The organism is Thalassospira permensis NBRC 106175, assembly GCF_000714555.1.
GTDB lineage: Bacteria > Pseudomonadota > Alphaproteobacteria > Rhodospirillales > Thalassospiraceae > Thalassospira > Thalassospira xiamenensis.
The window spans coordinates 1-56,526 of record NZ_AUNC01000014.1; the positions used below are offsets into that span (position 1 = coordinate 1).

Annotated in this window: 56 protein-coding genes and 1 riboswitch (1 of these 57 only partly in view); of the genes, 24 read left to right on the plus strand and 32 right to left on the minus strand. The window is 55.4% G+C overall.

Annotated features, from left to right (window positions below):
• Window positions 1-55: 55 nt before the first annotated feature.
• The 4 genes from SMB34_RS09235 to SMB34_RS09250 form a co-directional block, all read right to left on the minus strand.
• Window positions 56-1,363, minus strand: a complete 1,308-nt coding sequence (locus SMB34_RS09235; RefSeq protein WP_007091270.1) for a TRAP transporter large permease — start codon at window positions 1,361-1,363, stop codon at window positions 56-58.
• A gap of 73 nt (window positions 1,364-1,436) precedes the next feature.
• On the minus strand, window positions 1,437-2,060 hold the full coding sequence (locus SMB34_RS09240) for a TRAP transporter small permease subunit (protein ID WP_205618043.1): 624 nt from the start codon (window positions 2,058-2,060) through the stop codon (window positions 1,437-1,439).
• A gap of 156 nt (window positions 2,061-2,216) precedes the next feature.
• A complete protein-coding gene (locus SMB34_RS09245; RefSeq protein ID WP_037989447.1) occupies window positions 2,217-3,245 on the minus strand; it encodes a TRAP transporter substrate-binding protein in 1,029 nt (342 codons plus the stop codon).
• Entirely contained in the window at window positions 3,242-3,853 is a 612-nt protein-coding gene (locus SMB34_RS09250) for a gluconokinase (RefSeq protein WP_071239407.1), read from the minus strand. The genes SMB34_RS09245 and SMB34_RS09250 overlap by 4 nt, the downstream gene beginning before the upstream one ends.
• A 141-nt stretch (window positions 3,854-3,994) precedes the next feature.
• Between SMB34_RS09250 and gntR the strand changes: the two genes are divergently transcribed.
• Window positions 3,995-5,020: an HTH-type transcriptional regulator GntR gene (gene gntR, locus SMB34_RS09255; protein WP_037989451.1), complete on the plus strand. Its 1,026-nt coding sequence runs from the start codon at window positions 3,995-3,997 to the stop codon at window positions 5,018-5,020.
• 9 nt (window positions 5,021-5,029) lie between these two features.
• Here the strand turns inward: gntR and SMB34_RS09260 are convergent, their stop codons facing one another.
• From SMB34_RS09260 to SMB34_RS21040, 4 genes are all read right to left on the minus strand, one after another.
• Window positions 5,030-5,599 carry an IMPACT family protein gene (locus tag SMB34_RS09260; RefSeq protein ID WP_037989452.1) on the minus strand — a complete coding sequence of 190 codons (570 nt, stop codon included), beginning with the start codon at window positions 5,597-5,599 and terminating at the stop codon, window positions 5,030-5,032.
• 48 nt (window positions 5,600-5,647) lie between these two features.
• The gene (locus SMB34_RS09265) at window positions 5,648-6,397 is read right to left on the minus strand and encodes a sulfite exporter TauE/SafE family protein (RefSeq protein ID WP_037989454.1); all 750 of its coding nucleotides are present in this window, start codon (window positions 6,395-6,397) and stop codon (window positions 5,648-5,650) included.
• 111 nt (window positions 6,398-6,508) lie between these two features.
• On the minus strand, window positions 6,509-7,306 hold the full coding sequence (locus SMB34_RS09270; RefSeq protein ID WP_063095965.1) for a hypothetical protein: 798 nt from the start codon (window positions 7,304-7,306) through the stop codon (window positions 6,509-6,511).
• A gap of 12 nt (window positions 7,307-7,318) precedes the next feature.
• Window positions 7,319-7,900 carry a hypothetical protein gene (locus tag SMB34_RS21040; protein WP_139189999.1) on the minus strand — a complete coding sequence of 194 codons (582 nt, stop codon included), beginning with the start codon at window positions 7,898-7,900 and terminating at the stop codon, window positions 7,319-7,321.
• Between the two features lie 118 nt (window positions 7,901-8,018).
• Here SMB34_RS21040 and SMB34_RS09280 point away from each other — a divergent pair, with 118 nt between their 5' ends.
• The gene (locus SMB34_RS09280; protein WP_007091279.1) at window positions 8,019-9,404 is read left to right on the plus strand and encodes a class II 3-deoxy-7-phosphoheptulonate synthase; all 1,386 of its coding nucleotides are present in this window, start codon (window positions 8,019-8,021) and stop codon (window positions 9,402-9,404) included.
• A 246-nt stretch (window positions 9,405-9,650) separates the two neighbouring features.
• Window positions 9,651-10,136 (plus strand): hypothetical protein, encoded by a 486-nt coding sequence (locus SMB34_RS09285; protein ID WP_007091280.1) that lies wholly within the window; start codon window positions 9,651-9,653, stop codon window positions 10,134-10,136.
• Window positions 10,137-10,201: 65 nt separating this feature from the next.
• On the opposite strand, the gene SMB34_RS09290 is transcribed toward SMB34_RS09285, so the two are convergent.
• The 3 genes from SMB34_RS09290 to SMB34_RS09300 are packed head-to-tail and all read right to left on the minus strand — an operon-like array spanning window position 10,202 to window position 12,489.
• Window positions 10,202-10,777, minus strand: a complete 576-nt coding sequence (locus SMB34_RS09290; protein ID WP_007091281.1) for a hypothetical protein — start codon at window positions 10,775-10,777, stop codon at window positions 10,202-10,204.
• Window positions 10,777-12,126, minus strand: a complete 1,350-nt coding sequence (locus tag SMB34_RS09295) for a M48 family metalloprotease (protein ID WP_037989461.1) — start codon at window positions 12,124-12,126, stop codon at window positions 10,777-10,779. The genes SMB34_RS09290 and SMB34_RS09295 overlap by 1 nt, the downstream gene beginning before the upstream one ends.
• Before the next feature lie 18 nt (window positions 12,127-12,144).
• The gene (locus SMB34_RS09300) at window positions 12,145-12,489 is read right to left on the minus strand and encodes a YbjQ family protein (RefSeq protein ID WP_037989462.1); all 345 of its coding nucleotides are present in this window, start codon (window positions 12,487-12,489) and stop codon (window positions 12,145-12,147) included.
• A gap of 208 nt (window positions 12,490-12,697) precedes the next feature.
• On the opposite strand from SMB34_RS09300, the gene SMB34_RS09305 reads away from it, so the two are divergent.
• From SMB34_RS09305 to cysS, 3 genes are all read left to right on the plus strand, one after another.
• Window positions 12,698-14,374: an NAD+ synthase gene (locus tag SMB34_RS09305; RefSeq protein WP_037989464.1), complete on the plus strand. Its 1,677-nt coding sequence runs from the start codon at window positions 12,698-12,700 to the stop codon at window positions 14,372-14,374.
• Between the two features lie 12 nt (window positions 14,375-14,386).
• A complete protein-coding gene (locus SMB34_RS09310) occupies window positions 14,387-15,739 on the plus strand; it encodes a glutamate--tRNA ligase (RefSeq protein ID WP_037989466.1) in 1,353 nt (450 codons plus the stop codon).
• 66 nt (window positions 15,740-15,805) lie between these two features.
• Complete coding sequence (gene cysS, locus SMB34_RS09315; RefSeq protein WP_037989469.1) at window positions 15,806-17,185, plus strand: cysteine--tRNA ligase; 1,380 nt, start codon at window positions 15,806-15,808, stop codon at window positions 17,183-17,185.
• A gap of 57 nt (window positions 17,186-17,242) precedes the next feature.
• On the opposite strand, the gene SMB34_RS09320 is transcribed toward cysS, so the two are convergent.
• Window positions 17,243-17,638: a carboxymuconolactone decarboxylase family protein gene (locus tag SMB34_RS09320; protein WP_037989471.1), complete on the minus strand. Its 396-nt coding sequence runs from the start codon at window positions 17,636-17,638 to the stop codon at window positions 17,243-17,245.
• Window positions 17,639-17,667: 29 nt separating this feature from the next.
• Entirely contained in the window at window positions 17,668-18,033 is a 366-nt protein-coding gene (locus tag SMB34_RS09325) for a MerR family transcriptional regulator (RefSeq protein WP_037989473.1), read from the minus strand.
• Between the two features lie 147 nt (window positions 18,034-18,180).
• On the opposite strand from SMB34_RS09325, the gene SMB34_RS09330 reads away from it, so the two are divergent.
• Both SMB34_RS09330 and SMB34_RS09335 read left to right on the plus strand, forming a co-directional pair.
• Window positions 18,181-19,143 carry an aldo/keto reductase gene (locus tag SMB34_RS09330; protein WP_240478793.1) on the plus strand — a complete coding sequence of 321 codons (963 nt, stop codon included), beginning with the start codon at window positions 18,181-18,183 and terminating at the stop codon, window positions 19,141-19,143.
• Entirely contained in the window at window positions 19,143-19,850 is a 708-nt protein-coding gene (locus SMB34_RS09335; protein WP_037989475.1) for a DUF6064 family protein, read from the plus strand. The genes SMB34_RS09330 and SMB34_RS09335 overlap by 1 nt, the downstream gene beginning before the upstream one ends.
• Here the strand turns inward: SMB34_RS09335 and SMB34_RS09340 are convergent.
• The 3 genes from SMB34_RS09340 to SMB34_RS09350 form a co-directional block, all read right to left on the minus strand.
• Window positions 19,847-20,500, minus strand: coding sequence for a LysE family translocator (locus tag SMB34_RS09340; RefSeq protein WP_037989478.1), 654 nt, complete (start codon window positions 20,498-20,500; stop codon window positions 19,847-19,849). The genes SMB34_RS09335 and SMB34_RS09340 overlap by 4 nt on opposite strands.
• 146 nt (window positions 20,501-20,646) lie before the next feature.
• Complete coding sequence (locus SMB34_RS09345; protein WP_037989480.1) at window positions 20,647-21,333, minus strand: DsbA family oxidoreductase; 687 nt, start codon at window positions 21,331-21,333, stop codon at window positions 20,647-20,649.
• Window positions 21,334-21,561: 228 nt separating this feature from the next.
• Window positions 21,562-21,822, minus strand: a complete 261-nt coding sequence (locus tag SMB34_RS09350) for a hypothetical protein (protein WP_037989561.1) — start codon at window positions 21,820-21,822, stop codon at window positions 21,562-21,564.
• A 285-nt stretch (window positions 21,823-22,107) separates the two neighbouring features.
• Here SMB34_RS09350 and cimA point away from each other — a divergent pair, with 285 nt between their 5' ends.
• The gene (gene cimA / locus SMB34_RS09360) at window positions 22,108-23,721 is read left to right on the plus strand and encodes a citramalate synthase (RefSeq protein WP_037989562.1); all 1,614 of its coding nucleotides are present in this window, start codon (window positions 22,108-22,110) and stop codon (window positions 23,719-23,721) included.
• Window positions 23,722-23,779: 58 nt separating this feature from the next.
• On the opposite strand, the gene SMB34_RS09365 is transcribed toward cimA, so the two are convergent.
• The 5 genes from SMB34_RS09365 to SMB34_RS09385 all read right to left on the minus strand — a co-directional run bounded on the left by SMB34_RS09365 (window position 23,780) and on the right by SMB34_RS09385 (window position 28,461).
• Window positions 23,780-24,286 carry a hypothetical protein gene (locus SMB34_RS09365; RefSeq protein WP_007091295.1) on the minus strand — a complete coding sequence of 169 codons (507 nt, stop codon included), beginning with the start codon at window positions 24,284-24,286 and terminating at the stop codon, window positions 23,780-23,782.
• A gap of 4 nt (window positions 24,287-24,290) precedes the next feature.
• A complete protein-coding gene (locus SMB34_RS09370; RefSeq protein ID WP_037989485.1) occupies window positions 24,291-25,529 on the minus strand; it encodes an agmatinase family protein in 1,239 nt (412 codons plus the stop codon).
• Between the two features lie 55 nt (window positions 25,530-25,584).
• Entirely contained in the window at window positions 25,585-26,403 is an 819-nt protein-coding gene (locus SMB34_RS09375; RefSeq protein WP_037989487.1) for an ABC transporter ATP-binding protein, read from the minus strand.
• Window positions 26,403-27,224, minus strand: a complete 822-nt coding sequence (locus tag SMB34_RS09380; RefSeq protein ID WP_037989489.1) for an ABC transporter permease — start codon at window positions 27,222-27,224, stop codon at window positions 26,403-26,405. Before SMB34_RS09380 ends, SMB34_RS09375 begins: the two co-directional genes overlap by 1 nt.
• 166 nt (window positions 27,225-27,390) lie before the next feature.
• Window positions 27,391-28,461 (minus strand): putative urea ABC transporter substrate-binding protein, encoded by a 1,071-nt coding sequence (locus tag SMB34_RS09385; RefSeq protein WP_037989491.1) that lies wholly within the window; start codon window positions 28,459-28,461, stop codon window positions 27,391-27,393.
• A 106-nt stretch (window positions 28,462-28,567) separates the two neighbouring features.
• Window positions 28,568-28,675, minus strand: a riboswitch (guanidine-I (ykkC/yxkD leader).
• A 298-nt stretch (window positions 28,676-28,973) separates the two neighbouring features.
• On the opposite strand from SMB34_RS09385, the gene SMB34_RS09390 reads away from it, so the two are divergent.
• The 3 genes from SMB34_RS09390 (at window position 28,974) to rpsD (ending at window position 33,013) form a co-directional block, all read left to right on the plus strand.
• A complete protein-coding gene (locus SMB34_RS09390; RefSeq protein WP_037989494.1) occupies window positions 28,974-29,765 on the plus strand; it encodes an RNA methyltransferase in 792 nt (263 codons plus the stop codon).
• 314 nt (window positions 29,766-30,079) lie between these two features.
• Window positions 30,080-32,179, plus strand: a complete 2,100-nt coding sequence (locus tag SMB34_RS09395; RefSeq protein WP_051682213.1) for a methyl-accepting chemotaxis protein — start codon at window positions 30,080-30,082, stop codon at window positions 32,177-32,179.
• Between the two features lie 216 nt (window positions 32,180-32,395).
• A complete protein-coding gene (rpsD, locus tag SMB34_RS09400) occupies window positions 32,396-33,013 on the plus strand; it encodes a 30S ribosomal protein S4 (protein ID WP_007091302.1) in 618 nt (205 codons plus the stop codon).
• 89 nt (window positions 33,014-33,102) lie between these two features.
• On the opposite strand, the gene SMB34_RS09405 is transcribed toward rpsD, so the two are convergent.
• From SMB34_RS09405 to SMB34_RS09420, 4 genes are all read right to left on the minus strand, one after another.
• Window positions 33,103-35,307, minus strand: a complete 2,205-nt coding sequence (locus SMB34_RS09405) for a mechanosensitive ion channel family protein (RefSeq protein ID WP_037989496.1) — start codon at window positions 35,305-35,307, stop codon at window positions 33,103-33,105.
• A 205-nt stretch (window positions 35,308-35,512) separates the two neighbouring features.
• A complete protein-coding gene (grxD, locus tag SMB34_RS09410) occupies window positions 35,513-35,848 on the minus strand; it encodes a Grx4 family monothiol glutaredoxin (RefSeq protein ID WP_007091305.1) in 336 nt (111 codons plus the stop codon).
• A gap of 97 nt (window positions 35,849-35,945) precedes the next feature.
• A complete protein-coding gene (rarD, locus tag SMB34_RS09415) occupies window positions 35,946-36,854 on the minus strand; it encodes an EamA family transporter RarD (RefSeq protein ID WP_037989498.1) in 909 nt (302 codons plus the stop codon).
• Between the two features lie 239 nt (window positions 36,855-37,093).
• On the minus strand, window positions 37,094-37,327 hold the full coding sequence (locus tag SMB34_RS09420; RefSeq protein WP_007091307.1) for a BolA family protein: 234 nt from the start codon (window positions 37,325-37,327) through the stop codon (window positions 37,094-37,096).
• Window positions 37,328-37,656: 329 nt separating this feature from the next.
• Here SMB34_RS09420 and SMB34_RS09425 point away from each other — a divergent pair, with 329 nt between their 5' ends.
• Window positions 37,657-38,172 (plus strand): glyoxalase superfamily protein, encoded by a 516-nt coding sequence (locus SMB34_RS09425; RefSeq protein WP_051682219.1) that lies wholly within the window; start codon window positions 37,657-37,659, stop codon window positions 38,170-38,172.
• Window positions 38,173-38,249: 77 nt separating this feature from the next.
• A complete protein-coding gene (locus SMB34_RS09430) occupies window positions 38,250-38,639 on the plus strand; it encodes a GIY-YIG nuclease family protein (RefSeq protein ID WP_223304997.1) in 390 nt (129 codons plus the stop codon).
• Here SMB34_RS09430 and SMB34_RS09435 read toward each other — a convergent pair.
• The 4 genes from SMB34_RS09435 to SMB34_RS09450 all read right to left on the minus strand — a co-directional run bounded on the left by SMB34_RS09435 (window position 38,636) and on the right by SMB34_RS09450 (window position 42,176).
• A complete protein-coding gene (locus tag SMB34_RS09435; RefSeq protein WP_037989502.1) occupies window positions 38,636-39,772 on the minus strand; it encodes an FAD-dependent monooxygenase in 1,137 nt (378 codons plus the stop codon). The two genes, SMB34_RS09430 and SMB34_RS09435, sit on opposite strands and share 4 nt — an antisense overlap.
• A gap of 35 nt (window positions 39,773-39,807) precedes the next feature.
• A complete protein-coding gene (gene moaA / locus SMB34_RS09440) occupies window positions 39,808-40,806 on the minus strand; it encodes a GTP 3',8-cyclase MoaA (RefSeq protein ID WP_037989504.1) in 999 nt (332 codons plus the stop codon).
• A 200-nt stretch (window positions 40,807-41,006) separates the two neighbouring features.
• Entirely contained in the window at window positions 41,007-41,840 is an 834-nt protein-coding gene (locus SMB34_RS09445; RefSeq protein ID WP_037989507.1) for a hypothetical protein, read from the minus strand.
• A 150-nt stretch (window positions 41,841-41,990) separates the two neighbouring features.
• A complete protein-coding gene (locus SMB34_RS09450; protein WP_007091313.1) occupies window positions 41,991-42,176 on the minus strand; it encodes a DUF3553 domain-containing protein in 186 nt (61 codons plus the stop codon).
• A 316-nt stretch (window positions 42,177-42,492) separates the two neighbouring features.
• On the opposite strand from SMB34_RS09450, the gene SMB34_RS20635 reads away from it, so the two are divergent.
• The 6 genes from SMB34_RS20635 (at window position 42,493) to SMB34_RS21550 (ending at window position 50,023) form a co-directional block, all read left to right on the plus strand.
• On the plus strand, window positions 42,493-43,107 hold the full coding sequence (locus SMB34_RS20635; protein WP_240478794.1) for a histidine phosphotransferase family protein: 615 nt from the start codon (window positions 42,493-42,495) through the stop codon (window positions 43,105-43,107).
• 143 nt (window positions 43,108-43,250) lie between these two features.
• Window positions 43,251-45,947, plus strand: coding sequence for a hybrid sensor histidine kinase/response regulator (locus SMB34_RS09460; protein WP_037989510.1), 2,697 nt, complete (start codon window positions 43,251-43,253; stop codon window positions 45,945-45,947).
• 16 nt (window positions 45,948-45,963) lie between these two features.
• Window positions 45,964-46,470, plus strand: coding sequence for a chemotaxis protein CheW (locus SMB34_RS09465; protein WP_007091316.1), 507 nt, complete (start codon window positions 45,964-45,966; stop codon window positions 46,468-46,470).
• A gap of 84 nt (window positions 46,471-46,554) precedes the next feature.
• Entirely contained in the window at window positions 46,555-46,920 is a 366-nt protein-coding gene (locus SMB34_RS09470; RefSeq protein ID WP_007091317.1) for a response regulator, read from the plus strand.
• A gap of 70 nt (window positions 46,921-46,990) precedes the next feature.
• Window positions 46,991-48,709, plus strand: a complete 1,719-nt coding sequence (locus SMB34_RS09475) for a chemotaxis protein CheB (protein ID WP_037989513.1) — start codon at window positions 46,991-46,993, stop codon at window positions 48,707-48,709.
• Between the two features lie 9 nt (window positions 48,710-48,718).
• The gene (locus SMB34_RS21550) at window positions 48,719-50,023 is read left to right on the plus strand and encodes a CheR family methyltransferase (RefSeq protein ID WP_338057850.1); all 1,305 of its coding nucleotides are present in this window, start codon (window positions 48,719-48,721) and stop codon (window positions 50,021-50,023) included.
• 112 nt (window positions 50,024-50,135) lie between these two features.
• Here SMB34_RS21550 and ctrA read toward each other — a convergent pair whose 3' ends face one another.
• Window positions 50,136-50,834, minus strand: a complete 699-nt coding sequence (ctrA, locus tag SMB34_RS09485) for a response regulator transcription factor CtrA (protein WP_007091320.1) — start codon at window positions 50,832-50,834, stop codon at window positions 50,136-50,138.
• Between the two features lie 401 nt (window positions 50,835-51,235).
• Between ctrA and fliI the strand changes: the two genes are divergently transcribed.
• Together fliI and SMB34_RS09495 are read left to right on the plus strand one after the other, a co-directional pair.
• On the plus strand, window positions 51,236-52,735 hold the full coding sequence (gene fliI, locus SMB34_RS09490; protein WP_037989516.1) for a flagellar protein export ATPase FliI: 1,500 nt from the start codon (window positions 51,236-51,238) through the stop codon (window positions 52,733-52,735).
• 52 nt (window positions 52,736-52,787) lie between these two features.
• A complete protein-coding gene (locus tag SMB34_RS09495) occupies window positions 52,788-53,216 on the plus strand; it encodes a flagellar FliJ family protein (RefSeq protein WP_037989518.1) in 429 nt (142 codons plus the stop codon).
• A gap of 6 nt (window positions 53,217-53,222) precedes the next feature.
• On the opposite strand, the gene SMB34_RS09500 is transcribed toward SMB34_RS09495, so the two are convergent.
• The gene (locus SMB34_RS09500; RefSeq protein ID WP_037989520.1) at window positions 53,223-53,702 is read right to left on the minus strand and encodes a YbaK/EbsC family protein; all 480 of its coding nucleotides are present in this window, start codon (window positions 53,700-53,702) and stop codon (window positions 53,223-53,225) included.
• Window positions 53,699-54,436: a TerC family protein gene (locus SMB34_RS09505; RefSeq protein ID WP_037989522.1), complete on the minus strand. Its 738-nt coding sequence runs from the start codon at window positions 54,434-54,436 to the stop codon at window positions 53,699-53,701. The genes SMB34_RS09500 and SMB34_RS09505 overlap by 4 nt, the downstream gene beginning before the upstream one ends.
• 206 nt (window positions 54,437-54,642) lie before the next feature.
• On the opposite strand from SMB34_RS09505, the gene SMB34_RS09510 reads away from it, so the two are divergent.
• Window positions 54,643-55,872: an ABC transporter substrate-binding protein gene (locus tag SMB34_RS09510; RefSeq protein WP_051682217.1), complete on the plus strand. Its 1,230-nt coding sequence runs from the start codon at window positions 54,643-54,645 to the stop codon at window positions 55,870-55,872.
• A gap of 6 nt (window positions 55,873-55,878) precedes the next feature.
• Window positions 55,879-56,526, plus strand: the beginning of a protein-coding gene (locus SMB34_RS09515) for an ABC transporter permease (RefSeq protein WP_037989523.1). 1,038 nt of this gene lie beyond the right edge of the window; only the first 648 of its 1,686 coding nucleotides appear in the window; its start codon is at window positions 55,879-55,881; the stop codon falls past the right edge of the window.

The window sequence follows — 56,526 nt, forward strand, 5'->3', positions numbered from 1 at the left end:
GAAGCCGTTATGGCTTCCCCTTTGTCATTTTGGGTTTCTATCGGCCTGGATGATCCTATCGCCCTGTAATCCCCGGGAAGATGATCAGAATGGCCACGGCCAGCACCTGCAGGCAGATGAATGGCACCAGTGCCTTGAAGATCGTGCCAAGCGTTATGTCCGGTGGTGCCACGGATTTCAGGTAAAATGCGGCAGGGCCAAACGGCGGGGACAGGAAGCTGACCTGCATATTCATCGCAAACAGCACCCCGAACCATACTGGATCAAAGCCAAGCTGTTTGATGATCGGAACAAAGATCGGCATGGTCAGAAGGGCGATACCGACCCAGTCAAGGAACATGCCCAGCACGAACAGGATCAGCATCATGAACAGGATGATGATCATCGGGTCATCGGAAATGCCGGTAATCAGGACGGATACAAACTTGATCCCGCCCATAAGGTTGAATACTCCGACCAGTGCCGATGCGCCAATCCCGATCCAGACAATCATGCCGCATGTCGATAGCGTCTGAAGCGATGCGGCCTTGAGCATGGAAAGCGAAAATTCGCGCCGGACAATCGTCGAGGCAACTACCCCGGCAACACCGACGGCCGAGGCTTCCGTGACCGACGCAATTCCGCCATAGATCGACCCCAAAACACAGATCACGACCAGGAACGGCAGGATCAGGCCCTTGAGCAGGCGGATTTTTTCTTCGTTCGGGATTTTTTCGGTGCGCGGCGGCGGGGCGATATTATCCCCCGTGTAGCTTCGAAACAGCACATAGGCGACATAGAATCCCGCCAGCATGAAGCCCGGCAGGAAGGATGCGGTAAACAGATCGCCGATCGACACATTCGCCGTCAGGCCGTAGATGATCAGAACGATGGATGGTGGCACCATAGTACCTAGCGACCCGCCAGCACAGACAACCCCGATGGCCAGGTTCTTGTCATATCCCTGACGGAGCATCTGTGGCAGTGCCAGCAAGCCCAGCAACACGATCTCGCCCCCGATGATGCCGCTCATGGCGGCCAGAATGACGGCGACAAAAATCGTCTGGACCGCAACCCCGCCCTTAAGCCGGCCACCAAACAGGCGCATGGCTTCGAACAGGTCCTTGGCAATGCCGGATCGATCAAGGATTGCTGCCATCATCACGAACATCGGGACCGAGACAAAGACAAAGGATGACACAAACGAATAGACCCTGCTTGTGATCAGCGGTACCGCCATCGGTCCGAACCAGCCAAGGGTAAACAGCAGGGCAATCAGCAGGGTCACAAATGCCAGCGGCATGCCGGTCATCAAAAAACCAAGCAGCAGCACGAACATCGCAAGCGTGCCATATTCAATGCCAAGGGACTGCAAATCAAACATCGGGATTTATCCTGTTGCGCCGGATATAACGGTCTTCATGCTGTGCATGGGCGAGTTTGGGCAGGAGTTCGGGTCAGTCATTGTCTTTTGCCGCCCCGGAATTTGCGCGCACATCATCAGGTTTGGCGCGGACATAATTGATCGCCAGAACGACAAACTGGATCGTTAACGCGATCAGAACCAACAGCATGAAGATTTTCAGTAATCCCGGATAAGGCGCGTTAAAGGCGCTGCCGGTGGTTTCCAGATGGATGCTACCATCGGGTTTGAAGGCGGCACGCTGCACCATCAACCACCCCGCCCAGGCGAAAAAGCCCGACGAAATGGCACAGACGATTGATATGCCGATATCAAGTGCCCGACGCAATTTCGGCCCGGCAATGTCATAGATGATAACAACCCGGATATGTTTGTCGCGCGATGCACAGTAAAGCCCGGCAAAAACAAAGCCGATGGCCGATAAAAACGTTGTGGTTTCATGCGCCCAAAGGGTCGGGCTGTTAAAAACGTGACGCATGAAAATCTCGAAAATCAGGATACCCATCGCCAACAGGAAACCCAGCGCGAAAACCGTGCTGATCTTGTCGACAACCCGGCCAAAAATGCCGGAAACCTCTGGTACGGGGGTTAATGCGCCATCCGGTTCCAGGGCAGGGGGAATTTCGCTATGCGCCATTTTTTCTGCGCTCGGGGCCATTTTCAGCATTCCTTGTCACGACAAAGAATACAATCCGGCAACGGGGAGGACCGCATCACCCGATAGCGTCTCTTCTATCGGGCTTGGCCGGATTGTACCGGGTCGTTCCGGCGGGCCTTTGCGGGTACCGCCGGAAACGGATGTATCAAGGCAGGCTCAGATCATGCCCTGTTCGGTCAGGTATTTGACGAGTGTATCATAAACCTTCTGGGCATTTTCCGAACGTGCCGCGACTTTTTCCCACTGGCTGGTTGCGATTTTACGGAATTTGTTGCGTTCCTCGGCCGACCAGTTGTGGATGGTAACCCCACCTTCGGCACGGGCCTTGGCAACGGCTTCCATGTCTTTCATGGCCAGCTGTGCGTCCATGTCGCGCGCAAGATCACGGACCGAAACTTCCAGAATGGTCTGGAGGTCTTCGGGCATGGAATCCCATTTCGCCTTGTTGACCGAAACTTCAAGCATCGGCATGGAATGGAAGCCCGGATAGACCGGATGTTTGGCGACGTCATGCAGACCCATTGCCTGGTTGGTCGAGAACACGGTCGCATCCGCAGCATCAATCACCTTTTTATCAAGGGATGTGAAAACTTCGGACTGCGGAATGTTCACAGGCGACGCACCGGCCGCGGCAAAGACTTCCTGCACCATACCTTCTGGTGCGCGCATTTTCAGCCCCTTGAGATCGGCAACGCCATCAAGCGGTTTTGACGAAACGAATGCCTCAAGGCCCGGTGTCACCGCCCCGATGAAATGCAGGCCATAGGGTTGCAGCAGTTCATTCATCAGTTCCTTGCCGCCACCATATTCAACGAAACGCAGCATTTCGGACGGTGCCGACCATGCACCGACCGGATTGGCGATCAGGCCGAATGCCGGGTCTTTACCGGTGAAATAGCTGGTATCGGTGATGTGGCCGTCAATGATGCCAGCAGCAATTGCGTCCTGGGTTTCGGCATGTTCAACAACCGAGTTGACCGGCAGCATTTCAACCGAAATGCGTCCGCCCGACATTTTGCCGACACGCTCCGCCCATTCCTGCTCCAGTACAAAGTTCGGCACGCCAGCCGCATCGCTTGACTGGACTTTAAGGGTGAATTCCTGTGCATTTGCGATCAGCGGTGATGCCATCATCAGGCTGGCGGCAAGTGCGGTTCCGGCGAGTGTCTTGAACGATAGGGTCATCTGTCTTCTCCCTGGGTTACCGGTTTTCCGGCGGTGTTATGCGTTTTGGTGGATGGACTGTCGATTTCGCCGGCTGCAAGACGGGCAGCAGCGGTCGAAACCACGGCTTCAATCGGGGCGTCGATGGAAACAGTCACGCTGATCTCGTCCGGCCCCAGCGGTTCGAGATCGGCCAACTGACTGTCAAGCAATCCGGGCGGCATGAAATGGCCGACCCGGCGATCCAGCCGGGACCGGATCACTTCGCGCGAACCGTCCAGAAAAACAAAAGTTACGGGTGCCATGTGATCGCGCAGGAAATCGCGATAGCGCCGTTTCAGTGCCGAACAGGCGATAAAGATTTTCGGCGATACATAGTTTGACTCAATTCCATGCGCGACTTCTTTGGCAGCCGCCCCAAGTGATGCCAGCCAAGGCCAGCGCATCTCGTCATCAAGCGGGATGCCATTGCGCATGTTTTCGACATTTTGCGGGGGATGATAATCGTCCGCGTCAAGCCACACACCATTCATGATGCTGGCAAGGCCCTTTGCGACCGCGGTCTTGCCTGATCCGCTGACACCCATCACGATGACAAATTCGGCTTTGATGGCTAATCCTCCCGCCACTTTTATTTCGTCTTTTCTTGAGCGGGCCTTGCCCGCCTTGCTTTGTTAGCGCTAACATAATGATAGCGCTAACATCGAGTCAACAGATATTGTGCAACGCCGGGATCGCGGATATGAGGAACAGGGCATGAGAAGGAAGACATGAGAAAACGCAGAGGGGCCGGACGGCCGACCATCGCTGATGTGGCTGATAAGGCCGGGGTCAGCACGATCACCGTTTCACGGGCCTTGCGTGATCCGGCCAAGGTATCCGCCCCGTTGCGCGAACGCATCGATGCCGCCGTTCGCAAGCTTGATTATGTTCCCCATTCCCATGCCAGTGCGCTGGCATCATCGCGGTCCAACATTGTTGGCGTGATCGTGCCGTCGCTGACCAATAACGTGTTTGCCGATACGCTGCGCGCGATTTATGACGAGCTCGAACAGGGGCCGCTTCAGGTGCAGCTTGGCAATTCGCGCTATGTCGCGGCAGAAGAAGAACGCCTGATCCGCATTTTCCTTGGGCAGCGCCCGGCTGCCCTGATTGTTGCGGGTGGGGATCAGACCCCGGCGGCGCGGGCCTTGCTGGAAAGTGCCGATTGTCCGGTGGTGCAGGTCATGGAAGTCGATCCCGATCCGATTGATATGATGGTCGGATTCTCGCATTTCGAAGGCGGGCGCGCGGCCGGGTATCACCTGTTGCAGCGCGGATATCGCAATATCGGTTTCATCGGTGCACGCATGGACCCGCGATCACGCCGCCGCATGGAAGGCTTTGCCGAAGCATTGCGATCAGCAGGCCGGTATGATTCGGAGCTGTTCATGACAACAACCCGGTCATCAAGCACATCACTGGGCGCAGAACTGATCGCAACGTTGCGTGCAAAGCGCCCGGATATTGAAGCGGTTTTTTGCAACAACGATGATATGGCGCTGGGCGTTCTGTTTGGCTGCCAGCATGCCGGGCTGCGTGTGCCCGAAGACCTTGGCATTATCGGTTTCAACGATCTTGAAATGATGGCAGCGGCCTGTCCGTCATTGACCAGTATCCGGACAAACCGCTACGGGATCGGCAAAACGGCGGTTGATATGATCCGTTTGCGGCTGGAGGGGCAGGAGCCGGAAAAGCCGGTTGTCGATCTTGGTTTCCAGTTACAGGAACGCCAAAGCACCGCGCGGCGGGGCTGATATCCTGTTCTAATCTCGATGGATCGGGAAACGTCCGGCCAGTTCGGCAACCAGATCCTTTGGTCCTGAAATCCGGATATGCGTGCCCATGCTATCAAATTGCCGGTCCAGAACCGTGATCCCATCCTGTGCGCAGGCCTGTTCGAGCGTTCCGGCGTCGGAAAATCCGGCAAACAGTTCGGCCTCTCCCTTTGGGACATAATCGATGAAATCAGCGACGCTGCAAACCGCATTTGCCGCCCCGCTATAAGCGCGCACCAATCCGCCGGTGCCAAGCTTCACCCCGCCGAAATAGCGCGTGACGATCACCGCAACATTGATCAGGTCGCGCCCCTGAAGCACCTTCAGGCACGGCACGCCAGATGTGCCCGATGGTTCGCCATCATCCTTGCCATGTTCGATCAACTGGTCTTCGTCATTCAGGTATCGATAGGCGGTGACATGATGATTGGCCTTGGGATGGGCCGCGCGCAATTCCGCCAGTCGTGCCGCAAGATGGTCATAAGGGACCAGCTCGGCCAGGAAGCGCGATTTCTTTTCTTCGGTTTCGGCAAATGCGGCGCGGGCGATGGTTTTCATCACGACTGGATAGCAAAGGCAGGCGCATTGCACCAGCGTGCTCAAGCGTTAAGGGTGAAACAGCGCGAATTTGCCGATCAGGATCACCCCGAAGATCACCAGCATGATCAGAACCAGCCTGCGGAAACTTTCCGCATCCATGCGTGATCTGACAATGCCGCCAAGCTTGGTGCCCAGATAAACCGGGATCAACCCGGCAAGAGATATCCAGACAGTTTCAAGCGTCATCAGGCCAAGTTTTGACAGGCCAATGGCCATAACGATGCTCGACAGGCTGAAGGAAATATTGATCGCCTGTATGAAACGTTTCGGGTCCAGACGAAGGGCCAGAAGGAAAGGCAGAACCGGCATGACCTGTGATCCGGTAATGCCATTGACAAGCCCCGTTGCGAACCCCATCACCGGGGCCAATGGTTTTTGCAGTTTTTCCGGTACCGGCCGCCCCGGCCGCCATAACGTCAATGCGCCGTAAACCATCAAAACAATGCCAAGAACCGCCCCCGCCATCAGGCTGTTGACCAGATCAAGCACCACAAGCCCGACGACAAGCCCCGGCACGGTGGCAACAAACATCGGCCAGAACCGCTTGACGGTTTCGTGAAAATGCCCGGCCTGTGCCATGACGATGCTGTTGCTGACCAGTGATGGAATGATCACCAGCGGCATCGCGGCTTTTAACCCGATACCAAGGGCGAGAACCGGCAAGGCGGATGTTGAAAAGCCAAGCCCGGTTGCCCCTTTGACAAAAGCGGCAATGAAATAGGCGCAGGCAATGATCACTGCCGTTTCGATTGTCATAGGGGTTCCGTTGATCCTGCTTGGAATACCCTTGTCTAATAGTTGATAAGTTTATCGATTAATACTGGTTTTCAGGGTTTAACGCCGGAATCTACAAGGCGGTTACGAGGACTAAGTATCCTCGTCTTGCATATCGACATCATCGTCATTCTGATAAGGTGAGGGAGCGTTGTTGCAGTCTCCTTCCGGGGGAACGGTATAGGTTACGCCCTGATTGGTTGGCATTGCGTTTGCCTGCCGAATGTTTGCGCCGGGTAGTTGACGCACTTCTTGAGTAAAAGGCTCGTGGGCTGGATAAAGTGCATTGGATTTTGCCTGATTGCAGGCCAAACAGATCATACAAAGATTATCGTGGTCGGCGCAGGCCACATCGACCAGAGAATGGGTGATCGGGTTCTGGAAGGCAGGCACATTGAACCTGAACTGTGTTTGCCCGTTGACGCGTGTGGCGGTCAATATTTCTATTGGATCGTCTTCATCGTCATTGCGCCATGTTTCGTAGAATGTCTTGTCGGTCTCCCCGTAACCGAGGACGTAATATTGAACAAAACTGAAATCGGGGAGACTGATGGTCGTTTCCCCCAATGTGTTGCCCCAGGAGCCGTTGCCAGCCATAGGGTTATTATTGTGCTGCGCAGCCAGATTACTAATCGCTTGGTATCTGTTTTGATTTGCACCGGTAAACATGTCTTTTAATAGGCTGTCGGGAAAATTGTGATCTGCCTGTGCAAAGGCATTGGGAACTTTGCGTTGGCAGGCAGGGCAGGTAAACCATGCCTCGCATCCGGATCCAAAATCGAAGTCGCCCGACGTGCCGGCTGTTCCCGGGTACCAGTATGAATTGTAAGCTGTTGATGCTTCGGGTGTCGGGCGTAAGAGATTTCCATTTGTGTCCAGAAGAACAAACATGGCGTTACATCCCTATAAAATCTGGCTGACATAGAGGCGCCAATTCATGATCGGCGGATCAAACGGTCCCGGTGCCATGGATGGCAGGCTGGGCTTATATTGCTTGCTGGCTTTTTCAAGCCGCCACTCAAACCGCATCTCGGATGTGGAAGTTGGCAGGGGTGGCGGAACCGGATTATCTGAACTTTGGCAGGGGGCCACGCTGTCGGTCGGTTTCCATGGTCCCCAAACCGGACGCGGTATTGGAATTGCCGGGCCAGGCGGACCCATCAATGATTTGCGAAAGGCAAAACTATTGCTGTTGGTTGTGGGCATGGCCTTTATCTTTCCAAAGTTGCTGGCCTTTTGCCGACGGACGCGAGGTAAGTTTGTGATGGACAGATACGAAAACCGGAAGTGCTGATAGGGCGTTGATGGCATGAAAGACAGCCGGATTCGCAAGATTTCCAGAGCCCCGACGAGAACGAGCATCCTCCCAAATCCATCTGGAATGGCGGCTTGGGGTGGAATTTTGCGTTTTGTTTGTGGGTATTGGTAAAAATTTGCGGGTTTTTCTTTGCGAATTGCACGGAAGGGGTGGAAATGCGGTTGCAAAACCCGTATCAAGTTTGGCCCGGTTGACAGCACCGGCGATATGGGCGGAAATCCGCTGTGACGCTGATTATATGGTATAGTAACGGCATGATGAACATGCCGGATTGAGAGGAAGCAAATGAGCAAGAGCTGGAGCATTGATAGTTGGCGCAAACTGCCTGTGAAGCAGATGCCGACATATCCGGATGCACAGGCCGTCAAGGCCGTAGAGCAAGAGCTCGGCAGCTATCCTCCTTTGGTATTTGCTGGCGAAGCGCGCGCGTTGAAAGAAAAGCTTGGTGAAGTTGCCGAAGGCAACGCATTCCTGCTGCAGGGCGGGGACTGTGCCGAGAGCTTTAAGGAATTTCATCCCAACAACATTCGCGACACCTTTAAGGTCATGTTGCAGATGGCGGTTGTCCTGACCTATGGCGCGGCATGCCCGGTGGTCAAGGTTGGCCGTATGGCGGGGCAGTTTGCCAAGCCGCGCTCGGCGGATACCGAAACCATTGATGGCGTCGAACTGCCAAGCTATCGCGGTGACAATATCAACGGCATCGAGTTCACATCCGAAGCCCGTGTTCCGGATCCGCAGCGCCAGATCCGTGCCTATAACCAGTCGGCATCGACGCTAAACCTTTTGCGTGCTTTCGCGCAGGGCGGGTTTGCCGACCTGAGCAAAATACACCGTTGGAACCTGTCATTTGTCGATAACAGCCCCGCGGGCGAACGATATCGCAAGATGACAACCCAGATTGACGAAGCTGTTGCCTTCATGCAGGCGTGCGGCATCACGGCCGAAACCGCCCCGCAGATGCGCGAGACGGATTTCTATACCTCGCACGAGGCGCTTTTGCTGGGTTACGAACAGGCCCTGACCCGTCAGGACAGCCTGACCGGTGACTGGTATGACTGTTCGGCACATATGCTGTGGATCGGTGATCGTACCCGTCAGCTTGACGGGGCGCATGTTGAATTCATGCGTGGTGTGAACAACCCGATTGGCATGAAATGCGGACCGACCACCGAAGAAGACGATCTGATCCGTCTGATCGATGCGTTGAACCCGAAAAACGAAGCCGGTCGTCTGACTCTGATCGCGCGCATGGGAGCGGGCAAGGTTGAAGATCACCTGCCCCGTCTGGTGCAGCGGGTCAAGGCAGAGGGCCGCAAGGTTGTCTGGTCCTGCGATCCGATGCATGGCAACACGATCAAGGCGGCGAACGGTTATAAAACCCGTCCGTTCGATGCGATCCTGTCGGAAGTCAAATCGTTCTTTGATGTGCACAAGGCCGAAGGCACCCATGCCGGTGGCGTTCATTTTGAAATGACCGGTACGGATGTGACCGAATGCATTGGCGGTGCACGTGAAGTGACGGTCGACAGCCTGTCGGATCGTTACCACACCCATTGCGATCCGCGTTTGAATGGCGGGCAGGCCCTTGAACTTGCCTTCCTGATCGCCGAAATGATCAAAAAAGAACGCGACAGCGTTCGTGCGGAGCAGCTTGCAGCGTCGGCATAATTGAACATCGAACAATTGATGCGAAAAGGCGTTCGGGAAACCGGACGCCTTTTTTATAGATGGCATGTCTTTTTGAGAGTTGAGTTCGTGGTTTTTTCTATTTAAGGGATGCGTGGCTGGAGGATGTTTCGTTAATTCTGACAGTGAGTATGCATTTTGCCTCTACACTGATTGGCACAACATCCTTAAGTATAGACAATCGCGGCACGATATCGCGGGGATTTTGGGGAAGGGGTCGCACGAAACATGGTGGATGAGGCGGATTTCGCCGCATGGCAGAAAAAAGTGGAGGGAACCAACATTTCCTCGACCACGCTGCTTGCGACCGATTACCTGAACCATTTCAATGAAATCGTGATGCTTCTGGAAATGGTTCCGGACATGCCCGACATGATTGAGGACTGCAAGGAATGGGCGCCGAAAAGCTATCAGGACCATTTCCGTGACAGTGCCTTTTCCGACAAGGAATTGGCGATTGAGGCCTATGATCATGTGCCGGCTCGTTTCCGCCGCCCGTTCGAGGAAACCATCGAGCATATGAATGCCATCGTGTTTCGCGCCAACGAACAGCTTGATGCGCTGATTGCCGAGGGTAATGAAGACCTTTTACGCGAAACTGCCAGTACGGTGACATTGTCCCTGCAGCGTTTCATGGATGTCGCAAGTGGCATCATCCATGGGTCGGCCAAAACCATGAGCCAGGATGAAATTGACGCTGCACTGGCGCTGTAAAAATTCCGCATAAAAAAGGCCGGGTGTTTTATGCTTCCCGGCCTTCGCATTGTCGGATCGGTCGATCAATCCATCATCTCGGCCAGTTCTGCATCAAGCGTTTCGATTTCGCCACGCAGTTTTGGCAGGATATCGTTGCGTGCAGCCGCGACCTGCTGTTTCATGTTTTCAATGGCGCGACGGGAATAGCCGTTGGCTGACTGTTGCTGGAACAGACTGGTCATCTGGGCTTCGATACCGGTATAGAAACGACGCACGCCGGTAATGATTTCCGGATGGACCTCGAACGTACGCGGTGAATAACGCATCGTCGACCAGACCATATCGTCAAGGCGATGCGTCGCTTCTGGCGTCAGTTCGCGGGCGTGCCATTTCATCGGGGCTTCGGGATATTCCGCGATCCATTGTTCTACACGCTCGATATTGTCGACAAACTCGGCCTCAAGCGATTTTTCCAGATAGCTGACATCCGACAGACTTTGATAGCGGTCGAAATCAACCGCAATCCGGAAGCCGGCAAAGCTTGCCAGATACACACCAAGAACCGTTGATGCCAGAATGATGCACTGGGTGAACCAGAATTCGATATTGGGTTTGCCGCTGACGCTAAGAAAGCGGAACGGGGATAAAAAGAGACGCATTATTCTGATCCTTCCGGAGCTTCGTATTCGTCGTAGATTGCTGATTGCCCTTCGAGGGCATCGACATATCGTTCGAAAGCTGTCTGTAGAGGTATCGGTTCACCAAGCGGCAGATTGCGGTCCGTGACCATTTTATTAAGGCGTCGCACGCGATCCATTGGATGAGGGTGCGTGCCGAGATAATCAAGCATGCTCTCATCCTCCTGCATCATTGCAAGCTTGGCAAAGGTGGTTGCGACATCGGTGGCATGGCCATATTTCGCCATGACGATATCGAGTCCCCATTTATCGGCATCAAGTTCCTGGGATCGGGAATAATCCAGGTCGGCCAGCATTTTCGGCCAACCAGCGATCCAGGTGGTCAGAACCGCATCGGCCTGGAACATCATCGCCGACAGGGCAACGCCAACCGCCTGCCGCCCTAGCCCTTCAAGATGATCACGGCCATTATAATGGCCGATTTCATGACCAAGGATGGATAACAGTTCGTTTTCGGTATCGACCAGTTCAAGCATGCCGGTATGCACAAGGATCAGCCCACCGGGCAGGGCGGCGGCATTTGGCGTGTCATCGGGGATGATGACAACTTCGAAATCATAGGCCGCAGCCGGGCCAAGGGCTGATTTCGGGATCGAGTTGATCAGATCAAGGATATAGCGTTCCGGCAGGCTGCGTTGATCATCGCTGCGGCGTTCGGTGATGTAGTCGCCTTCAAGCTCGGACCAGATGGCGATTTCATCCTCGATCGAAATCTGGCGGGTTGCCCATTCGACAGCAAAACCGCTGGTAGCGTAAATGCCCCAGCAGATAAACAGAAACGCCGCACTTGCCGATGTAAATTCAACCAGCAGGTTTTTATGGCTGATATTGATGCCATCATCAGGCAGGGCAGACGGAAAGCCGCCGCTGGGGCGTTTGTCGGTATAAAGGGCCGTGCCCGAAACCATCATTTCAACCATGCCGCGGCCAAGCTGGGCGGTAGTCATGCGGATGCCGGTAATGTGGGATGCGCCCTTGGCGTCGGTCCGCATGCGCAGCATGGCTTCGCGTTTGGCACGCGTGATGGTGGCTTCGTGTGCCCCCAATCGGCCGCCAACGAAAATGCGCAGACGCGCAAGCAGATTGCGGAACCGGTCTTCGCCGATCACAACCTTGCCGGTGACCATTCTGCTGTAACGCAGAAGGATGTCTTCGGGGGCATGGTCCTCGGTGCTCAGGTGCTGATTTGGCAAAAGTTGCTCGTCACGGCGCAGGGCGCGTTCGTGGGCGGCTTCAGCCAGACGGCCTGTCACAAAGGCGATCCCGATCAGGATCATTAGCATGATCCCCGGAACAAATAGTTCCTGCATTGGAAAAGACTCCGGGGATTATTTCAGGCGAACAGCCGTGCCATAGGCAAAGATTTCAGCCGCCTTGTATGCGACCTGCGATGTGGAAAAATGCACATCAACAACCGCATCGGCATCCATCACACCGGCCTGTTTGACCAGACGTTCGAGGGCCTCGGTCTGGGCCTGTTCTAGAAGGCGGGTATAAGAACGCACTTCGCCGCCAAACAGGTTTTTGAAAAAGGCAAAAATATCAAACAGGAAGCTTCGGCTGCGAACTGAACTGCCAAATACGATGCCCAGATTTTCGCTGATTTCACGGCCCGGAATATGGGATATTGTCACGACCGGCAATTCTGCCACCGTGTTTTGGTTTTTCGTCATTGGTTTGCTCGTCTCAAATTATTGTTTTTGGTGCCGATTTTTCGGCTGGCGCAATAAAGCCACTTTGCGAACGTATTGCAAGCGATTATCAAGTGACGGTGAATGAAGTTGCGGTGACAGTGCAAAAATACGGCATTGTTGCCGATGCAGTGCTGCTATCGCGCATTCGGCAATTGACACCAAACCGGACGCCTCCTATTCCAACATCATGACAAATATGCTTGCCATCGCGATTGCCCAGCTTAACCCCATTGTCGGCGACGTTGCCGGGAATGCCGAGAAAGTTGTGGCTGCCTGGGAAACTGCGGCCGATCAGGGCGCGGATATTGTCCTTTATTCCGAACTGGTTCTGTCGGGCTATCCGCCCGAGGATCTGGTGATGAAGCCTGCCTTCATGCGCCATCTGCGTCATGCGGTCGAAGATATCTGCGAACGCACCAGGTCGCGCAAAAACGGCCCGGCCTTGTTGTTAACGACACCGTGGGATATTGACGGGGAACGCTTTAACGCGGTTCTTCTGATCGATCAGGGCAAGATCGAAACGGTGCGGGCAAAAAACGACCTGCCGAATTATGGCGTGTTTGATGAAAAACGCGTGTTCAGTGCCGGACCGATGCCCGACGTCGTGTCATTCCGGGGGGTAACACTTGGTGTGCCGATCTGCGAGGACGTTTGGACGCCAAAGGTTGTTGCCCATCTGCGCGATCGCGGGGCGGAAATTTTCCTGGTGCCGAACGGATCACCGTTTGAGGCCGACAAGGGCGATCTACGCCGTAACCTGATTGCGGATCGGGTGCGTGAAACCGGCGTTCCGATGATTTACTGCAACGAAGTCGGTGGTCAGGACGAACTGGTGTTTGATGGCGGTTCATTTGGCCTTAACGGTGATGGATCACTGGCCGTGGCCCTGCCGGGCTTTGCCGAGGATGTCGCCACCAGCACATGGTCGCGCAGTGAAAATGGTAGCTGGCGGTGCGATGAAAATGCACCAAAGGCCGATTATCCAAGCGGGCTTGATGCAATATACCAGACATTGGTTCTGGGGCTTCGGGATTATGTGAACAAAAACCGGTTCCCGGGTGTTGTGATCGGCATGTCGGGCGGGATTGATAGCGCGCTTTCAGCCGCCATTGCTGTTGATGCGCTGGGATCAGATCGGGTGCGGCTGGTGATGATGCCCTCGCCTTACACGTCGCGCGAAAGCCTTGAAGATGCCAAACAATGCGCGGGGATGCTGAAAACCGGGATTGAAAGCATCAATATCGGGCCTGCCATGGATGCATTCGAACAGATGCTTGCCCCGGCATTCGAAGGCCGCGACCCGGATATTACCGAAGAAAACATTCAGGCCCGTTCGCGCGGGATCATCCTGATGGGGCTTTCAAACAAGTTCGGCGATATGGTTCTGACGACGGGCAACAAGTCGGAAATGTCGGTTGGCTATGCCACGCTGTATGGTGACATGTGCGGTGGCTATTCGGTTTTGAAAGATCTTTATAAAACAACGGTGTTTGCGCTTTGCCATTGGCGCAATGCCCATCATCCGGTGGGCGCACTTGGCCCGGACGGCGTCGTGATCCCGGAACGGATCATTACCAAGCCGCCATCAGCCGAATTGCGCCCGGATCAGAAAGACGAAGATAGCCTGCCGCCTTATGACGTTCTTGATGATATCCTTCATCAGATGATTGAAGGCGAACAGTCTGTTTCCGAGATTGTGCAAAGCGGCCATGACGAGGCTACGGTACGCCGGGTCTGGCGATTGCTTGACCGGGCGGAATATAAACGCCGACAGGCACCGCCCGGGGTCAAGATCACGCCGCGTGCCTTTGGCCGCGACCGCCGCTATCCGATTACCAACGGTTTCACGAATTTAGTGACCTGAAAAAAGTTTGAAATGACAAAACCTGTCCTGCGATTTGCGCCCAGCCCGACCGGGCTTCTCCATGTCGGTAACGCCCGCGTTGCCATGATGAACTGGCTTTATGCCCGGAAACATGGTGGCGAGTTCATCCTGCGCTTTGACGATACCGATCCGGTCCGTTCCAAAGACGAATATGTTGATGCGATCCGCGAAGACCTGAAATGGCTTGGCATCGACTGGGACCGCGAAGAACGTCAAAGCCTGCGACAGGATAAATATGACGCGGCGATTGATGACCTGAAATCGCGCAACATGCTTTATCCGTGCTATGAAACCGAAGGCGAACTTAACTGGAAACGCAAGGCCGCCCGCCAGCGTCACCAGCCGTTTATCTATGACCGCAAGGCATTGACGCTTTCGGATGATGAAATCGCCCATCTTGAGGCCGAGGGCCGCAAACCGCATTGGCGCTTCCTTCTGACGGATGGCGTGGTTGAATGGGATGACCTGACGCGCGGGATTTGTACGTTTGACACCGAACATGTGTCCGACCCGGTTCTGATCCGCGAAGACGGATCGCTGCTTTATATGCTGGGTTCGGTTGTTGATGATCTTGAAATGGGTGTTACCCATATCATTCGCGGCGAAGACCATGTGACCAACACGGTATCGCAGATCCTGCTTTACATGGCGATGGGCGGTAAGCCCGGTGCGCTTGAATTTGCTCATATGCCGCTTTTGGCGGGGCCGGGTGGTTCGCAGCTGTCGAAACGTCTGGGCAGCCTTTCGCTGCGTGAACTGCGCAATGACGGGTTCGAGGTTGCCTCACTTGTCGGGCTTCTGACCGGGCTTGGTGCATCCGACAAGATCGAACCGGCGACGCTGACCGAGGTGCTGGGCAAATTTGATCTTTCGCATTATGGCCGTTCGACCCCGAAATTCGATCCTGCGGAACTTGCCAGCCTGAATGAAAAAGTCATTCATGACATGTCGTTTGAAACGGCAAAGCCAAAGCTTGACGCCCTTGGTCTGGGCGACGCGCCGGAAGAATTCTGGAACGCGGTGCGCGGCAATTGCTGGCGCGTGGCAGAAGCAGTTGAATGGTGGGATGTGATCACCAAGCAGGTCATCCCGCAGATCGACGATGCCGATGTGGAATTTTTAAAGCAGGCGGCAGATATGCTGCCCGAAGGTGACCTTGATGCGACCAGCTGGAAAGCGTGGACCGGTGCGATCAAGGATGCGACCGGCCGCAAGGGCAAGGAGCTTTTCATGCCGCTTCGCAAGGCACTGACGGGGCGTGAACATGGCCCGGAAATGTCGGCGATGCTGGTTCTGATCGGACGTGAAAAGGCGTGTGAACGGCTTTGTGGAAAGGCGGTCTAAAGCAAACAGCTTTGACCGCCGGAATATCCCGCAAATCCGAAAACACAAGTCATATGGACCGAAAACATGACCAAGACCACATTGCGTATCTATGACACCTTAAGCCGCGAAAAGCAGGTGTTCGAGCCGATCGATGCCAAACATGTCCGGCTTTATGTCTGCGGCCCGACGGTTTATGACTATGCCCATGTCGGCAATGCACGGCCTGTTGTGGTGTTTGATACGCTGGTGCGTGTGTTGCGTCATATCTATCCAAACGTGACCTATGTGCGCAACGTGACCGACGTTGATGACAAGATCAACGAACGCGCCCGCCAAAGCGGCGAGCCGATTTCGGAAATCACCAAACGCACCCATCAGGCCTACCTGGAGGATATGGGCGCGCTTAATGCTGCCAAGCCCGATATCGAACCGCGCGCGACCGAACATATCGCCGAAATGATCGCGATGTGCGAAAGCCTGATCGAACAGGGCTTCGCCTATGCCGCCGAGGGGCACGTGCTCTTTTCCGTCGGCCACTACGAAGAATACGGCAAACTGTCGCGTCGCGACCGCAAGGAAATGATCGCCGGTGCCCGGGTTGAAGTCGCCCCCTATAAAAAGGACCCGGCGGACTTCGTTCTGTGGAAGCCGTCCGATGACGAAACGCCGGGCTGGGAAAGCCCATGGGGTCGAGGGCGTCCGGGTTGGCATATTGAATGCTCTGCCATGTCGACGCGCTATCTGGGCGAGAATTTCGACATTCATGGCGGCGGATCGGATCTGGTTTTCCCGCATCATGAAAACGAAATCGCGCAAAGCTGCTGCGCGAACAAGGGTTCTAGTTACGCCAAATACTGGATGCATAACGGCCATCTGATGGTCGAAGGTGAAAAGATGTCCAAGTCGCTTGGCAACTTTGTCACCGTGCACGAGCTTTTGGAAAACTGGCCGGGCGAGGCGATCCGGCTTGCGATGCTGGGAACCCACTATCACCAGCCGATCAACTGGACCGAAGAAAACCTGCGTCAGGCCAAAGAGGCGCTGGATCGGTTCTATACCGCCCTTCGTCAGACCACTGATATCGAACCGGAAAACACGCCGGTGCCGGAATCGGTCCTGAATGCGCTGTGTGATGATCTTAATACGCCGCTGGCGATTGCGGAATTCCATGAACTGGTGACCGAACTGAACAAGGCGACCAAGAAATACGACAAGGCCGAGGCCAAGGGCCGTGTTCTGGCGGCGGCAACGTTGCTGGGTATTCTTGAAAATGATCCGGAAGCCTGGTTCACCGGTTCTGCCGATGAGGACGAGGCCGCCGAGATTGACAGCCTGATCCAGCAGCGTGCCGAAGCGAAGAAAAACCGCGATTTTGCCACCGCTGATCAGATCAGAAATGATCTTCTGGCGCGTGGTATCCTGCTTGAAGACTTCAAGGAAGGTACGAGCTGGAAGCGCGTTTGATCCGTTGGATTTGAATTGGAAAAGGCACCGCCGGGAGACCTGCGGTGCCTTTTTGCTTTAAGTGGCGGTGGTGTCCAGTTCGTCAAACAGTTCCTGTGCTGCATTCAGGCCGTTGATCGCGGCAGGAAGACCGCCATAAACCGCCATCTGCCAGATCGCTTCGATGACTTCTTCGCGCGTCGCACCGGCGGCAAGACTGTGTTTGATATTGATCTTAAGCTGCGGTGCGGTTTGCCCACCCAGAACCGTCAGGGCGGAAATCGTGCAAAGCTGACGGGTTTTCAGATCAAGGTTGGGCCGCGCGTAGTGGCGGCCGTAGGCCCATTCAACGAGGCTTTCGGCAAAACCCGGCACCAGAGTGTCGTATTTTTCGGCCAAGGCGTCTTCAAGCGGTGGGTTCAGACGTGCGACAACATCGCGCCCGGCATCGAGCGCGCTTTTCTGTTCAGCCATAAGGGGCTCCTGCGAGGTTTATTGTGGGATCAGGCCGTTTTCTTGCGGCCGATTTTGTCGTAATTGGCGATCTTGTAATCAAGCACTTCGAGGGTTTCGGTCAGCTCGGCGATTTTCTGGGCCAATCCGGTCCGATAGATTTCGAGAAGTTCGCGCCGTTCGCCAACCGTTTGTTCGCCCTCGCTACGCAGACGGGCAAACCGCACCCGGTCGCGGATCGGCATGCCAAGATCCTTGAGGCGTGAAATGAAAGTCAGCCAATCGAGAATTTCCGGGTCATAGCACCGTCGGCCGCCCGCATCGCGTGACGGTTTGGGCACAAGCCCGATTTTTTCGTAATAGCGCAGCGTGTGAATGGGCAAACCGCTTTTGGCCGAGACTTCACCAATCATCATGTCGGTCACCTTTCAGCTTGGGGAACTTTCAAAAGGCTAGCTGCTGGAGTGTACTTTAGGTCAAGCGCAAATTTTTTGCCAGTTTGTGCAACATCTTGCGGTTGCGCAGTCATGACATTCGGACCACCTTCTATCCTGTGACCGGTTATGAACGACAGGGTTGTGATTGCGATGTTTTTTCTGGGTCGACGGAATTTCCTTCGTGGGGCGACGGCGATTGGCGCAACAGCGGGCCTTGGCGCGATCAAGCCGCTTTGGGCGCAAACGCTTGATAATCGCAAGATCCCCGATGTGATCAAAAAGCCGATCCCGTCCAGTGGTGAAATGATCCCGGCGGTCGGTCTGGGCAGCTGGATCACGTTTAATGTCGGGAATGATCCGGTTTTGCGCGATCAGTGCGCCAATGTCATGCAGGCGTTTTTTGACGGGGGCGGACGCATGATCGACAGCTCGCCGATGTATGGATCATCCCAGGAGGTGATCGGTTACGGGCTTGATAAACTGGGCGCTCGCGACCGGGTATTTTCCACCGACAAGGTCTGGACTTCGGATGATGGTGCCAAACAGATCGCGCAAACATCCGAGCACTGGAACATCGAAAATTTTGACCTGTTGCAGGTTCATAATCTGGTGGGGATCAACGACAACCTGCCGCTTCTGTTTGATATGAAGGATGCCGGACGGCTGCGTTATGTCGGGGTGACGACATCGCATGGCAGGCGGACCGATGATTTGATGGCGGTGATGAAAAACACCCCGATTGACTTCGTGCAGGTAACTTATAACCCGGTGGATCGCAAGGTTGAGGATTACCTTTTACCGCTGGCGGAGGAACGCGGCATTGCCGTGATCGTCAATCGACCGTTTCGCGGTGGCAGTCTGCTTGACCGCTTAGAAGGTGAAAAGCTTCCCGATTTTGCCGCCGAGATCGAGGCAAAAAGCTGGGCGCAGCTGATCCTGAAATATCTGATATCTCATCCGGCGGTAACCTGCCCGATCCCGGCAACCACGCAACCGATGCACGCCATGGAAAACATGCAGGCCGCCACCGGCCCGATGCCCGATGACGACATGCGCCAACGTATTGCTGCCGTGATCGGGGTCCTGTGATGAGCGAATGGTGGAGCTACAGTCTGGCAGATTTTCTGCTGTTTTCGCCGCGCGTTTATTTCCGGCTGTTTGAAACGCTGAATACCACGTGGTGGCTGGCGGTGAGTGCCGCACTGGTCGCGGGGATGATCACATTTGGTCTTTCCATCCGGCATGGCAATCGCGGCAACCGGGTGGCGCTTGTTCTGCTGGCGATCATCTGGGGCTGGGTGAGTGCAGGTTTCCTTTGGTATTATTACCAGCCGATCAACTGGCTAATCCCGTATTTCATTCCGGCCTTTATTACCGAGGCATTGTTGATGGTGATGTTTGCCGCGCGCCGGATGCCTTTGCGGTTTGGCTGGCGCGGTGATTTTTCCTGCATTGCCGGGATGGTGATGATTGCGATTGCGATTTTCGTCTATCCCTTTGTCGGCTTGATCGAAGGACGGGACCTGATACAGGCGGAACTGTTTGGCAGTGCTGCCGATCCGACGGCCATCGGGACGCTTGGCTTTATCCTGCTGGCGCGCGGGTCGTGGCGCTGGATTTTATTGCCGGTGCCGATGGCGTGGTGTGTACTGGCCAGCGGCACATTATGGGTGATGGATCAGGATATCGCGCTGCTGCCATTGATTGCGGTCTGGCTGACAGTGCTTGGTGGCTGGATGGATCAGAAGAACGGTGTCACCCGCCGGTCATTGCTTGATGCTGGTGCGGATGACTAGCGCCCGGCAAGCAGGCGAATGCCAACCGCGGCAAAGAACACGCCAAGCAAACCATTAATCCAGCGCGCCGCGCGGCGATAAAGCGAAGTGGCCGGTGCGGTCGAAAAGGCGGTGGCATAGGCGAAATGCACAAGTGTTGAAATCGTGCCGCAGCCGATTACGATCACCCATCCCACCCAAATCGGTGTGCCATCGGCAAAGCCGATGGAGATGATGGCAATCCATGTCAGAATTGCCTTGGGATTGGTCAGATGAAGACCGAGTCCCAGGCCGAAATACCCGACCGGCGAGATGGCTTTGTCGTCGCGCGCAATGGCATCACTGGCCGGTTGCACAGGGCGGAACGCAGAACGAAAGGCTTTGAAAGCCATCCACAAAAGATAAATCCCGCCGGCAATACGAATGACGGTCATGGCATCAGCCCAGCTTGCCAGAAGGGCAGAAAGGCCGGTCAGGGTCAGAATGCCAATGCAAAGCGATCCGGCCCCGATCCCGATGGCAAAGCAATGACCCGCACGGCGCCCGCGTTCAAGTGAGACCCCCATCAGACCCAGCAAGGCAGGGCCGGGGCTGATCAGGCCCATCAGAAGGACCGCGTAGGCCAGAAATATTCCCGGCAGATAAGGGGCGATATCGGCAAAGTCGATCATAGGGCGATCCTTTGTCAAACATGGTGGCAAACATGCCGTGGTGGCGGCATGAAAACTGTACGCCCCGGTTGTGGTTCTGTCGAGAATGCAAAAGCCCCGGTGCGAGAGGCAACCGGGGCTTTGGATGATCATATCCGATGACGGTATCAGTCGTCAAAAATGACTTCGTCGTCGGCAACCTCGACCTGACGGGCGATTTCGGACAAGGCCTGTTCGAAAACCTCGGGCGGATGGCCGCCGGAAATGGCGTATTTACCGTTCACGACATAGGTTGGAACCGATGAAATACCGGCATTGCGGAATTCTTCTTCTTCGGCGCGGACTTCCTTGGCGAACATATCGCTGCCAAGAATTTCGTCTGCCTTTTCCGGTGAAAGGCCAACTTCCTCGGCGGCGCGTTTAAGAACACCGTGTTCGCCGGGGTTTTCGCCCTCCTGAAAATAGGCGCGGAACAGGGCCAGTTTCAGTTCGGTCTGTTTGCCTTCTTTGCCCGCCCAATAGAGCATCCGGTGCGCATCAAAGGTATTGTAGATGCGGCTGTCGGAGCTAAAGCGGATGTCAAAGCCGACATTCTCGCCCATCATCGAAATACGGTCGCGGTTTTCCGCACTTTGATCCGGGGTCAGACCGTATTTTTCCTTGATATGTTCTGACAGGTTCTGCCCTTCCGGACCCATATCTGGATTCAGTTCAAACGGGTGCCAGCGCAGCTTGATGTCGACCTGACCGTCAAGGCGTTCCATCGCCTGTTCAAGGTTTTTATAGCCGATGATGCACCAGGGGCAGACAACGTCGGAGACGATATCGATCTGCATCGGGATGCCGTTGCTCATGAATTGTGCCTTGTCTTATGAATATCTGGATGGCCCAGACATAAGCGCTATGGAGCCAAACGCAAGGAAAGATATGCAGGGCGGCAAAAGAAACGGCCTGTCCGGGGGAGACAGGCCGTCATATGTGCAACAACTCGGCGGGGGGAGGTCGATCAACGATCTAATCCGAGTTTCGGGGTGTGCACGTGGGACGCTTCTGATGGCAGCGCGGCCAACAGGGTGCGAATTTCAATCCATGCCTTCGATATTCTGGCGACGGGCGTTGTCGACCATATATTCGGCAAAGGTTTCAAGAGTGGGACAGGACCAGTCAGCCGCCATTTTCTCGCCGTCGCGTTCCCATTGACCGTACCACCGGTCATCAGGTTCGAGAAAAATCGTATAGGCGGCGAAACGGTCAGACGCCGTCCAGCTGTTTTTGCCAGCACGGTGCCATGTCAGACCCGCAAGCAGCATAACGTCAAAATCTTCGGCGGCTTTTAATGCCATTTTGGTGTCCCCATCCATGTGAAGCCCGAAGAAATGGGGGGGGGGTGTATTCCCGGTCGCCTCACAATGTATGGTAGAGTTAATCACTACTACCATACCTTTACAACCATTCAGGGGGACAGGTTTGCTATCCTAAAGGTGGGTAATTACGCGATTTCGGGCAAAAAGCAGCGCATAATTGGCATGTCTTGTAATGCGGTTGCGTAAATGACGGTTTTGCGGCAATTTGCCAGACCGCCCGGCAAGCGCCGGAACAAGACAAGATCGATCAGTTTTGGAATGAATATGTCAGACAAGCGCGTCTATCTATACGACAGTACCTTGCGCGACGGGCAACAGACCCAGGGCGTGGATTTTTCGGCAGCGGACAAAACCGCAATTGCCAAGGCGCTGGACGAGCTGTCGATTGACTATATTGAAGGCGGCTGGCCCGGGGCAAACCCCACCGATGACGCATTCTTTGCCAATCCGCCGAAACTTAAAAATTCGAAACTGACCGCCTTTGGCATGACACGACGCGCAGGGCGTTCGGCATCCAATGATCCGGGGCTGACAACGTTGGCCCAAAGCGCGCCGATTGTTTGCATGGTCGGAAAAAGCTGGGATTTTCAGGTGACCGAGGCGCTCGGGATTGAGCTTTCGGAGAACCTTGCGATGATTTCGGAATCCATCGCACATCTGAAAAGCCAGGTTTCCGAGGTCATGTTCGATGCCGAGCATTTCTTTGACGGCTACAAGGCCAATCGCGACTACGCCCTTGCCGCGATCAAGGCGGCCTATGAGGCCGGTGCGCGCTGGGTTGTCCTTTGCGATACCAATGGCGGCACCCTGCCTGATGAGATTTTCGACATTGTCACCGATGTCTGCACCCATGTGCCGGGCGGAAATGTCGGCATTCACTGCCATAACGACACCGAGAATGCGGTGGCGAACTCGTTGGCGGCGGTCCGGGCCGGTGTGCGCCAGGTGCAGGGTACGTTGAATGGTCTGGGCGAGCGTTGCGGCAATGCCAACCTGATTTCGATCATCCCGACCCTGATGCTGAAGATGGGATATGACGTCGGCATTTCGCATGAACAACTGACCCATCTGCGCCGTATTTCGCACATTCTTGATGAACGGCTTAACCGCGAACCGACCCGTCAGGCGGCCTATGTCGGGGATAGCGCCTTTGCGCACAAGGGTGGGTTGCATGTTTCAGCCGTGGAAAAGAACCCGGCCTGTTACGAGCATATCGAGCCGGAGCTTGTAGGAAACCAGCGTCATATCCTTGTGTCGGATCAGGCGGGGCGTTCAAATATTCTGGCCCGGTTCCGCGAAATCGGGGTCGAGGTTGATCCGAAATCCGATGCGGTCGGCAAGCTTGTCGAAGCGGTCAAGCAACGCGAATTTGATGGTTATGCCTATGACGGTGCCGAAGCCAGTTTTGAACTTCTGGCGCGCAAGGCATTGGGTGAGCTTGACCGTTATTTCCGTGTGACATCCTTCCGCGTGATTGACGAACGCCGCTGGGTGGACGAGCAGGACGAACAGGTCATCACCATGTCCGAGGCCACTGTCAAGGTTGTGGTCGGCGATGGACAGTTCATGTCGGTGGCAGAGGGCAACGGTCCGGTCAACGCGCTTGATGCCGCATTGCGCAAGGTGCTTCTGACCGTGCCGGAATATGTCGAAGCCGTGCAGCAGATCGAACTGATCGACTATAAGGTCCGCATCATAACGCGTGGCGACGGTACGCGCGCGGTCACCCGCGTCATGATCGAAAGCCGCGATGCCGAAGGCAACAGTTGGTCAACGGTGGGGGTTTCCACCAACATTATCGAGGCGTCCTATAACGCGCTTCGGGATTCGATCACCTATAAACTGTTCAAATCCGGCGTACGCAGCCAGCATGCGTGACGGTTGGTTCAGGCGATAAAATGGCAAAGGGCGCGTTTTGATCCGCGCCCTTTGACGTTTAGATTTGATGGTGATGCGGGTGGTCATGACTTTGATCGTGATGATCGTGTCCATGTTTGTGCCCATGCCCAAAGCGTGCGGCCATGAAGCTTAGCAGGTCGATATCGGCCCGTTCGGTCATCGACACATAGGTGAATGTCATGGTTTCGCGTTCCTCGATCATGCTGCCGGGGAACGGCAGATAAGCCAGTTCGCGGGTAGCAAAGGCCGGGCAGGCGGTGCCGATTTGCCAGTTGGTTGTGATTTTGGCATCGACCAGATGCATGGTCAGGCCATCCTTGCCGATCTTTTGAAACGGGATATCGGCAAGGCGAAGGTAGCTTGCCTTGTCATCGGCTTTGCGGAAGCCTTCGACGAAGCTTGAGGACAGGACCTGTAATTCCTCGGCATGGTCGGCGTCGCTTTGGCCGTGGACATGGGAATGCAGGTGATCGTGGTCCGGGGCGTGATTATGCCCCGGTCCGTGAGAATGGTTGTGGCCGTTATCGTGATGATCATGGGGCATCTGGTTACTCCACATCCGGGCCGGCGGGGATGGTGACCGGTTTGTCGATGATGCCGCGATGCGATCCCATTTTGCCATGTGACACCAGTGTACCCAGCACATCGACAATCACGCGCGTTGCCAGCAGGGCGGTAATGTCCGAGCAATCATAGGGCGGCGAAACTTCAACGACTTCAAGGCCGCAAATTCCCTCTGCCGCGACAAGCGATACAAGCTCCAATGCCTCGCGCGGCAGGAAACCGCCAGGTTCGGGCCAACCGGTACCCGGAACGAACCCGCAATCGACACTGTCGATATCAAACGAGATATAGACCGCATCTGCATCCTTCCATGCCAGTTCAAGCGCGCGCGCGGCGGTTTCGGCCAGTCCAAGTTCCTCGACATCGCGCATGGTGAAGATGTTGGTATTGCGATTGCGTGCAACTTCGACCCCTTCGCGCGGCACCTGCCAGCCGCCAATGCCGACCTGCACAAGGTTCACCGCCGGAACATTGACCAGATCGGTGGCATGGAACCACGGCGTGGTGTGCATGCGTTCATCAAGGTCTTTTTCCTGAATGTCGATATGGCGGTCGAAATGCACGATGCCGATACGTTTGGATGTGCATTGCGCAATGCCACGCACGCACGGGAAACCGATGGAATGATCGCCGCCGATCATGATCGGCAGTGCGCCACTGGATGCAACGTGGCTGACCGCGCGCGTAATCTGATCAAAGGTTTTTTCGATATTGGCCGGGATGGTGAAAACATCACCTACATCGCAAAGCGTCATCTGTTCGCGAAGATCGACCCCCATTTCATAGTTATAGGGCGTGTAAAGGGCGGATATCTTGCGAACCCCCTGCGGGCCGAAACGCGTGCCGGGGCGGTATGTCGTGCCGCCATCAAACGGGATGCCTATAACCGCCGCGTCATAGGCACCGACCTTGGTGACGTCTTCGATATAGGGTGCCTTCAGAAACGTGTTGATCCCGGCATAATGGGGCAGTTCGCCCCGGGCAAAGGTCGGGATCGATTTATCGGTCAGGCAATCCGAGCCGGTCAAACCCATGCGAAGCGCCCACTGCTTTTCCTTTTCCCAAGCGGCAGATGGCAGCAAGGCTTCTTTTTCCGCCGATTTCCAACCACGCAATTGCAGCTTGTCGAAATTCGGGTGGTGGTGACGGGTTGCGGCGGGGGCGGGCAATGTTCCGGCCACGCGATGTCGGCGGACATTTTGGGGGGCAAAGAAATCGCGCATAGTTGTTTCCTTCGGGTTGCGTCAGTCTTTGTTGGGGTGGCTTTCGGGTTTGAAATCAGGGAACCGGCGCGGTCGCCATCAGGGCGGCCGAGAAATTCATGCCGTCGGTTTCATCGGTTTCGCCATTGGCACCGGGAAGCGGTGCGGCAGACAGGTCAATCGGCAGGTCGTATGTGATGGTCGCGCCATAGGCTTCTGGCGCGTGCGGATCATCGCGCAACTTGTCAAATACCAGCATCCGGGTGCCGAGTTTGAAGGCCTCGTGGATGTCGTGCGTGACCATGAAGATCGTTATGTCATGCGCCTTCCACAGGTCCAGCAGCAATTCATGCATGTCATTGCGAATACCCGGATCAAGCGCGCCAAATGGCTCGTCCAGCAGCAGCACGCTGGGTTTCATTGTCAGGGCCTGAGCAATGGCAAGGCGTTGCTGCATGCCGCCCGAAAGCTGACTTGGATATTTGTTGGCCGCTGGTGACAGGCCGATGGTTTCAAGCAGTTCGGCAACATCATCGCGGGCCTTTTTGCGCGCGCGGCCAAACAGGCGCCCGGTCAGTTTACGGGCGGCAAATTCCGCGCCGATGATCAGGTTTTCAGCAACGGTCAGATGCGGAAAAACCGAATAGCGTTGAAAGACAATGCCGCGATCAGGGGTGGGTTGTTGCGGCAGTGGTGCGCCATCCATCAGGATATCGCCGCTGCTTGGCAGTTCCTGGGACAGCAGCATGCGCAAAAAGGTCGATTTGCCACAGCCCGATGCCCCGACCAGCGTGCAAAACGCCCCGGCTTCGATATCCAGATTGATGCGTTCAAGCACCGGATATTCGCCGTAAGACTTGGTCAGGTTGCGGATCATGAATTTCGGGTCGCGCATCACAGGCTATCCCCCGAAAGGTGGTTCCAAGGGAAAGCCTTGCGCGATGCCATCAACAGCAACCGGTCAAGAATAAAGGCCAGAAGCGTGATCCAGGCGACATAAGGCAGGATCACATCCATCGCGAGGTAACGACGCACCAGAAAGATGCGATAGCCAAGGCCGCTGGTTGATGCGATGGCCTCGGCGGAAATCAGGAAAATCCATGCCGGGACAAGGCCAAGCCGGATGGCAGTGATCAGTTTTGGCATGACTTGCGGCAAAACCACACGCGTGATCATTTGCCAGGTCGAGGCGCCCAGCGTTTCAGCCTTGATGATCAGTTCGCGAGGGATATCCATCACCGCCTGCGCGATGGTCCTGATCATGACCGGGGCGGTGCCAATCGCGATCAGCATTACCTTGGAAGTCTCGCCCAATCCGAAAATGATGAACAGGATCGGCAGGATGGTGATTGGCGGGATCAGGGACAGGGTGGCGACAAAGGGTGCCAGACCGCGCCTGATATGCGGAATGAAGCCGATGGAAATGCCAAGCCCGATGGCAAGCAGGGTGGAAATGAAAATGCCGACCGCAAGGCGCGACAGGCTATCGATCGTATCAAGCCACAGAAGGTAATCGCCCGACCGTTTGTCGGCCTCGAACCCCATGCGCCAGATCGCATCCCCTATGCTGCCAAGCGACGGCAAAAGCTTGTCGGCCGGATTATCGATCCGGCGCAGATGGCTTGCGATGGCATAGGCCCCGATCAAAAGCGCAAACGGGATCGAGCCCAGCAATATGGCTGCGCGCCGGGAAAGGGTGCGATTGATGATACGCATGGCCGTCACCTTGCAATTGCAAAAACGGGGCAGTGGTCAAGACGGGGCAAAAATCTGAAAGGTCGGCCATCCGAACCTGATGCAACTGGTGCAACGAATGTTACAAGGCCGGATGGCCGACAGAGTTAATCAGCGAAGCGCTTGGTGGCGTGGCTAATACACGGTTTCAAAGCTCGCCCTTGGCGGCCATCTCCATATAGGTCGTGTCAAATTTCAGCTTCACATTGGCGCTATCGCCATAGATGCTGCCATCCGGGAAGCTGACGCCGACGAATTCCGGGCTTGGTGCGCCTTCACCAAGGATGCCCTTGTCGAACAGGAATTCGGCGACGAATTTCATGGTTTCGGGAAGCTCGGCTGATTTGGTGAATTCAACCGCCTTGTCCGGGGTAAAGAACATCGCCGTGCTGGCAAGCTGGGCATCGTATCCGGCAAGATCGGTGCCTGATGCTTCGGCCATGGCAGTTCGCGCGGCAATGCCTTCGTCGGTGTCGGATGCCATGATGCCCATCAATTCATACCATGCGCCAACCAGTGCCTTGCCGAAAGCCGGATTGTCGGCAAGGGTTTCGGTGTTGACCATCATGATATCGATGATTTCGCCGGGGATACCCGCACTATCAAAGACGAGTGTCGCGTTATCGTTGGCGGCAATTTCCGACAGAAGCGGATTCCATGTCACGACCGATGTCACATCGTCGGTGGCATAGGTTGCGATCATGTCGGCGTCGGATGTATTAACGACCGTGACGTCCTGTTCGGACAGGTCGACCTTTTCAAGCGCACGCGCCAGCAGGTAATGGGAAACGGAAAGTTCAACCAGATTGACGTTTTGCCCCTTGATGGCGGCAAGGTCAGTTGCGTTTTTCAGGATGATGCCGTCATTGCCGTTGGAATAATCGCCAACAATCAGGGCGGTGGTATCAATCCCGCCACCGGCCGGGATCGAAAGCGCGTCCATATTGGTCATGGAGCAGCCGTCATATTCGCCAGCGGTATATTGGTTGATCGATTCAACGTAATCGTTGATCTGCACGATATCGACCGAGATGTCGTATTTGTCGGCCCATTTTTTCATGATGCCGCTATCTTGCAGATACCCCCACGGCATCCAGCCGACATAGATCGACCAGCAGACTTTGAAATCGGACTTTTGTTCGGCGTGGGCGGGTAGGGAAGCCAAAGAGGCAGAAAGGACGGCGGCAAACGAAAGTGTTTTGAAAAACGTCTTTAACATGTGTGCGCTCCTGCTTGTTTTGCGGATCACTTCGGATCAGTCAATTCAAGAAAGGCTCTTGCACACAAACCGGGAGAAGGCTTGTGCGCGACAAACCTGTGCAGTTGTCTCCCGGGATTTTGGCCCGCCGTGTCACCAGCCTGTGAAACTCTGGCTGGCTTGCGCCTCTTGGACCAGCATTCCTTTCGGAACCGGAACCCTAGGCGCGCTGCACACTCAAACAGAAGCAATGCATATGCCAGTCACCTGAAGTACGTCTTTGGATGTTGGTAATGCTATGGAAATAAAGGATAATACTGATGTTAGTGACGCTGCCTGTTGCGCGAAATGCATATATGCAGCGCGCAATTTTTGATTAAAAAATGACCATAAAAATAAATATGATCAAAAATAACGCATCTTCCGTGCGTGTAATGTGTGCTGGCATCGTGCATTGGCTTTTGGTAAAGAAGCGCCAATATTGACGGGCATGCCCGCACTTTACCCCATGCAAAGACCGGAGAATTCAAGCGATGAGCGACGTCGCAGACGCGGCTATGCCAGATGGCGCAAGACCCGAAACCGGCGGTATCGCCAATCCGCCTGTCATCATCCTGATCGAACCGCAGCTTGGCGATAATATCGGCAAGGCGGCGCGCGCCATGCTCAATTGCGGTTTGGTTGACTTGCGCCTTGTGCGGCCGCGTGATGGCTGGCCCAATGAACGGGCAACCGCGAATGCGTCGGGGGCTGATATTGTCATCGACAATACCAAGGTGTTCGAGCGCGAAGAAGATGCGCTCGCGGATCTGAACCGGGTTTATGTGACGACCGCGCGGACGCGCGACGCGATCAAGCCGGTTTTTACCCCAAAGGGACTGGCACCTGAAATGCGCGCCAATGTCGCGCAGGGGGAAGAGGTCGGCGTGATGTTCGGGCCGGAACGCACCGGTGTGCGCAACGAACATATTTCGATGGCCGATGCGGTCGTGACCGTGCCACTGAACCCGGGCTTCACATCGCTTAACCTTGCGCAGGCCGTGCTGCTGATCGGGTATGAATGGTGGCAGGCCGGTGTCGATGTGCCCGATTACCAGATGATGATGAACGATACCTTCCCGGCAACCCGGGACGAATTGGATCGTTTGTTCGAACATCTGGAGGCGGAACTGGATAATTCCGGTTTCTTCCGGGTCGAGGCAAAACGCCCGAATATGGCACGCAATATCCGCAATATTTTCAACCGCGCCAACCTGACCCACCAGGAAGTTCAGACACTTCGCGGCATGATCGTCGCGATGCGGGGCGGTAAGCACAAGCCATAGCTGCATGTCTGCTTCTGTGCAGATTGGTACACAACACCCGCCGATTTTGGCGGGTGTTGTTGTTTGGGGTGCTTTCAGTATTCAGCCGACAGCTTGGTGCTGCCCCGTGAGTCACGACCGGCTTTGTGTGAATTTTTTTAGACAAATGTAATGATGTAAGGCGATTTGTAATTGTAGTTACAAAATTATCCGTGACATCGCCTGTTTTCCCGACCTATCCTTGAGTCTGGGGTTCATAACACAATCTTATAAGAGATGGGTCACCCGGACGGGGGTTCAGAGGTTTCTCAAATGTTTGAGCATTGGGGTGGGGTATGAAGGGATTTCTAAATCTTTCGGTCAAGGTTCAGCTGCTGATTTCGATGGCGGCACTTGCGTTTTCTGCGGTTGCGGTGGTTTTGCTGGTTACGCAATCTTCGTCATTCGATGCCATTCACAAGGTATCGGTCGAACAGGCGCGCGAGCAGGCTTATCGATATGCCAATTCGGTTTCGGAGGAATTGAATATTCCGGCGGAAGCCGTTCGTTCGACAGCCTCGGCGCTAAAAGGCATGGTTGCGGCAGGTAAGCCTGACCGCGAAGTTGCCGGTGAAATCATTTCCGAATTACTGCGCCAGCATCCCGGGATTGTCGGCAGTGGAACGGTGTGGGAACCGAACGCCTTTGACGGTGCCGATAGCAGCAACGCCAATGTGGCAGGCAGCGATGATGCCGGTCGGTTTGTGCCCTATTTCTATCGTGATGCATCGGGCAAGATCGCGTTTGAGCCGCTGATCGGGTTTGAAACGCCGGGGGATGGCGATTGGTGGTTGGTTCCCCGTGACGAACGACGTGAAACCATTGTCGAACCTTATGTCTATCCCGTGAACAATGTCGACGTGTTAATGACAACCATCAGTGCGCCGGTATTTGAGGGGGAACCGGGCAGTAAGGTGATTGGCGGCGTAACCGTCGATCTGGCGCTTGAAACGCTGCAGGGCATTATCGACCAGATTGCCTTGCCCGAGAGTGGTATGGCTACCCTGATTTCAGAAGGGGGCTATGTTGTCGCACACAGTGCCAAGGATCGGGTTGGGCAGAATATCAGCGATATTGATCCGGTACTGGCACCGGTCCTGGAAAGTATTGGCAAAGGTGAGGCTTTTGGTCGTGAAATGAAGCTCGGTGCCGATAGTGCGTCTTACTATGTCACCTTTACACCGATATCGATTGGCAAAACGGGTACGAACTGGGCATTGGGTACTGCGATCCCGATGAAAGCTATTCTGGCAGAGGCAAATAACCAGCTTTATATCGCCCTCGTCGTGGCGGCTGTTGCGGTTCTTGCGGTTGCGATTATCGCTTTTTGGCTTGGCGGTGCGTTGGGGCGTCCGGTGTTGCGGATGACCGAACGGATGAATGCGCTGGCGCAGAATGATGTCGATGTCGAGATTCCCTATACCGACCGTTCGAACGAGTTTGGCCGCATGGCACAGGCCGTTGCGGTGTTTCGGGAAAATGCCGTGCGTGTTCGCAATGCCGAGGCCGAAAAACTTAAAGCCGATCATGTGGCCGAGGAAAGGCGCCGTACCCAGTTGAACCAGCTTGCGGACTCGTTTGAAAGTTCTGTTGGAGGAGTGGTCGGCTCGGTGAGCAATGCTGCGGATCGTCTGTCGTCGTCTTCCGGGGTCATGAACCAGATCGCTGTTGACACGCGATCACAGGCCGCAGCGGTGAATGCAGCCGCCGAAGAAGCATCCAATAATGTACAGACTGTGGCTTCCGCGACCGAGGAGCTGTCGGCGTCTATCCGTGAAATTTCGTCGCAGGTTGCGCAATCAAACGAGATTGCGGGCAATGCCGTAGAAGAAGCCAACAGAACAAACCAGTTGATCGGTGGTCTTGCCGATGCGGCGGAAAAGATCGGCGATGTTGTAACCTTGATTCAGGATATTGCGTCGCAGACAAATCTTCTGGCGCTGAATGCGACAATCGAGGCTGCGCGTGCCGGGGATGCCGGCAAGGGCTTTGCAGTTGTCGCAAATGAGGTCAAGAATCTTGCCAGTCAGACCGCGCGTGCAACAGACGATATTTCCGGTCAGATCGGCGGTATTCAGGGGGCAACCAGGGATGCGGTCGAGGCAATTGGCGGGATCACTGAAACCATCGGTCGCATCAGCGAAATCGCATCGACGATTGCGGCCGCTGTTGAACAGCAGGGGGCGGCGACCGAAGAAATCGCGCGCAACGTCGGGCAGGCGGCACAGGGCACGACCGAGGTTACGTCAACGATCGGACAAGTGACAGCATCGACCGGCAAAGTTGGCGAATCTGCAAGTGATGTTGCAAGTGCTGCTGAGGAACTGACCGGGCAGGCTGCAAGCTTGCGTCAGCAGGTCGAGCAATTCCTGCGAGATATTCGGGCAGGCGTCTGATTTTGCATTGAAAATCGGCTAAACGGTTATCAGGGGCACTCGGGTTGGGAAACCCGGGTGCCTTTTCGTTTGACTCTGCGGTCTTGATCTCTATATTGCGCCTCACTTCCGAGAAAGTGGGGCGAAACAGGTGTTTTCGTCCCCGTTCCTGTTTGGGTTAACCGACACAGGAAACTATCGGGACAATAAAGTGATCTTAAAAAAGAGAGTTACAAAATGTCGAAACGTATTGCTGCAAAGCATAAGATTGACCGCCGCCTTGGCGTGAACCTTTGGGGCCGTGCAAAATCGCCGCTGAACAAGCGCGAATATGCACCGGGCATGCACGGCGCGACCCGCCGTAAAAAGCCGACCGATTACGGCACCCAGCTGTTCGCCAAACAGCAGCTTAAAGGCTATTACGGTTCCATCTCCGAGAAACAGTTCCTGCGTTACTACAAAGAAGCATCGCGTCGTCCGGGCGATACTTCCGAAACGCTGGTCGGTATTCTCGAGACCCGTCTTGATGCCGTTATCTACCGCATGAAATTCGTTCCGACCGTGTTCGCAGCGCGTCAGTTCGTTAACCACGGCCACATTCTTGTCAATGGCAAGAAAGTCACCATTCCTTCTTACCTCGTTAAAGAAGGCGACGTTGTTGAAGTCAAACCGGCTTCGCGCGAAATCCCGATGGTTATGGAAGCTGCCAACCTGAACGAACGCGACGTTCCGGAATATCTCGACGTTGACGCGAAGGCCTTCAAAGGCACCTTCGTTCGCGTTCCGAAATTCGCAGAAATCCCGTACCCGGTTCAGATGCAGCCGAACCTGGTCGTCGAATTCTACTCGCGTTAATCCTTATCGGATTTCGCGAAGACGAACACAAAACGCCCGCTGGAAACAGCGGGCGTTTTGCTTTGCCGGTCGATGCGAAAAAGAAACGTTCAGCCCTTTGGCGGGGTGACCTGTTCGGATGCCTGCTGGGCAGCGGCGGCAATCGCTTCTTTCTTCTGTTCCGGTGTGGCGTCGTCCGGCACATCGACCTTCACATTGCGCGAGGCCATCTGGATGCCGTTTTCCTTGAACATCGCCAGAACGCTTTGATAGACGGTTTTGCGGATGGTGAATTGTTCGCCGGGCTTGGCGGTATATTTAAGCCCGATCACCATGTTGAATTCTTCCATCCGGCGCACGCCCTGAGATTTCAGTGGCTCGATAAAGCTGTCACCGATCAGCGGGTCTTCAAGCAGTTCGGCAGACAGCCTTTTGACCAGCTTCTTGATCTTGTTGACGTCGGTTTCAAACGGCACACGGAATTCAAGTTTGACGATTACCCAGTCGCGGCTGTGATTGATGATCGATTTGATTGCGCCAAAGGGCACGGTTTGCAGGGGGCCACGATGATGGCGCAACTGCATCGACCGGATCGAGATATTTTCAACCCGTCCGCGCAGATTATCGACTTCGATATATTCGCCAAGCCGGAAGGCATCATCAAGCAGGAAGAAAACCCCCGCGACAACGTCGCGTACGAGCGCCTGACTGCCAAAGCCGATGGCAAGGCCAACAACGCCAGCACCGGCAATCAGCGGGCCGATATCAACCCCAAGGGCGGACAATGTCACCATCACCACCATGATGACGATGACGGTCAGCGCGAAGTTTTTCAAAAGCGGTAACAGGGTTTCAATCCGCGATAATCCGGTGCCGCCCCCTTCGCCGTCGCCATGTCCGCCGCCCGCGCCGCTTTGGCTCATGCGCTCGTCAAGGAACGCCTTGATCAGGGACCAGACCAGATCGGCGATCAGCAGGATCATGATGATCTCGGTCGAGGCATCAAGCGCACGCGCGATGATCCCGGCATCTTCGGCAAGCGCAAGTCGATCAAATCCCCAGATACGCCAGAAACTGGCAAGAACAAAGACGATGGCAAGTAACCGCACACCGCGTTTCAGAACCGGGGTAAAGACCGGAAGGTCCGGCTGAACCGGTTTGAATTCTTCCCCGGCTTCAATTGTCGCTGCTTCGGCGCGGGCATTGATGGCATCTGCCTCGGCCTCGGCCATTCTGGATTTTTTGCGATGCTGGCTTTCGATGATGTTGCGGAAAATTACATCAAACAGGCAGGCAATGCCAATCGCCAGCAGGCACTTCATGAAACGGTCTGCCGCCAGAATGGTCGTCGCGCCGAGTGCCATCAGATAGGCGCAAACAATGACGGGCCATAAGCGGGAAAGCGATACGGGCAGGGCAATTTTTTCAACCGTATCCGTGACCTGGTGGTTCGCGAAATAACGCGTCAGCGAAACCGTCGCGATGCAAAACGCCAGAACACTGATCACGACCGCGATATCAAAAAGAATGATGTCGCTATGGACCATTGCCGGTGACTGCCGGAAAACCCCGGCCAACGCAAAGGCAAATAACGACACGCCACTTGCGATGGTGATGGTACGTGCCAGTGTCGCTGCGGTCTGCGGATCGACATCGATCATCCGAAGGCCTTCAGCCTGCGGCGCAAACAGGAATTGCAGCACGATCATGACAAGACGCAGAGCAAAGAACGCGGCGAGCATCGACAGAAGCGCTCCCTTCATCAGGGGCGGCCAGTCAAAAATCATGAAGGCACCGATTGAGCCGATGGCAAAGACCGTCAAAGACAGTAGCGACAGGACGGATAAAAGCGCCATCTGACGCAGCCGGTCGAAGAAGCGGGTAGGGTGTTGTGCTTCAAGATAACTACAGAGCGGGGCAGCAGCCCGGCGATACAGAAATTCGACGATCAATCCTGTACCAACAAAAATCATGGTGAACAGGGCAAGGCGCATCAGCCCTCTACGGCCGATATCTGATGACAGAAAATCGCCGGTTTGTGCCATTTCATCGGGAAAGGTTTCAAGGCCGGTAATCGTATCTGCAATCTGTTCGCGGGTGCGCGCCACCCCGGCATCAAGGAAGTCGTAATAGCTGAAGGTCGTTTCAGCCGTATCGGACAAGGCATCATCGGACGGATCGGTTGTTTCCGTGGTCTGTTCTTCGTTTTGAGCGGCCATTGTAGCCAAGGCAGGCTGTGCATGTGCCCAGTCTGGCATGCCCGCCACAAGCAGCCAGAGGCCGAAACACATCAGGATTTTTGTTGTGATTTTCATAATGTCCCGCCCAACGTCCTGTTCGTAAAAACGAATTCCTTTTTGCAAGATGGTACAGCCAAACAGGGGTATCAAGGAATGGTTTTGCAGTATCGACCCATATGCACGCAGGGCTTGAGGCAATAAAAAACGCGCCGGGCATCTGCGCGGCGCGTTTTAAATCATCGGGTGTCAGACCGGTTCGGGTCTGCGCCATCCGCCTTGATCAGGCAGCGACAGCAACGCCCTTGTCTTTGAGGTGCTGGGCCAGTTCGCCCGAGGCATACATTTCACGAACGATGTCGCAACCGCCAACGAATTCGCCTTTGACGTAAAGCTGCGGAATGGTCGGCCAGTTCGAGAAGTCCTTGATGCCCTGACGGATTGCCGGGTCGACCAGAACGTTGATGTCCTTGAACGGCGCGCCGAGTTCGGCAAGCACCTGAACGACGGCGGCCGAGAAACCGCATTGCGGGAACATCGAGGTGCCCTTCATGAACAGAACGACGTCGTTATCGTTGATGTCTTTCTGAATGCGATCAAAAACCGGATTGTCGGTCATGTTGGTTGTCCTTGGCTGCAAAGGCGGCGATCTCTCTGCCGCGATATTTCAGGTTATGGTTTTATGGGCGAAGATATGGCTGGAAGGGGCGGTTCTGTCAACTCTTGCGGCGTAATTGCCGTGCAGTCCGCAAATTATCCCAGGTGAAAATGCCAAGTCCGATCCAGACCAGCGCGTAAGTTATCATATGCGCCTGGGTAAAAGTTTCGCCGAGCAAGAGAACCGCAACAAAGAACTGGATCGTCGGATTCAGATACTGCATCAGGCCAAGCGCGGAAAATTTCATGTTCCGGGCGGCAAAGGCAAACAGCACCAACGGAATGGTTGTGACAGCACCCAGCGACACCAGCAGGGCATCATGGCCAATCCCCATATTGGTGAAGGCCATGGTGCCCGATGCATTCAGCCAGACCAGATAGCCAAATGCCATCGGCGACAGCAGCAGACATTCGACAAACAGACCGGCAATCGGATCGGCTGGAACAAATTTCCGGATGACGCCATAAAAGCCGAACAGCAACGACAGGCTAAGCGCAATCCACGGCAGTGATCCGAAAAACACCAGAAGGTTCAGAACCCCGGCAAAGCAGATCAGTACCGAGACGATCTGAATGCGATTAAGCTTCTCGCCAAAGAAGATGCGACCAAGGATCAGCATGATCAGCGGCATGATGTAATAGCCAAGGCTGGCTTCAAGCGCATGTCCGATATGGACCGACCAGATATAGATCACCCAGTTCCCGGCGATCAGCAGGCTGCTTATGAATAACAGTCCCATGGTGCGCTTGGACGACAGCAGGTCCCACAATCGCGCACGACGTTTCAGGACAAAAACCAGTGTCAATGTCAGGATCGCCGACCATAGGATGCGATGGGCGAGAATTTCAAACGGGCTCGCGAAATCGATGATTTTGAAATAGAAGCCCAGAAAGCCCCAGATGACAAAGGCACCAAGCCCCGCCAGCGGTCCGGCACCGATCAAAGCTGGTTTTTGGGATGAGGACATCGTTATTGAACCATGGTCATTTTGTGGGGCCAAACGGCAGGTGCCCGATGGGCAGAACGATATTCAAGCCTGAACCGGAGCGGAAGCCCGGATATTGATCCGGGTTCGAATACGGGTAGTCATTCTGGTCTAGGTCGGGAATTATCAAGGGCACCGAAGCTGATCGGTGCCCGTAATTTTCTGGCCGCTTTGCAAGGATGGTGGCAAACGCAAGGCGGCCCCGTGCGTGCGGCCGGAACTTATTCCGGTGCGGAAGTCTGAAGCGCAAGGGCGTGCAGGTCACCGCCCATTTTGCCTTTGAGGGCCGAATAGATCATCTGGTGCTGCATCACGCGGGTTTTACCGCGGAAGGACTCGGACACAACGATTGCCGCATAATGATCGCCATCACCGCGAAGGTCCTCGATGCGGACCTGTGCATCGGGAAGGGCTTCCTTGATCATCGTTTCGATTTCGTGGGCTTCCATGGCCATGGCGCTAATTCCTTATAATTGGTCGAATACCCTTGCGCCCTGTTTGGCGCATTCATCCGGGTGCCCGGCGATATTTGTTAATTCTGGTATATGTTGTCCCTGTAGGGGCTGTCAATTTCTGCAAGCGGTAATGCGCTTCGCGCGGTCAAAGATATGGTGGTGCTTGTGTTTTGCGGCACATTGCGCTACGAAATGCGCGGTTGCACACACCGGCCGTTCGCGGGGCTTTGGCTCATGGTAAAGTGATGCAGACGATTTTATCGGTTCCCCGTCTTCTTGTGACGTCGGACCGGCAATGCGGACACCCGGCCTCCTGTCAGGAGACGAAAATGACCCAACCCGTTCATAACCCGCCCGAAAAGTCTGAACATACACCGGTCGAGCTTGCCGATTTTGCGAAAATCGCATCGGGCGATCCGGCGGAAATACTTAAGCAGCAGGCAAAGCGCCTGCGCAAGGCACTGGCCAGCCGCAAGATGACGGTTTCCCACACCGGAAGCCTGGAGCTTCTGGCGCAAAGCCACGGATTTCGTGACTGGAACACCGCGATTGCCATGACGCGCAAACGCGAACCGGTCCGGATTGCCGATCTTGGTATCGGCAAACGCTTTGCCGGGTCCTATCTCGGCCATGCGGTGTGCGGCCAAATCCGCGGTGTCACCAGAACCCCGGTTGGCGGTGTTTACCGGATCGAGGTTCATCTGGATCAGCCTGTTGATGTCGTGACGTCGGAACGTTTCAGTGCTTTGCGACAGCGCATCGCGTCACGGATCAACGAGGATTGTGAACCCGTGCTTGCCAATGGCACGCGCGGCCCCGGTCTTTCGGTTGATCTGCTGCTGTGACTTTGACGCAGCTTGTTGCTGACATAAATAATGAAACCCTCCGGCAGCTTCCCAAAGTTGCCGGAGCCTACATTCTCGTGATTGATCTTTCTGCTGATCTGGTTTTACGGAACAAACGCTTCGCCGGGGCCATCCTGCGCCGGGGCACTTATCTTTATTGCGGTTCTGCCAACGGATCGGGTGGCATTGCGGCCCGTGTCAAACGTCATTGCCGGACGGAGAAAAAACAGCATTGGCATGTCGATGAACTGACCAACGGCACCGGGCACGTGGTTGCGATGCTTGTCATGCCCGATGGGTGTGAATGCGATTTGCGTGCTGCTTTGGGTATGGTGCCGGGCATTTCCATTCCGATTGCCGGGTTTGGCAGTTCGGATTGCGCGCGTTGCCCTGCTCATCTGCTGGCGGCGGAAAGCCATGCCGTCGCGATGACGGCAATCGAGCAGGTCCGAAAGGCGTTCACCTAGTCCTTGCGGTTGCCTGCCGTGCCGTCAATCAGCGGACGGAAGCCCGATGCAACAATCTTTGGGCCGATCCTGCGCATAAGGGTATTGCGCAACCAGACACCGGTCTTGCCGCGGATTTTGGCGAAACCCATGCGTTGCAGGGATTGTTGCTGGACCCAGTGTGCTTCGGGCAGTCGGGCGGCCTGCCAGTCGGCAAGCGCGGTTGTGATATCGGATTGCGCGCGAAAGGCATTGGCCAGTGCCAAGCTATCCTTGATCGATTGCGGTGCCCCCTGTGCCATGGTCGGAAGGGTGCCATGTGCCGCATCCCCGATCAGGGCCACACGCCCCGCAACCCATTCGGGCATGACCATTTGCTGAAGACGGCCTTCGTGAATGGTGGTGTCCGTTCCGATTGTGCCGAGCATATCGCGCACTGGACCATCAAACCGGGCAAAATGCGCGGCAAGTTCGCTTGTCGGCAAGTCGTGTATTCTTTCGCCCGGATCATAGGTGCTGGCATAGATATAAAACCGGCTATCACCCACCGGCATCACCAGAATAACCTGCCCGTGACCGATGATGAATTTGGGCGCTGTCAGGCCGAAGGGATAATCCGTGATCCAGCGCCAGCAGATATAACCGGTCGGCTGCGGGACATGTTCCGGGCCAAAAACCAGGCGTCGAACGGCTGAATTGATCCCGTCCGCACCGATCACAAGATCAAAGCTGCCGGTCGTGCCGTCAGTAAAACGAACCTGTGCCTGATCGGGTGCGTTACTGATGTCGGATACGGAAAGACCAAACCGGATGGTCGGTGTTGTCAGTCTGGCGCACAGGATTTCGTGAAAGTCGCTGCGGGTCAGGGCCTGAAATGTCGGCCAGCCGAGCTGTTTGGTTTCAAGTGCAAACAGTTTCCGGTCACGATGATCGAAATAATCCAGTCGTGGAAAGGCACAGGATTTGTCGGCAACATCCTGATCAATGCCAAGGTCCCGAAGGGCCGTCACCGCATTGCCGGGCAGGTGCAACCCCGCCCCGGTGGGTTTCCAGCCATCAAGGGTTTCGGCAATCGTAATGTCATGTCCGTCGCCTTGCAGGGCAATGGCCGCAGACAAACCGGCGATGCCGCCGCCGACAATCAGAATGTTCATTTTATGCCTGTAACTGGAATGGGGTGATGTTCGGATCAGCCGCCCGTCATGCTCATATGGCGACCGACTGCGGGTTTCTGGCCCTTGCGGTCGATGACGAAATCATGGCCCTTGGGTTTCAGTAGCATGGCTTCGTCAAGTAGACGGTCAAGGGTTTCGGGCGCGCCCGAGCGGAGGGCCGCGCGCAGATCAACGTGGTCTTCCTGACCAAGGCACATGTAAAGCGTACCGGTACAGGTCACGCGCACGCGGTTGCAGCCCTCACAGAAATTATGGGTAAGCGGTGTTATGAAACCAAGACGCCCGCCGGTTTCGGCCACCGTGACATAGCGCGCCGGGCCGGGGGTGACATATTCGGACGGGATCAGAGTATATTCCTGTTCCAGCCGTTCACGAACGGCGGTCAGCGGCAGATATTGATCTGTGCGATCCCCGTCAATATCGCCAAGCGGCATGGTTTCAATCAGGCAAAGATCAAAGCCTTCCTTGCCGCACCAGGCGACAAGACGGGAAATTTCGTCTTCGTTGAAATTGCGAAGGGCGACCGTGTTGATCTTGATCTTGAGCCCCGCCTGTTTGGCAGCTTCAAGCCCGCTTAGCACCTGTTCAAGGCGGCCACGGCGGGTGATTTCGGCGAATTTCTGATGATCAAGACTATCAAGCGAGATGTTGAGTCGTTTGACGCCAAGACGTGCCAGATCATCGGCGTAGGTCGCAAGCTGGCTGCCATTGGTCGTCATGGTCAGTTCGTCAAGCGCACCGGATTCAAGATGACGCGACAAATCCCTGATCAGGTCCATGATGCCACGGCGCACCAGTGGCTCGCCCCCGGTCAAGCGCAGTTTGCGTACACCGCGCGCAATGAAGGCCGAACAGAGCTGATCGAGTTCTTCAAGTGTCAGGACTTCGGACTTTGGCAGAAAGATCATGCTTTCGGCCATGCAATAGGTGCAGCGGAAGTCACAGCGATCCGTCACCGATACCCGAAGGTACGATACATGGCGGCCATATTTGTCAATCAGCGGTCTGGTCATGGCGGCGGCGCTTGTTTCTGTTTATTGGTCTGGAAACGCTATGTAGTGCGCAAGTTCGACTTTGGCACAGGGGGGATTGATTTGGCCACCCCGATTTGTGATGAAATCATCACCTTTCCGTCAGATGACATCAGAAAAACCGCGGGAAATATCCGCCGCGGTGTTTCTATCTGTCAGGAAATTCAGGCATTATCGAATGCCTATTCCCAGTTTTCGGCTTCGCGGATGTGGAGGGTCGCGACGTCGCGATCAAGCGATGCCATGACATTGCGTAGCGTCTCGACATTCTCGCTGCCAAGCTTGGCAACCAGTTCGGCCGAACGTTCCGGCTTGGACAGGGCGGAACGTACATCGCGGAACAGGGCGCGCAGCAATCGTACACAATGTTCCTCGGTAAAGGTCCATGCATGATCGCCATGTGGCATGTTGTCATTGACCAACTGGATCATCCAGTTTTTACGCCGCTCGTAATCCTTGAAATGCAGGGCCATGCGCGAGAAGACCAGATTAAGCCGGTTGGCGACCTGAGGCTCTTCGGCAAGGTGATCCCAGTAATCTGTCGGATCACGCAATTCATCTTCTTCGTCGGCATGCTGTTCAATGATGGTCTGTATTTCGCCATCGATTTCCTGCAGCATATCCATGCCAACCATCATGCGGATGACCTTGAAGAAGGGTTGCAGGATTTCGCGCGACAGTGCCCCATGTTCCAGATCGCCCGCTTCGCGGCCTTCAAGCTGATGGGCAAAACGGCTGACCAGAAGGCGGCCCAGCGGATCGTGGCGGACAGCGACATTCTGGCGGGTCTTGACGGTATCAAGATCGGCTTCAAGCGTCATCCATGCCGCGTCAAACAGCTTGTTCTGCCCGCGCAAGGTTTCCAGCGCGCTTGAAATCTGTTCGGCGCTGATGGTGCCGCCATGCGCCTTGGCCTGTTCGATGAGGCCAGCGGCAAATTGTTCGAGTACGGCGAATGCGGCGGAGTGGTGACGCTGTTTGAAGCTGTCCCGCGGTGCTTTGACGATTGCAATCATTTACCCGTTCCGACCTTGTTATCATTTAAATCAGATCACCGGATTGGTTCGCCCGGTAGCCGATGGATGCGATCTTGCGTATCAAATTCCGTCAAGACGCCGAATTATTCAATCTTTTCACTTCAGCAAGTTCCGTGCCATCGCAGGCGGTTATTCATAGCCGACGGCAGCCTCGACAATTTCAAGCACGACATGACGTGGGCGGATGATCTGGCGTCCGGCTTCTTCGAAATTTACGGCGATCCTGTCGCCGTCTACCGCCTGAATGCGACCAAGGCCCCAGTCGGGCTGACCAGGATGGCGGACAATGGTGCCAGGTGTGAGCAGAAAATCCATGATCAAGCTCTTTTGTCTGATGTTGGTCTTTTTAATATAGTCAGGCAATAGGCCCGGAACAAATAATGCGCAATGATGACAGTCACATCTTTTGAGGCCCGTCGATGATGGGCAAAATTTGCCGATCTGCAAATGCGGCAAAAATCCGCAGATTAAAGAAGGTTTTAACACATCAGGCTGCAATCTGGGCGCGGTTTACACCGACCGTGATCCGATCATGTCCCAAATATCGACCGGGCGGCCAGATGTGAGCCACGTATTGTTTTGGGGAAGCAGTGCGGACCTGTTGAACAGAATTCTTGGAGATACCCGTTACATGGAACAGGACAGAGCAGTGGAACTGATCCTGATCGAGCTGATCAGCTCGCGCATTTGCCACGACCTTGTCGGGCCTGTGGGGGCTGTGAATGCCGGTGCCGAACTGATGGGGGAGGCCGGTGTTGCCGATGACGAGGCACTTGCGCTGATGCGCAAAAGCGGGCTTGAGGCCGCGCGCCGGTTGCAATTGTTCCGTCTGGCATTCGGGCGCGCAGGCAACAGCGTTGACACAAAATCGATGCGCGATGCGGTTGCCCAGAGTTTCGAGGCCGAAGGCAAGGTGACCCTTCTGTGGGATCAAACTGGAATTGGAATTGATCCAGCTCATGGAAGGCTAGTGCTCAATATGGTGATGTTGGCCCGTGAAGCTTTGCCGTTTGGTGGGGATATTGTTGTTACATGCGAATCCGGGGGGCGGATTTCGGTCAATGCAACTGGAAAACGTGCCGCGTTTCGCCCCGATGTGGAAAATGTCATGAAAAATGAAGTGGCCCCGGAACAGCTTGATCCCCGGACCGTACATGGCTTTTTCCTGCGAAATCTTGCGCATCGGACCGGTGGTGTGCTTTCGGTCTTGCAAGAGGACGGAAATGTTGCATTGATCTATGATTAAAAAAAACACATGCGGGTCTGGTAATACGGTGTGCTAGGTTCTACGTAAGTAACGGATTGAACGTGTGTTTCGCGCAGTGGTCGTGGGGATGGGCGTTCCGGTTCCGGCAAACAGTATGATTGTCGGAGATGTGGAGGGGGTTTATGGACGATCTTTTAAGTGAATTTCTGACAGAGACTTCGGAGAGCCTTTCGACGCTTGACGTCGAGCTGGTCAAACTGGAGCAGAATCCGAACGATCCGGATATTCTGTCGAATATTTTCCGCCTGGTGCATACCATCAAGGGGACATGCGGATTTCTTGGTTTGCCGCGACTGGAAGCAGTTGCGCATGCCGGTGAAAACGTGCTTGGCAAGATCCGTGATGGCGAACTGGTTGTAACACCGGATGCGGTGACGCTTGTTCTTGAATCCATTGATACGATCAAATATCTGCTGAGCGAGCTTGAGCAGAATGAAACCGAACCGGATGGCAATGATGCCGATCTGATCGCGCGTCTTAACCATTTTGCCGATACCGGTACGATTATGGGCGGAAGCGCCGCACCGGCAGCCGCCGCCCCGGTCGAGGAAGAAGTCGCCGAAGAAGTGCCGATGACCGATGATGAGCGGTTGCAGGCAATTTTCGATGCAACCGAAGTCGACCCGGATATTCAGGAGCCGGAACCTGCTCCTGCGCCCGAGAAACCCGCACCGGCAGCCGCCCCGCCCGCAGCAGCAAAGTCGCAGGCAGTTGCCCCGGCCAAGGCCGCTGCGTCCGAGGGGCCAAAGGCCGAAGCGCAGCGTGTCGAGGCGAAGGAAAGCTCTGTCGCGGCTCAGACGATCCGTGTGAACGTCGAGCTGCTTGAAAACCTTATGACCCTGGTTTCCGAGCTTGTTCTGACCCGTAACCAGCTGTTGCAGATGGTTCGCGGCAAGGATGACAGCGAATTTACAGTTCCCTTGCAGCGCCTGTCGCACATCACTACCGACCTTCAGGAAGGTGTGATGAAAACGCGTATGCAGCCGATTGGCAACGCTTGGGCGAAACTACCGCGTATTGTTCGCGACCTTGCGCTTGAGATGAACAAGAAAATCGATCTGCAGATGATCGGTGCCGATACGGAACTTGACCGTCAGGTGCTTGAACTCATCAAGGATCCGCTGACCCACATGGTCCGTAACTCTGCCGACCATGGTCTTGAAGATATTCCGGGGCGTCGTGAAGCTGGCAAGCCGGAAACCGGTACGGTTACGCTGAATGCCTATCACGAAGGCGGTCACATCATCATCGAGATTTCCGACGATGGTCGCGGTCTCAATATCGAACGGATCAAGGCCAAGGCGATTGCCAATGGTCTTGCAACCGAAAGCGATCTTGACGGCATGGCGGATTCGCAAATCCACCAGTTCATCTTCAAGGCCGGTTTCTCGACCGCCGAAAAGGTGACCTCGGTTTCGGGGCGTGGTGTCGGCATGGACGTGGTCCGTACCAACATCGAAAAAATCGGTGGTACGGTTGAACTGAAATCGGTCGAAGGCCGTGGTTCGACCTTTATCATCAAAATCCCGCTCACCCTTGCCATCGTTTCGGCACTGATCGTTGAAAGTGGCGGCGAACGTTTCGCCATTCCGCAGATCAGCGTTCTGGAATTGGTCCGGGCTTCAAGCAATTCCGATCATTCGATCGAACGCATCCACGATACGCCTGTCCTGCGTCTGCGCAACCGTCTGCTGCCGCTTGTCACGCTCAAGAAAATTCTTGGTCTTGATGACGGCGAAACAACGGTCGATGACGTGGATGAAGAAGCCTTCATCGTCGTCACCCAGGTTGGGACCTACTCCTTCGGTATCATCGTTGACCGCGTGTTCGACACCGAGGAAATCGTGGTTAAACCGGTCGCACCGATCCTGCGTGACCTGTCTCTGTTCTCGGGGAACACCATCCTTGGCGACGGTAGCGTGATCATGATCCTGGATCCGAACGGCATTGCGACCCGCACCGGCGAAATCACCGTTGGTGGTTCGCAGGGTGTCGAAAGCAAGGCGCGCTCCGATACCGGTGATCGCGAAACGACATCCATGCTGGTCTTCCGGGCTGGCGGTGCAGAAGTTCGTGCCGTGCCGCTGGCACTGGTTGCCCGCCTCGAAGAAATCGATGTCGAAAACATCGAATATTCGAACGGTCGTCCGCTGGTTCAGTATCGTGGCAAGCTGATGCCGCTGGTCTTCATTGATGGTTCCTATCAGATGAAAGGCGAAGGCCGTCAGCCGACCCTGGTCTTCCAGGATCGCGAACGGACCATGGGCCTTGTGGTTGACGAAATTGTCGATATCGTCGATGACGTCCTTAATGTCGAACTGACAGCCGATCAGGATGGTTTGGTCGGGTCTGCGGTGATCGACGGCAAGGCAACCGATCTGATTGATGCCGGCTACTATCTTGAACTGGCGTTCTCGGACTGGTTTGGTCATGAGGATACCGGCGGCGAGAAAAAGCGTGTGCTTCTGGTCGATGACAGCCCGTTCTTCCGTAACCTTCTCACACCGATGCTGTCGGTGTCCGGTTTCCGTGTCATTGCGGTCGAGAATGCCGAGCAGGCGCTTGATCTTAAAAATCGCGGTGAAATGTTCGACGCGATCATCAGTGATATCGAAATGCCGGGCATGAACGGCTTCGAATTTGCCGAAAGCCTGCAGAATGATGAACATTGGGGTGATACCCCGATCATCGCGCTGTCCTCGCACACCAGCGAGGAAGACTTCGAACGGGGTCGTCAGGTTGGCTTTAGCGACTATGTTGCGAAATTCGATCGAGATGCGCTGGTATCAACGCTGATCCAGACGCTGAGCGCAGTGTAAATCGGGGAAAAGTCCAATGAGCGATAAAAAGGCACTCGTCCCGAGCAAAGAACAGAGCACGGCCCTTGACCTTGGCGGGGCGACGAAGGATTTCGTTACCGCCTATATCGGCAAGCAGTTGTTCGGTATTCCGGTTCTGACGGTTCAGGATGTTCTTGGTCCGCAGCGCATCACGCGCATTCCGCTGGCTCCGCCCGAAGTGGCAGGGTCGCTGAACCTGCGTGGGCGCATTGTTACGGCGATTGATGTTCGCAAACGTCTAGGGCTTCGTGAACGCGAAGACGACGTGCCGGGCATGAGCATAGTGGTCGATCAGGGTGGTGAACTATACAGCCTGATGGTCGATCAGGTCGGAGAAGTTCTGAGCGTTCCGCAAAAAGCGTTCGAGCAGAACCCTGCAACGCTCGATCCGCGCTGGCGCGAATTTTCCGATGGCATTTTCCGGCTCGACAAGAAGCTTCTTGTCATTCTGGATGTGACCCGTCTGCTTGATTTCACGGTTTCTGTGAAACAGGCTGGCTAGCTATGTTAGTCTGTACCGGGTGCAAAATGCATCCGGTACAATGCCGGTTTTGGCTTAACGATCTAATTTGCGAGAAGGAAGTCGATGAAGAGTTGTCTCGTCGTCGATGATTCGAAAGTCATCAGAATGGTGGCACGCCGTATCCTGGAAGAAATAGGATTTGCGGTCATTGAGGCTGTGGATGGGCAGGAGGCAATTGATCGATGCCTTGAAGCCATGCCAGATGCGGTGTTGCTTGATTGGAACATGCCGGTGAAAAGCGGGATTGATTTCCTGCGGGAACTGCGCGCAGCCCCTGGTGGTGATGAGCCCGTTGTCGTGTTCTGCACTACAGAAAACGATCTCGAGCATATCCAAGAGGCCATCACGGCCGGTGCGAACGAGTACATCATGAAACCGTTCGACAGCGAGATCATCCAGGCAAAATTTGAGCAGGTGGGTCTGATTTAAGGTTCCTGTCAGCGTCGCTGTGCATTTGCCTTGGTTTTTGGTCCGGTTGCTCTAACGGGAACGTCGGTACGTGGAAGACACGCCAATTCATCCACCCTATAAAGTCCTGATTGTCGACGATTCCGCAATCGTGCGTGGTCTGGTAACCCGCATGTTGCAGGAAGACGACGATATCGAGGTCGTCGGTTCTGTTGCCAATGGCGAAGACGCGCTTGGAGTCATGCGTCAGGAGATTGGTATCGAAGCGGTCGTTCTCGACATTGAAATGCCCGTCATGGATGGTCTGACGGCATTGCCCAAGCTGCTTGAAATCGATCCGACGGTTCGCGTGATCATGGCATCGACCCTGACCAAGCGAAACGCCGATATCAGTTTTCAGGCCATGACATTGGGGGCTGTCGACTACATTCCCAAACCGTCCTCGGCCAAGGACCTTAATGTTGGCGAAGGCTTCCGGGCCGAGTTGCTCGACAAGGTCAAGGCCTGGGCTGAACAGCGTCGCAAGATGCTGGGGGCGGATCAGGCACGGCTTGAAGAAATCCATGAAGAACAGGTCGTCGTTGACGATGCTGATACCGCCGAACGGCATGAAGAGTTGCCGGAATCTGCTGCACCGGAAGATGACACCTCCGCAACAGAAAAGCCCGCTGGCGATGCTCCGGCACCGTTCCGGGCCGAACTGTCGGCGGAGCATCAGATATTGCAAAAGCCCGGCCGGGTTCAGCGCAAACGGTTCACCGCTGAACTGCGTCCGCGTCCGACGCACCAGCCCGGTCGTCTTGGCCCGATGTCGACCCGCCCGATGCCTCAGCCCCAACATCCTCAGCACGTGCAGCCGGTATCCCCGGCACAGGGGCAGGGCAAAGAAGGCGGGGCCACGACCATTAACCGTGATGCGGCTAAACAACCAACCAACATGCCTGCGCGCGATCCGGGTCGTCTGATCCGCGAGGCGGCAATTGCAGCCGGTGATGCCAAGGCGACAGGCGCGAATGTCAAACCGTCAACCCGCCAGACATCGGGCGGTGCTGTCGGTGGTGGGGCAGTGGCGCGAAATGCGCCGGTCAAACAGGCACCACAACGTGCCGCCCCGGCCGCACGCAGCCCAGCCGCGGCGGTAGCGCGCGCCAAGGCGCCGACCGGTGCCGCTGCACCGGCGCCGGCAAAACGGGTGATCACGGGCGGACAGATCAGTCTGCTTCCCGAAAAACGGCTTAATGTCGAAGCGATTGCCATCGGAAGTTCGACCGGTGGTCCGCAGGCCCTGTTCGAGGTTCTGCGTGGTCTTGCCGGAGTGCGTCAGCCGATTTTCATTACCCAGCATATGCCTGCGACTTTTACCACGATCCTTGCCGAACACATCACCCGCCTGACCGGGCTTAAATGTCAGGAAGGCCAGACGGGCATGCAAATTCAGGGCGGACAGGTTTACCTTGCCCCCGGTGATTACCACATGGTGATAGAGGGCCGTGGCAACAGCAGGAAAATTGTTCTGAACCAGAACCCGCCAGAAAACTTCTGTCGTCCGTCGGTTGATCCGATGCTCCGCAGCCTTGTGGAAAGCTACGGTGGTAATATACTCACGGCTATCCTTACAGGTATGGGGCAGGATGGTATGCTGGGCGGGCGTGCTGTCGTGGGTGCTGGGGGGATGGTTGTTGCACAGGACGAGCAGACAAGCGTTGTATGGGGAATGCCCGGTGCCGCGGCACATGCAGGCATTTGTTCGGCGGTTCTCCCCGTGGGTGGCATCGCGGCCTATATCAAAAAATTTGCAGGGGGTCGTTAAGCCGAGATGATGAGGCCGGAAGACTTCGATTTCGTCAGCAGACTTATAAAGTCAAAATCCGGGCTCGTTCTGAGTCAGGACAAGACATATCTGCTCGAAAGCCGGCTGATGCCGATTGCACGCAAGCGCGGGCTTAAGGACCTGACCGAGCTGATCGCGGCATTGCGCGGCGGTGACCGCGTGCTTGTCGAGGAAGTCGTCGATGCGATGACAACCAATGAAAGTTTCTTCTTCCGCGATACCAAGCCGTTTGACCAGTTCCGGCATGTCGTTCTGCCGCACATGATCAAGGAGCGCGCGTCAAAGCGCCATCTGCGCATCTGGTGTGCGGCGGCGTCTTCGGGGCAGGAACCCTATTCGCTGGCGATGATCCTTGAAGATTTCAAATCCCAGCTTTCCGGCTGGCGGGTTGAAATTATCGGAACCGATATTTCGCGCGAAATCCTGACCAAGGCGCGTGCTGGTTTGTATTCCCAGTTTGAAGTTCAAAGGGGACTTCCGATCCAGCTTCTGGTCAAATATTTCCAGAAGAAAGAAGACCAGTGGCAAATCTCGCAGGAAATCCGCTCCAAGGTTCAATACAAGGAATTCAACCTGCTTGAGGATTTCCGGCCGCTGGGTCAGTTCGATATCGTCTATTGCCGCAACGTTCTGATTTATTTTGATCAGCCAACCAAGACAGATGTGCTGGCGCGTATATCGGCATTGATGCCCGATGATGGCTTCCTGTTCCTTGGCGGGGCGGAAACGGTTCTTGGGATTTCCGACAAGTTCAAACCGCTTGCGCGTCAACGCGGCATCTATCAGTTGAATCGTCCGGGGGCACCGGATGTCGATGTTTCAGCGCTTGAGAAAATTCAGGCGGGTGCCAGTGCGGCGGCTGGGGCGGCGAGTGGTACCGCTACAGGCGGTGTTGCGTTTCCCAAGCCGAAACATATGCAAACTGCCACTGGTGGTACGACCGCCAGTGCAGGTGCCGGAGCCACAGCCCCGCCACGTCCCGGGCTTTCGACCGGAACCACGGCACGCCCCACGACCCCAACGGGCACCGGCACAGCAACCCGTCCGTCAACAACGGGAACAACCGGGACTACCGGCAGCACATATTCACGTCCTTCAACCGGCACTACCGGGACGGCGGGATCGACATATCGCCGTCCACTGGGCACAACAGGCACCGCCGGTTCAAGCGGCACGGGCAGCACTCCGCCCGCAAGGCCGTCAACCGGAACCGGCAGCACGGGCAGCGGAACAACCCGCCCGTCCACGACCTTTGATCGGTCGCGCTTTGGCAAGCCGGAAGACAAGAAATAGAAATCAGGATGGTTGCCGTGTAACGCGCACCCGCCAAAAGCAAAACGCCCCGACGATCCATCGGGGCGTTTTTGACTTCGTGCGCAGCGGAACGCGATAAAGTTCGTTGCGTTCAGGCGGCAGCACTACTGTTTACATCCGGATCGCGCAGGACATAGCCCCGGCCCCAGACTGTATGGATGTAGTTGTCACCCTTGGTGGCTGACTGGATTTTCTTGCGCAGCTTGCACACGAAAACGTCTATGATCTTGAGCTCCGGCTCGTCCATACCACCATAGAGATGGTTCAGGAACATTTCCTTGGTCAATGTCGTGCCCTTGCGCAGCGACAGCAATTCAAGGATGCCATATTCCTTGCCGGTCAGATGCAGCGGCGATCCATCAACATCAACCGTGCGTGCATCAAGGTTCACATTCAGTCTGCCGGTGGCAATCATCGATTGTGCGTGGCCGCGCGACCGGCGAACGATCGCCTGAATGCGTGCCAGCAGTTCAACCTTGTCAAACGGCTTGGTCAGATAGTCATCCGCGCCAAAACCAAGGCCTTTGACCTTGTCTTCGGTTTCGGTCAACCCCGACAGGATAAGCACCGGGGTTTCAACGCGTGCGTCGCGCAAACGTCTGAGAACTTCATAGCCGTCGATGTCCGGCAGCATGAGATCCAGAAGAATAATATCGTAGTCATACAATTTACCGATCTCGAGGCCATCTTCCCCAAGATCCGTGGTGTCGACAACCATGCCCTCCGATTTCAGCATCAACTCGATGCTGTCAGCAGTGGCGTTGTCATCTTCGACAAGCAGCACCCGCATGTTCCGCTCCGTTACCGTGTTCCGCAAAAAATCCGTGTTAATCCGGCTAATTTCGACAAGCGCCCCAACGATTGCCGTGTGGAATTTTATTCCATTCCGTTAACGATACGTTGCTTTGCGACTCGTGGCAAGCAGGCGAGTCGCATGTTGTTAACTTTTTTTCATCGATAAAGGCAGATGGTGCGGGGAATGTGAAGTTTCCCAACGGTTTGCGCCGTTAACGACCATGATTGCCGATACCGGATTTTTAATGACAATTCCGCATATACGGGTTTTTAATACCGTTTATGCCACTTATATCTGGTGCGACGCGGTCGAATTTGCCACCCTTTGACATGGGACTGCGATAAAATTCCCGATCGCATCACATATCGGAACCCATCAAACAGAAAAGCGCAAACGTGTTCCAGATTGGCCGAAATATTGTCGCCGAACTTCGCCGCATTCCAGATTACCGGACTGTCGGGCGGGTAACGGCTGTTCTTGGCCTGCTGGTTGAAATTGGCGGGGTCGAAGGGGCGCTTTCGGTGGGGGATCGTTGCAAGGTCAAACGTCGTGATGGTGTGGCCGTAATTTGCGAAGTCGTTGGTTTCCGGAATGAACGAGCACTTTTGATGCCGTTCGGGATGCTTGACGGCATCGGGATTGGCTGTGAAGTCGAACTGGCCGACACCCAACCGCAAGTCTATCCCGATGAAAGCTGGCTGGGGCGTGTGGTCAATGCGTTCGGCCAGCCGGTCGATGGCAAGGGCCCGCTGACCGAAGGACCGACACCATACCCGATCCGCAATGCACCGCCATCGGCCCATTCGCGCCAGCGTGTGGCGGGGAAGATTGATCTGGGTGTGCGGGCGATGAATACCTTTCTCACCTGCTGCCGGGGGCAGCGTATGGGCATCTTTGCCGGGTCCGGGGTTGGTAAATCCAGTTTGCTGTCGATGATGACCCGCCATACGACATCCGATGTTTCGGTTGTCGGCCTGATCGGTGAACGTGGCCGCGAAGCCCGCGAATTCATCGAAGACGATCTGGGCGAAGAAGGCCTTCGCAGGTCTGTTGTCGTGGTTGCCACGTCGGACGAGCCGCCATTGATGCGACGTCAGGCTGCCTATATGACCATGGCGCTGTCGGAATTCTTCCGCGATACCGGGCGTGACGTGCTGTGCATGATGGATTCTGTGACCCGTTTTGCCATGGCGCAACGCGAAATCAGCCTTTCGGTCGGCGAACCACCCGCGTCAAAGGGCTATACCCCGACGGTGTTTGCCGAATTGCCGCGCCTTCTGGAACGTGCCGGGCCGGGCGGGCCGGGGCAGGGATCGGTGACCGGCCTGTTTACCGTTCTGGTCGACGGGGATGATCATAACGAACCGATTTCCGATGCGGTGCGTGGTATTCTTGATGGCCACGTCGTGCTGGACCGCGCAATCGCCGAACAGGGTCGGTATCCGGCGATCAATATCCTGCGCAGTGTTTCGCGTACCATGCCCGGATGTAATAGCGAGTATGAAAACCAGATCGTTTCGCGCGCCCGTCAGCTGCTGGCAACCTATGAAGACATGGCGGAACTGATCCGTCTGGGGGCCTATCGTCTGGGGACGGATCCCAAGGTGGACGAAGCCATTCATTACTTCCCGCTGATCGAGGAATTCCTCAAACAGCGTAAAACCGAATGTACCCGGCTGGCCGATGGTTATGCCGAATTGGCACGTCGTCTTGATCTGGCACCCGTCCAACAGGAAGTCCCGGATGCAGGTGGCCAACCGGCAGCCAACCCGCAGGGCGCAACCGTTATGGAACGCAACCGGCTTCGCCCGCAGGTCAATAGCCGTTCAACCGCGACGAATGCGGGTAATGATCTGAATGCGGCCAAACGTGCGCTTCGCCGCGATCAGCAGTAATCACATGATCATGCTGATGCCGCATCCGCCATATTTCAGGTAACTGACCGCGATGGCCAAAGATTTCAAAACACTGATCCGCATGCGCAAATGGGCGCTGGATGATAAACGCCGCGAACTTGGCGAAATGCAGGGCATACTGACCAATCTTCTGGCGGAAAAGGATGCGCTTGAAAAGGCCGTGATAGCCGAGCAGAAGGTTGCCGCCGAAAACCCCGAACTGGCCGGTTTTGCCTATGGCCCCTTTGCCAGTGCCGTCGTGTTCGAGCGCGAAGCACTGGTAAAGCGGATCGCAGAACAGGAAGCCAAAATCGACGCGTTCCGCGATGAGGTCGCGGATGCGTTCAAGGCCGTCAAGACCGCGGAAATCGCCGAACGCAACCGTGTCGAAGCAGAACGCGCCGAAGAAGATCGCAAGGAACAGGCCGAACTTGATGAAATCGGTGCACGTTCGGCAACGCGTGATGACGGTCTGATCTAAGCCTGATCAGGCTGAAATATCCACACCCGTGTCAACACCCGTCACCGCGCGAAGTTCATCTGGCATCAGGGAAAACACGGTTTTGGGTGTGCCCGCGGCCAGCCAGATTATCTTTTTCGCAAGCAGCTTTTCATCAATCAGGGTCTCGACCGGGCCGACATGTCCAAAGGGCGGAACACCGCCGATGGCGTAACCGGTATGGGTACGGACTTCGTTGGCATCTGCCTTGCGGATATCAAGGCCAAGCAGATGGGCAACCTTGGTTTCATCCACCCGGTCGGCACCGTTCATGATGATCAGTACCGGTTTGTTGCCTTCGGTCATAAAAACCAGTGATTTGCCGATATCACTGACATCGCAACCAATGGCCGCCGCGGCATCCGCGGCCGACCGTGTGCCATCAGGGAATTCGAGAACCTTGACATGGCCAAGGTGGTGATTGTTGAAGGCGTTCTGCAGGCACGAGGGCGGTGAAACCTGTTTCATTTGGTTGCTCCCAGCTCTTTGGCTTTGCGTTTACGTTTCTGATTGATCAGATTAAGCGTCTCGACACCCAGGCTGAATGCCATGGCGAAGTAAATGTAACCTTTTGGAACATGGATTTCGACACCGTCAAGCAGCAGGACAAACCCGACCAGAATCAGGAAGGCCAGCGCCAGCATTTTGACCGACGGGTGCTTTTCGACAAAATCGCTGATGGTGCCGGCTGCTGCCAGCATGACGAGAACCGACAGGACAACCGCGATCATCATGATCGAAAGATGATCAACCAGTCCAACCGCCGTAATCACGCTGTCGAGCGAGAATATCATATCAAGCAGCATGATCTGGGTGATGGTCATCGCAAAACTCGACATGATCTTGCCGGGGCCGTGTTCTTCGGGTTCGTCAATTGTATGGTGAATTTCCTTGGACGCCTTGGCGATCAGGAACAGGCCACCGATAATCAGAATAAGGTCACGTCCGCTGACTTCCTGCCCGAAGGCGGCAAACAGCGGGGCGGTCAATTCCATCACCCAGGCGATACAGGCCAGAAGCACAAGCCGCATGCCCATCGCCCCGATAAGGCCGATGCGACGAGCCGATTTCTGTTGATTTTTCGGGAGTTTGGAAACAATCACCGACAAGAAAACGATGTTATCGATGCCCAGTACGATCTCAAGCGCGGTCAAAGTAGCAAGCCCCATCCACATATGCGGATCTGTGACCCATTCAAACATGATCTTTTCGTTCCTATGTCACGGGTGCCAAAACCATCGGCAGAGATTAAGCCCAGACACCTGCCATCTAACGCAAGCGTGAATTGATTTTAGACTGCCAAGGTTGGAAAAATGATGGCAACAAAAACAGACAGGTATCGCCGATGGTGCCAGATTGCTTCAATCAGGTAGTATTGATCGGCCCTTCAGCAACAAGGATTTCCAGTATGCGCGCTTTTTTCGCCGGTCTGAGCATCGTCACCGGCCTTGTAATGGCCATGGTATCGATGCCCGCAAAAGCCGACCCGGCCCCCGATATCGGCAATTGGCAGTCGGTTCTTGATCAGGCGCGCGGCCAGACCGTGTATTTTCATGCCTGGGGTGGGGAGCCGCGCATCAATGATTATATCGCGTGGGCGGGTGCCCAGGTGCAGGAACGATACGGTGTGAATGTCGTACAGGTGAAACTTTCCGACACGGCCGATGCAGTGGCAAAGGTGTTGTCGGAAAAGACGGCTGGCGTCGATGATGGCGGGGCGGTCGATATGATCTGGCTGAATGGTGAAAACTTTGCCGCCATGAAACGCAATGACCTTCTGTTTGGGCCGTGGGCCGAACAGACGCCGAATTTTGCCTATGTCGATGTCGAAGGCAAGCCAACCGTAATCAACGATTTCACGGTGCCGACTATGGGCCTTGAAGCACCGTGGGGTATGGCGCAGGTCAGTTTCTATTACGACACCGCACGCCTTGATAGCGTACCGAAGTCAGCCCAAGCCTTGCTGGAATGGCTGGTGAAGCATCCGGGGCGGTTTACCTATCCGCAGCCGCCGAATTATATGGGCTCGACCTTTCTGAAACAAATCCTGACCGAGCTGGTTGAGGATCCGAAAGTTCTGCAACAGCCCGCCAATGAAACGGACGCCAAAAAGGTTCTGGCACCTCTTTGGGGATATCTCGAAGACTTGCAACCGCTATTGTGGCGCAACGGGCAGGCCTATCCACAAAATGGTGCCTCGCTACGCACGATGATGGCCGATAACCAGATCGACATCGCGTTTTCGTTTAGCTCGGGCGAAGTCTCATCGGCAATCGAAGCAATGGAGCTGCCCGATACAGTCCGATCCTATGTGTTTGACAAGGGTACGCTTGGCAACACCAACTTCGTTGCCATCCCCTATAACGCATCGGCCAAGGCCGGGGCGGTCGTGCTGGCCGATTTCCTGATGTCACCCGAAGCCCAGCTGCGCAAACAGGACCCGCAATACTGGGGAGCCGATACGGTACTTGCGATGGATAAATTGCCAGAAGACATGCAAAAGGCCTTTGCCGATCTGGATCTTGGCATTGCGTCTCTGTCGCCTTCCGAACGTGGCACGGTTCTGCCGGAACCGCATCCAAGCTGGATGGAACTGGTTGAAACAGAATGGCAGAAGCGCTACGGCGTGGTGCAATAAGCCCAAATGCTCCGGCTTTTCCCGGCTTTTACCCTTATCCTGATGATCGGCCCGGTTTGTGCCGGGCTGATCGGGACGATGTTACCGGCATTCGGGTATCTTCCGGCGCTTGGCGGCGATGTAATATCGATTGATCCTTGGCAGGATTTGATCAATCAGCCAGGGCTTGGCATTTCGATCCGGTTGTCATTGATCAATGGTTTGATCGCAACACTGATCTCGTTTCTGGTTGTCATACTGTTTTGCGCCGCATGGCAGGGAACGCGGATTTTTGGTGTGATGCAGCGATTGCTGTCCCCGATCCTCTCAGTGCCACATGCAGCCGCGGCCTTTGGACTGGCTTTTCTGATTGCACCAACCGGCTGGATCGTTCGGGCGGTCGCGCCGCTTGCCGGATGGGAACGTCCACCCGATATTGTGACCTTGCAGGACCCGTTGGGGATTGCCCTGATTGCCGGGCTGGTTGCCAAGGAAATTCCGTTTTTATTGTTGATGACGCTGGCGGCCTTGCCGCAGGCAGATGCCGACCGGACGCGCCAGGTGGCCTTGACACTTGGATATGGTCGCGTGGTTGGCTGGCTTAAAGCCGTTCTGCCACGGGTCTATCCACAAATCCGTTTGCCGATATTGGCGGTGCTGGCCTATTCGACCTCG

Excerpts from the sequence above, each read along its gene's own strand:
- SMB34_RS21550 (WP_338057850.1), top strand. The coding sequence starts at position 48,719 with ATGAGGCCGGAAGACTTCGATTTCGTCAGCAGACTTATAAAGTCAAAA.
- SMB34_RS09320 (WP_037989471.1), bottom strand. The coding sequence starts at position 17,638 with ATGGCTGAACAGAAAAGCGCGCTCGATGCCGGGCGCGATGTTGTCGCA.
- SMB34_RS09240 (WP_205618043.1), bottom strand. The coding sequence starts at position 2,060 with ATGGCCCCGAGCGCAGAAAAAATGGCGCATAGCGAAATTCCCCCTGCC.
- ctrA (WP_007091320.1), bottom strand. The coding sequence starts at position 50,834 with ATGCGGGTGCTGCTTGTCGAAGATGACAACGCCACTGCTGACAGCATC.
- SMB34_RS09390 (WP_037989494.1), top strand. The coding sequence starts at position 28,974 with ATGAGCGACGTCGCAGACGCGGCTATGCCAGATGGCGCAAGACCCGAA.
- SMB34_RS09505 (WP_037989522.1), bottom strand. The coding sequence starts at position 54,436 with ATGTTTGAATGGGTCACAGATCCGCATATGTGGATGGGGCTTGCTACT.
- SMB34_RS09325 (WP_037989473.1), bottom strand. The coding sequence starts at position 18,033 with ATGATGATTGGTGAAGTCTCGGCCAAAAGCGGTTTGCCCATTCACACG.
- gntR (WP_037989451.1), top strand. The coding sequence starts at position 3,995 with ATGAGAAAACGCAGAGGGGCCGGACGGCCGACCATCGCTGATGTGGCT.
- SMB34_RS09460 (WP_037989510.1), top strand. The coding sequence starts at position 43,251 with ATGGACGATCTTTTAAGTGAATTTCTGACAGAGACTTCGGAGAGCCTT.
- SMB34_RS09270 (WP_063095965.1), bottom strand. The coding sequence starts at position 7,306 with ATGTTTGTTCTTCTGGACACAAATGGAAATCTCTTACGCCCGACACCC.
- SMB34_RS09340 (WP_037989478.1), bottom strand. The coding sequence starts at position 20,500 with ATGATCGACTTTGCCGATATCGCCCCTTATCTGCCGGGAATATTTCTG.
- SMB34_RS09310 (WP_037989466.1), top strand. The coding sequence starts at position 14,387 with ATGACAAAACCTGTCCTGCGATTTGCGCCCAGCCCGACCGGGCTTCTC.
- SMB34_RS09375 (WP_037989487.1), bottom strand. The coding sequence starts at position 26,403 with ATGCGCGACCCGAAATTCATGATCCGCAACCTGACCAAGTCTTACGGC.
- SMB34_RS09330 (WP_240478793.1), top strand. The coding sequence starts at position 18,181 with ATGAACGACAGGGTTGTGATTGCGATGTTTTTTCTGGGTCGACGGAAT.
- SMB34_RS09465 (WP_007091316.1), top strand. The coding sequence starts at position 45,964 with ATGAGCGATAAAAAGGCACTCGTCCCGAGCAAAGAACAGAGCACGGCC.
- SMB34_RS09305 (WP_037989464.1), top strand. The coding sequence starts at position 12,698 with ATGACAAATATGCTTGCCATCGCGATTGCCCAGCTTAACCCCATTGTC.
- SMB34_RS09345 (WP_037989480.1), bottom strand. The coding sequence starts at position 21,333 with ATGAGCAACGGCATCCCGATGCAGATCGATATCGTCTCCGACGTTGTC.
- SMB34_RS20635 (WP_240478794.1), top strand. The coding sequence starts at position 42,493 with ATGGAACAGGACAGAGCAGTGGAACTGATCCTGATCGAGCTGATCAGC.
- SMB34_RS09405 (WP_037989496.1), bottom strand. The coding sequence starts at position 35,307 with ATGAAAATCACAACAAAAATCCTGATGTGTTTCGGCCTCTGGCTGCTT.
- SMB34_RS09435 (WP_037989502.1), bottom strand. The coding sequence starts at position 39,772 with ATGAACATTCTGATTGTCGGCGGCGGCATCGCCGGTTTGTCTGCGGCC.
- SMB34_RS09395 (WP_051682213.1), top strand. The coding sequence starts at position 30,080 with ATGAAGGGATTTCTAAATCTTTCGGTCAAGGTTCAGCTGCTGATTTCG.
- SMB34_RS09290 (WP_007091281.1), bottom strand. The coding sequence starts at position 10,777 with ATGCGTCTCTTTTTATCCCCGTTCCGCTTTCTTAGCGTCAGCGGCAAA.
- SMB34_RS09500 (WP_037989520.1), bottom strand. The coding sequence starts at position 53,702 with ATGAAACAGGTTTCACCGCCCTCGTGCCTGCAGAACGCCTTCAACAAT.
- SMB34_RS09335 (WP_037989475.1), top strand. The coding sequence starts at position 19,143 with ATGAGCGAATGGTGGAGCTACAGTCTGGCAGATTTTCTGCTGTTTTCG.
- SMB34_RS09235 (WP_007091270.1), bottom strand. The coding sequence starts at position 1,363 with ATGTTTGATTTGCAGTCCCTTGGCATTGAATATGGCACGCTTGCGATG.
- grxD (WP_007091305.1), bottom strand. The coding sequence starts at position 35,848 with ATGACCGACAATCCGGTTTTTGATCGCATTCAGAAAGACATCAACGAT.
- SMB34_RS09260 (WP_037989452.1), bottom strand. The coding sequence starts at position 5,599 with ATGAAAACCATCGCCCGCGCCGCATTTGCCGAAACCGAAGAAAAGAAA.
- SMB34_RS09365 (WP_007091295.1), bottom strand. The coding sequence starts at position 24,286 with ATGCCCCATGATCATCACGATAACGGCCACAACCATTCTCACGGACCG.
- SMB34_RS09495 (WP_037989518.1), top strand. The coding sequence starts at position 52,788 with ATGGCCAAAGATTTCAAAACACTGATCCGCATGCGCAAATGGGCGCTG.
- SMB34_RS09285 (WP_007091280.1), top strand. The coding sequence starts at position 9,651 with ATGGTGGATGAGGCGGATTTCGCCGCATGGCAGAAAAAAGTGGAGGGA.
- SMB34_RS09420 (WP_007091307.1), bottom strand. The coding sequence starts at position 37,327 with ATGGCCATGGAAGCCCACGAAATCGAAACGATGATCAAGGAAGCCCTT.
- rarD (WP_037989498.1), bottom strand. The coding sequence starts at position 36,854 with ATGTCCTCATCCCAAAAACCAGCTTTGATCGGTGCCGGACCGCTGGCG.
- SMB34_RS09350 (WP_037989561.1), bottom strand. The coding sequence starts at position 21,822 with ATGGCATTAAAAGCCGCCGAAGATTTTGACGTTATGCTGCTTGCGGGT.
- SMB34_RS09450 (WP_007091313.1), bottom strand. The coding sequence starts at position 42,176 with ATGGATTTTCTGCTCACACCTGGCACCATTGTCCGCCATCCTGGTCAG.
- SMB34_RS09445 (WP_037989507.1), bottom strand. The coding sequence starts at position 41,840 with ATGATTGCAATCGTCAAAGCACCGCGGGACAGCTTCAAACAGCGTCAC.
- SMB34_RS09510 (WP_051682217.1), top strand. The coding sequence starts at position 54,643 with ATGCGCGCTTTTTTCGCCGGTCTGAGCATCGTCACCGGCCTTGTAATG.
- rpsD (WP_007091302.1), top strand. The coding sequence starts at position 32,396 with ATGTCGAAACGTATTGCTGCAAAGCATAAGATTGACCGCCGCCTTGGC.
- SMB34_RS09265 (WP_037989454.1), bottom strand. The coding sequence starts at position 6,397 with ATGACAATCGAAACGGCAGTGATCATTGCCTGCGCCTATTTCATTGCC.
- moaA (WP_037989504.1), bottom strand. The coding sequence starts at position 40,806 with ATGACCAGACCGCTGATTGACAAATATGGCCGCCATGTATCGTACCTT.
- SMB34_RS09295 (WP_037989461.1), bottom strand. The coding sequence starts at position 12,126 with ATGCAGGAACTATTTGTTCCGGGGATCATGCTAATGATCCTGATCGGG.
- SMB34_RS09470 (WP_007091317.1), top strand. The coding sequence starts at position 46,555 with ATGAAGAGTTGTCTCGTCGTCGATGATTCGAAAGTCATCAGAATGGTG.
- cimA (WP_037989562.1), top strand. The coding sequence starts at position 22,108 with ATGTCAGACAAGCGCGTCTATCTATACGACAGTACCTTGCGCGACGGG.
- cysS (WP_037989469.1), top strand. The coding sequence starts at position 15,806 with ATGACCAAGACCACATTGCGTATCTATGACACCTTAAGCCGCGAAAAG.
- SMB34_RS09300 (WP_037989462.1), bottom strand. The coding sequence starts at position 12,489 with ATGACGAAAAACCAAAACACGGTGGCAGAATTGCCGGTCGTGACAATA.
- SMB34_RS09380 (WP_037989489.1), bottom strand. The coding sequence starts at position 27,224 with ATGCGTATCATCAATCGCACCCTTTCCCGGCGCGCAGCCATATTGCTG.
- SMB34_RS09280 (WP_007091279.1), top strand. The coding sequence starts at position 8,019 with ATGAGCAAGAGCTGGAGCATTGATAGTTGGCGCAAACTGCCTGTGAAG.
- SMB34_RS09385 (WP_037989491.1), bottom strand. The coding sequence starts at position 28,461 with ATGTTAAAGACGTTTTTCAAAACACTTTCGTTTGCCGCCGTCCTTTCT.
- SMB34_RS09425 (WP_051682219.1), top strand. The coding sequence starts at position 37,657 with ATGACCCAACCCGTTCATAACCCGCCCGAAAAGTCTGAACATACACCG.
- SMB34_RS09245 (WP_037989447.1), bottom strand. The coding sequence starts at position 3,245 with ATGACCCTATCGTTCAAGACACTCGCCGGAACCGCACTTGCCGCCAGC.
- SMB34_RS09370 (WP_037989485.1), bottom strand. The coding sequence starts at position 25,529 with ATGCGCGATTTCTTTGCCCCCCAAAATGTCCGCCGACATCGCGTGGCC.